Source organism: Streptomyces sp. NPDC046915 (genome assembly GCF_040644935.1).
Lineage (GTDB): Bacteria > Actinomycetota > Actinomycetes > Streptomycetales > Streptomycetaceae > Streptomyces.
In genome coordinates this window covers 1-55,888 of record NZ_JBEYXB010000005.1, presented here as the reverse complement: position 1 = coordinate 55,888, position 55,888 = coordinate 1, and the positions used below count along the sequence as shown (strand labels likewise).

The window sequence follows — 55,888 nt, the reverse complement described above, 5'->3', positions numbered from 1 at the left end:
CCCGCACACCTGCTGCCCGAACGCACCACCGGCGTCCTCGGGGTGATCTACCTGCTGTTCAACGAGGGGTACGCCGCCTCCTCCGGCGCCGATCTCCTCCGCGCCGGCCTGTACGGCGAGCTCCAGCGCCATGTGCCCTCCGCCGTCGTACGGCTCAACCGGGCGGTCGCGGTCGGCATGTCCGAGGGTCCCGAGGCGGGGCTGGCCCTGGTGGCCGAGCTGGAGCGGGAGGGCGAGCTGGCCGGCTACCACCTGCTGCCCGCCACCGCGCGGACCTGCTGCGCCGCACGGGCCGCGGCGAGGAGGCCGCCGAGGCGTACGCGCGGGCGCTGGAACTGGTCGACAACGACGCGGAACGGCGGTTTCTGCAAAGGCGGCTCGCGGAGTGTCGATCCGGGCGCCGCTGATGCGTCGGTGGGGTGGAACGACCTCACGAGACGACATGGAGCATCCCGTGAACATCATCACCGCTCTCGCCGGACCGCGCCTGCGAGGCTGAGCCGCACCAGATGTCCCCAGACCATAACGATCCCTGACGTGACGGGACTTGACCGCCCACATGCATTATCTTCACGTCATGTCCACGCCGCCCACGCCGCCGCAGCAACCGCCGGACCAACCGTCGGACGCGCCCGCTCAGCCGACCGCGTACCCCTACCCGAACCCGCAGTCGCCGCCGCCCGGCGGGCCGGCCGGTTTCCCGCCGCCGACGCAGCAGGGTGTCTACGCCCAGCCGACCCTGGTCGGCCAGCCGGGCCAGCCCCAGCCGGGCAACCCGTACGCGCAGCAGGGCCCCTACGGCCCGGTGCCCGTCCCGCCGCCCGGCGGCGGCAGCGGCGGTGCCGGGCGGGCGGTCCTGTGGGCCGCGGTCGGCGCGGTGGTGGCCTCCGCGGCGTGGGCGGCCGGTGTCTTCCTGATCGGCAAGGACAGCGCGGACCTGCGCGGCTACTCCGCTCCCTCGAACCTCTGCTCGGGCGGCGACTACTCCTCCTTCAAGGACGAGTACCCCGAGAACGACACCTCCCCGACCCACAACGCGCTCAAGGCCGCCGCCCTCGACGAGGGCTATTGCAGCCTCAGCCTGAAGAAGACGGGTTCGAGCTACGCGGACGCCTACCTGACCGTCCAGATGGACCTGCACAAGAAGACGGACCCCGGGCCGGAGTTCACGGCCACCTGGAAGAACTACGACGACAGCCACTCCGGTTACGACGTGGAGAGCGTGAACGGCATCGGTGACGAGGCGTACCTCGTCACCGAGGACACCACCAGCGGCTCCTCCAGCGGCTCCCGCTACGCCACGCTGGCCGTGCGGGACGGCTGGATGACGTACACCATGAGCTACAGCGCCTACCTGTCCTCGTACGACACGGACAAGGACCCGCCGAAGCTCGACGAGGTGACCGACTGGCTGAAGTCGGACACGAAGGCCACCTTGCAGAACCTCAAGGGCTGACCCCGTCCAGCGCGTTCGTGATCGCCTTCACCCCGCCGTGCGCCGCACAGCCGCCGTCGACGGTGATCTCGGCGCCGTTGACGTACGACGCCTCGTCGGAGAGCAGGTAGACGACCAGGGGCGCGACCTCGTCGACGGTGCCGGGGCGGCCCTGCGGGGTCAGGCCGAGGTGGGCCCGGACGAACACCGGGTTCGCGGACTCCATCAGCGGTGTCTCGATGTAGCCGGGGTGGACGAGGTTGGTGCGGATGCCGCGCGGGGCCAGCTCCAGCGCGGCCACCTTCGACAGGCCGCGCAGCGCCCACTTGCTGGCGGTGTAGGCCACGGCGTGGTGGGCGGTCAGGGCGGCCACCGAGCCGACGTTCACGATCGAGGAGCCGACCGGTGGCACCCGGGGCGGCACGACGTCGACGACCCGATGACCCAGGACCAGTGGGGGACCGCCGACCCGATGAGCGAGTCGGTCGCCAAGGAGCAGTTCAACGACCCCGACGTGCTCTTCGAAGCGCCCCCCGTCTGATCCGGCCGACTCCCCCCAGAAAGGCCGCCGTTGTGGCAGAGATCCTGAAGCACGCCGTACCCGGGGCCGAGGTCACCGCCTCCCTCGACCAGGTGCGCGCGACTCGCCGGCCCGGCCGCCGTCGTGACGTACGGCGACAGCACCGCGAGGCGGTCGCCGCACTCAACGCCGAGCTCGAACTCGGCCTCACGGACACCGAGTCGGCGGCCGTGCCGGTGCGTAGCACGGCCGTCGACTCGGGCCACTTCGGCTACATGTTCTTCGCCGCGGGCACGCTCACCATCGACGGCGGCACGGTCGTGAGGGTGCCCACCGTCGACGCGTCCACCTTCTACGAACTGGGCATCGTCAGCAACACCGTGCGGCCCGCCGTCAACAACGGGGCGATCGTGAAGCTGAACAGCGGCTCCACCTGGACGGTCACCGGCACCTCGTACCTGACCTCGCTCACCGTCGCCGCCGACGCGGCCGTGAAGGCCCCGCGCGGGAAGACGGTGACGCTGACGGTCGACGGCACGCCGACGGCCCTCACACCGGGCACGGCCCGCACGGGCGCGCTGACCCTCACCGTCGCCTGAGGTCAGGAGGCGGCGGCCGACCGGGCCTCCGCCTCCTTCGTGATCTGCTCGAACTGCGCGCCCATGGCCGCCGCCAAGGCCTGCGCGGCCGACAACGGCCGCACCATGACCATCAGTTCGTCGATCAGGCCGTCCTCGTTGAGATGGATGAAGTCGCAGCCGGTCAGCTCGCGGTCGCCCACCCGGGTGGCGAACACCAGCGCGTGGTCGCGCCCGTCGGCGCCGGCGAGCTCCCGCTCGTACCGGAAGTCCTCGAAGACCCGCGCGACCCCGCGCAGGATCGCCGCCGTGATCGCCTTGCCCGGGTACGGCTTGAACACGGCCGGGCTGGTGAAGACCACGTCCTCGGCCAGGAGCGCCTCCACGGCGTCCATGTCGCCCGCCTCGACCGCCTCGCGGAACGCACGCATCGGACCACCTCATAGTCAATTAGTTGAGTAAGTGCGGATGAGAATAGTCACCTGCTGTTAGCGTGTCCACATGTCTCTGAAGTACGCCGTCCTCGCCGCTCTTCTGGAGGGCGAGGCCTCGGGCTACGAGCTGTCCAAGGTCTTCGACGTGTCCCTGGCCAACTTCTGGCCGGCGACCCCGCAGCAGCTCTACCGCGAGCTGGAGCGGCTGGCGGGGGAGGGGCTGATCGAGGCCCGGGTGGTGCAGCAGGAGCGACGGCCCAACAAGCGGATGTTCACCCTCACCGAGGCCGGCCGCGCGGACCTGCGCTCCTTCGCCGCCGAGCCGCCCCGCCGGCCCACCGCCCTGCGCGACGAACTCTTCATCAAGATCCAGGCGATGGACGGTGCGGACCCGGCCGTCACCCGCGGGCTGGTCGAGGAGCGCATGTCCTGGGCGCGCGGCAAGCTCGACCGCTATCTGCGCGTCCGCGACCGCCTCCTCGACGGCCGCACCGAGGAGGAGTATCTGAGCGAGTCCGACCGCATCGGCCCGTATCTGACCCTGATGGGCGGGATCGCTTTCGAAGAGGGGAACCTGCGCTGGTGCGAGCGGGTTCTGACGCTCCTGAAGCAGCGGGTTGCCCTAGGCTGACCCGGATGTTCAGCCCCGAAGGCCCCACCCTGCGCGAACTCGCCGCCCAGGCGCTGTCGTCCGTCGAGCACGGCTACGACCTGCTCGCCCCGAAGTTCGACCACACCCCCTTCCGGACGTCGGACCGGCTGCTGGAGCCGGTCGCCGCGGTGCTCGCCCGGCTCGGCCCCGTCGCGGACGGGCTCGACCTGTGCTGCGGGACCGGCGCCGGTACTCAGGTGCTGGCGCGGGTGTGCCGCCAGAGCGTCACAGGGGTCGACTTCAGCGCCGGCATGCTCGCCGTCGCCCGGGAACGCGTCCGCCCCGCCGGGCCGCGCGTCGCCTGGGTGCGCGGTGACGCCCGCGCGCTGCCGTTCGCCGCCGCCTTCGACCTGGTGGTCAGCTTCGGCGCGTTCGGCCACTTCCTGCCCCGCGAGCTGCCCGGACTGTTCGCCCAGGTGCACTCGGCGCTCCGGCCGGGCGGCCGGTTCGCGTTCCCCGTGCCCGCCCCGCCGAGGCCGGCGACCTCGGCGTACTGGACGCTGCTCGGTTTCGACGCGGTGATGCGGGTGCGCAACGCCGTGTGGCGTCCGCCGTTCGTCATGTACTACCGCGCCTTCCGGTTCGGGGACGTGATGCGGGAGCTGGAGCGTGCCGGGTTCGTGGTGGAACTGCACGCCCTGCCCGAGCTCGGGCGGCGCACGGACGGCAGCCCTCGCGCCCGGCTGGTGGTGGCGCGCGCTGGCGTCACCCCGCCGCCGGCACCGTGAACTCGTAGACCAGGGTGTCCTGCTGGGCGTCCACCACGAGATCGGTGATCTCCAGCGGCCGGGCGAACTGGTCGTGCACCCGGCGGGTCACCCGGACCGAGGAGGCGTCGGCGACCGGGCTGATGGAGTCCCGGTGGTGCAGGGTCAGGCCCGCCTTGCGCATCCAGTCGTAGGCCCGCCGCAGCTGCGCCGCCGCGGCACCGTCGGCACGGTCGCGGTAACGGCCCAGCTCGGCCACCTCGGACAGGGCCACGGCGGAGAAGGAGGTCACCGCGGTGCGCACGGCGCGGCCGTCGGACGTGGCGGACTGGTAGCGGTGCACCAGGGTCGGCCGGTGCGGGGCGAGACCGAGGGCGGCGGCATGCTCGGGCGGGGGAGTCTCCCAGGTGACGGTCGCCCGGTCGACCGCGCCCGGATCGGCGCTGCGGGCACCCACCGGGAAGGCGAGCGACACCGGGTCCTCCACCGGCAGGCCGGGCAGGGTGGCGTGGCTGCCCCGCCGGTCGGTGTTCACCAGACCGTCGCGGCGCAGCACCTCCAGCGCCTGCCGGACGGTCTCCCGGCTGACGTCGAAGTGCTCGGCCAACCGCCGCTCGCCGGGCAGGCGTTCACCCGGCGGAATGGTTCCCTCGCGCAGCTCGCCGAGTAACTGCGTGGCGATCCGCCAGTAGAGCGGCTCGTCGTCGGTCTGCGGGTGGTCATGGGGGGTGGTGCGGGCCATGCCGCGCCTCCTGTTGGTGACAAGACGTAGCCGTGCGGGCTCATTGCGCGACCACATCTAGCATTGGTCTACACCAGCAGGGAAGGCCGGTCTGCCGGTTCGGCCGAAACCGAACCGCGGGACGCACGCGTCACAGCGCGCGGTACAGGGCGTCCACCAGTGCCGTCTTGCGCGGGTCGTCGGCGATGTGCGGCCCCATCCGGTTCATCGCATAGCCCAGGGACACGCCCGCCTCCGGGTCGGCGAGCCCGCAGGATCCGCCGAAGCCGTCGTGTCCGAAAGCGCGCGGATTGGGGCCGTACGAGCCGTTCGGGCCGCTCAGCCACAGTCCCAGCCCGATCTCCGTCTCGTCCTCGAAACCGGCCCCGAGTACCAGGTCACGGCAGCTGCCCTGGCCCTCGCGGACCCGCTCGGCCGCCTCGGCGGACAGCACCCGCCGGCCGCGGCACGTCCCGCGCCCGGCGAAGACGCCGTACAGCTCGGCGACCGCCCGCGCCGTGCCGTGCCCGTTGGCGGCCGGGATCTCGGCGGCCCGCCACTCGGGCGTGTTGGCCTCCTCCGCGCCCACCGCGGGATTGGTGAGCGCCGCGATCGCCGCGGGCGTCAACTGGCTGAAGATCGCGGCCTGTTCACTGCTCGTCGCGGCCCGCGGATGCACCAGCTCGGCCGCCCGGCCCGCCTCCCGCTCCGGCAGACCGATCCGGAAGTCGATCCCGAGCGGCCCGGTCACCTCCCGCTCCAGGAACGTCCCCGGCAGCAGCCCCGAGACCCGCCGGACCACCTCGCCGACCAGGAAGCCGTACGTCAGCGCGTGATACCCGGACCGCGTCCCCGGCTCCCACCACGGCTCGGTCGCCGCGAGCCGCGCGGTCGTCAGCGCCCAGTCGTAGAGCTGCCGCAGCGAGTGCGGTTCGCGCGGGCCGGAGAGTCCGGCGCGGTGCGACAGCAGATGCCGTACGAGGACCTTCTCCTTGCCCGCCGCCGCGAACTCGGGCCAATAGTCGGCGACCGGCGCGTCGAAGTCGAGCAGCCCCCGGTCGGCGAGGATGTGCGCACACAGCGCCACCGGTCCCTTGGAGGTCGACCAGAGGTTGACCAGTGTGTCCCGCTGCCACGGGCGGGTGCGGGCCGCGTCCGCCCAGCCGCCCCACAGGTCCACCACCGTCTCGCCGCCGACCGTCACCGCCACCCCGGCGCCCAGTTCGTCCCGGTCCCGGAAGTTCTCCTCGAACGCCCGCCGCACCGCCGTGAAGCGGGCGTCGCAGTGGCCGTGCACCCGCACCTCGTGAGCCTCGTCCCCGGACATCAGCCCTCCGTCGTCCGCCGTGAGCCCGGGCCGCGACGCCGCGACCCGGGCTCCCTGAACGTACCGACTGGTCGGACTGGAGGGAAGGGCGGGGAATGGACAATGGCGGTCAGCGGAAGAACAGCCTCCCGGTGGGCTCCCGGTGACCGTCCGCCGTGTGCCAGTAGTCCCGGGTCTCCACGGCACGTCCCTCCTCGTCGAACCGCGCGAAGACGCAGCCCGCCAGCGTGGACGGCACGCCGTCCTCCTCCGCCAGGACCAGGAACTCCGCCACCGCGACGCCGTCCGGAGCGACGACCGGCGCCGAGAACCGCACGCCGGTCACCCGCTCCTCGACGAACGACCAGCGCAGATACGCCCCGAGCGCCGCCCGCCCGCGGTGCGGCTCGCGGAACGGCATCGACCGGTGCACGCAGTCCTCGGCGTACAACTCCAGCAGCGCCGCCACGTCGTGCGTGGCCCAGGCCCGCTCCCAGACCCGGACGAACCGCTCCGCGGCCTCCCGTGTGTCCATCCGCCGCCCCTCAGGCGTACGACCGCAGCCAGCGCAGCTTCGCCGCCTCCTGATACGGTCCGCCGCCCTCGTGGTCGTTGAACTCGTACACCTCGATCCCCTTGTCGTCGTGCGACCAGGCGTTGAACGCCGCGAAGATCGTCGACGGCGGACAGGTCTGGTCCTCCAGGGCCGTCGAGAACAGGGCGGGCGCCCGGCCGCGGGCCGCGAAGTGGACGCCGTCGAAATAGGACAGCGTGCGCAGGACGTCCTCGGTCCGCCCGCGGTGCGTCTTGAGGTACAGACCGATCTCCCGGTACGGGTGCCGGTCCGTCAGGGTCGCCGCGCGCGGGAAGTCGCACAGGAACGGCACGTCCGGGGCGACCGCCACCAGGTCCGGGACCAGCCCACCCACCGCGAGGGTGATGCCGCCGCCCTGGCTCCCGCCGGTCGCCACGGTCCGCGCCGCGTCGGTGAGCGGGTGCGAACGGGCCGCCTCGACCGCGCGCACCGCGTCCGTGAACACCCGGCGGTAGTAGTAGTTCTCGGGCGCGTCGACGCCCCGGGTCATGAAGCCGGGGTACGCGGGGGAGCCGCCCACCGGGTCCGCGGTGCCGCCCCCGCCGCCCCAGGCGCTGCCCTGGCCGCGCGTGTCCATCACGAAGTGCGCCCGGCCCGTCGACGCCCACAGCAGGTGCTCGTGCGGCAGCCCGCGCCCGCCGCCGTAGCCCACGAACTCCACCACCAGCGGCAGCGGTTCCCCGGCTCCGGCGGGCAGGGTCAGCCAGCCCTTCACCGGGTGGCCGCCGAACCCGGCGAACGTCACGTCGTACACCGCCACGGTGGACAGCCCGGTGTCCACCGGTTCGAAGCGGGCGTCCAGGTCGTGCTCTCGGGCCTCCTGGAGCGTCTTGGACCAGAAGGCGTCGAAGTCCTCGGGCTCGGCGGACTCACTGCGGTACGCGCGGAGTTCGTCCAGGGGAAGATCGAACAGGGCCATCAACAACCGCCTTTGAGTGAGAACGTGCGGGTGATCACACCGTACGTGGGTGGTCGGAGGACTCGCCAGGCCCTCTCCGGGACCCGAGCCCCGGCTCCCGCGCCGGCCGGGTCAAGCCCTGCGCCGGGTCCAGCCCGGCCCAGTGCGGGCCCACTCCCGCTCCCACTCGTCCAGCCGATGCCGCAGCGAGACATGACGGGCCATGCCGTGGCCGAGGAGGAGAACGGCCGCCGCGCCGCCCGCCACGCACACGCCGACGCTGACGGTGTGCTGCCAGACCGCGACATCGTCCGGCGGCGGGGCGACGCTGCGCCCCCGGGAGTCGAACCACACGTCCACCACGTCACCCTGATGCGCCCCCGCCGGGACCCGGGCCGACGTCGTGCGCGTCCCCTTGCCCGGCTCCGCCCAGCGCACCGTCGTCCGATAGGCCTGCCGGTCGCCCACCGAGGGCAGCCGCTCCGGCGCGTCGCCGATCACCTCGGCACGGACGCGGTGGCGTTCCGCCCGCTGCGCCGTGGCCACGGTCCGCGCCTCTCCGTGGGCCCACAGGCCCGCCAGTGCCCCGGCCAGGGGCGCGCCCACGAACAGCAGGACGGCGACGGCCAGCGCCGTCCACGCCTCCACGACGTCCGACCGGCGTCGCAGCGGATTGCGCCGCCAGCGCCATCCGCGCACCCGGGTTCGCATGTCGGCCTCCTCGCCGTCACTCGAGCCGGAGGACCGGCCGGCCCCCCGGCCCGGAGCCGGTCCACCCCTCCCCGCGCACGTCGCACGCATGCGAGCGTCCACACCGGTCTCGTACCCCGTACGGAGCAGCTCGCTCACCCGCGGCGGAGCCGAGCATGGCAAAGGGCCCCACAGCGCCGCTGGACGCCCACTGGCGCGCCCCCGGTCAGCCGAAGCGCTCGATGCGGATCCGGTCGACGGGCTGTCCCGCCGCGACGAGCAGCCGCGAGGCGTGCTCCGCGAAGCCGTTGGAGCCGCACACATAGGCCTCCCACCCACCAGGAGGCTGCTCGGCCAGGAGCGGAGCCACATGTGCCGCCGCCATACGTCCCACCGGCACACCCTCCGGTGCCCGGCGCGTGAACACGGCCGTGGTCTCCGCGCCCAGCTCGCGCGCGTAGATCAGCTCCTCGGGGGTGCGCGCGGACACCACCATCCGCAGCGGCACCGACAGTCCCCGCGCCCGGTGGTGCCGCACCATCGACATCAGCGGTACGACCCCGGAGCCGGCGCCGACCAGCAGCGCGGGCCGGTCGCCCGGCCAGGCGAAGAAGCCGCTCAGCGGGCCGCGCACCTCGACCGTGTCACCCGGCCTGGCCACCGTGTGGAACCAGCCGGAGACCTCGCCGCCCTCGACGTGGTCCAGGGTCAGCTCGATGTGCCCGGAGCCGTCCGGCGCGGACGCGATGGAGTAGTGGCGCTGCGCCGCATAGCCGTCCTCGGCGGTGAGCCGCAGCATCAGATGCTGTCCGGGCAGGTGCCCCGCCCAGGCCGGCACGGCGAGCCGGAACGTGGCGGTACGGGGCGTCTCCCGCCGGATGCCGGTGAGCGTGGCCGTCTGCCACACCGACGCGGCCGGGTCGCCGACCTCGATGCGTCCGGGCACCGCGAAACGCGTAGGGGGAGTGAACGTCGTCGTGGTCACCGTCTCAGTCACCGGAGTACCGCTGCTCCTCCCAGGGGTTGCCCCGCGCGTGGTAGCCGTTGCGCTCCCAGAAACCCGGCTCGTCGTGGTCGAGCAGGGTGATGCCGGCGATCCACTTGGCGCTCTTCCAGAAGTACAGGTGCGGCACCAGCAGCCGGGCCGGCCCGCCGTGCTCGGCGGCGAGCGGCTCGCCGTCGTACTCCCACGCGATCCAGGCGCGCCCGCCGGTGAGGTCGGCCAGCGGCAGGCCGGCGGTGTAGCCGGTGTGCGAGTAGGCGACGGCATGGGTGGCGGATCCGTGGGGCCGGACCGCGCCGAGGAAGGCGTCCAGTGACACGCCCCCGAACCGCACCCCGAACTTCGACCAGCCCGTGACGCAGTGGATGTCGCCCTCGTACGCGGATCCGGGCAGCGCGTGCGCCTCGTCCCAGTCCCAGGTGCGCGGCTCGGCCACCAGCCCGTCGACGCGGAACGTCCAGTCGGCCGGCGCGAGGTCGGGGGTGACCTCGGCGGACAGGACGGGCCAGTCGTCGCCGGCGTCGTACTGGCCGGGCGGCAGCCCCGCACGGGCGGCGCGCGGACGCCCGGTGAAGCCTCGGGTGACGTTCATGCTTCAACCGTACGCTGTCCCCGCCGGTGCTCCGTCCCTGGTCAGTGCCCCTCGCCGGGCCCCGGCACCGCTGTCGTGTGAACTCCGGGCCGGTGAGGGAATAGCCGTCCCGCGTTCCTGCTTGGCGCTGAAGTGCCGACGCCGGCGTCCCGGCGACAGCAGCGCAAGGAGAGTGAGGAAGCAGATGCCCAAGGCGTACGTCTTCACGCGGTACGGCGGACCGGAGACCGAGGCCCTCGTGGACGTGGACCGGCCGGCCCCCGGCCCCGGTCAGCTCCTGGTCGCGGTCCGCGTGGCGGGCGTGAACCCGGTGGACTGGAAGCTGCGCACCGGCTACCGCCGCCCCGACGACCGGGGCGAGCGCGAGTTCCCGGCCGTACTCGGCAACGAGGTCTCCGGAGTCGTCGAGGAGATCGGCGAAGGCGTGAGCGGATTCGCCGTCGGGGACGAGGTCTTCGGCAACACGGCAGCCGGAGGGTACGCCGAGTACGCGCTGCTGCCCGCCGGGGTGACCGCGCACAAGCCCGCCGCCCTCTCCTTCGCCGCCGCCGCCACCCTGCCGGTCGCCGCCGCCACCGCCTACGACGGCGTGCGCCAGCTCGCCCTGCCGGCGGGCGCGACGTTGCTGATCACCGGCGCGGGCGGCGGGGTCGGGGCCGCCGCCGCCCAGATCGCCCGTGCCTTCGGGCTGCGGGTCGTGGGGGTGGCGAGCGAGGGCAAGAGGGAGTTCGTCCAGTCGCTGGGCGCGGTGCACGTGCCCGCCGGGCCGGACCTGACCCGACGGGTGCGCGCCGCCGCGGCCGCCGGCGTCGACGGCGTCTTCGACCTCGTCGGCGGCGAGGTGCTCGCCGAGGCGGCCGGACTGCTCACCGACCGGACCAGGCTGATCACCGCGGGCGCGCCCGAGCAGACCGTGGCGGACCTCGGTGGCGCCCGGGTGGCCCGCGCCCGCACCGCCGCCGTCCTGGACGCGGTGGCGGACCTGGTCGTCAAGGGCGACCTGGACCCGCACGTCACCCGGACCTTCCCGCTGGAGCGCGCCGCGCAGGCCCTGCGCGCCGTCGAGGAAGGGCACGCCCGGGGCAAGATCGTGATCGAGGTCGCCCGATGACCACCGGGACCCCGCACGTCCTCGACAACCCCGCCCGCGCCGCCCTGACCGGCCCGCACGCCCGCTTCGCCGAGCGGCGCGGCCGGGTCCTGCGCTATCCGGTCGACGTCTCCCCGTGGCTGGCCCTGCCCGACGAGCCCGACGCCGAGGACTGGGCGGACCTCGCGGCGCTGGCGGGACCGGGGGCCGAGGTGCCGCTGCTCGGCTTCCGGGGACGGGTTCCGGACGACTGGGAGATCACCTTCCGGATCGAGGGAGTCCAACTGGTCGACGACGGCCTGACCGCCGCCCCGGACGCGGAGGCGGTCCGCCTCGGCCCCGCCGACGTACCCGAGATGGCCGACCTGGTCGAGCGCACGAGGCCCGGCCCGTTCGAGGCCCGCACCATCGAGCTCGGCACCTATCTGGGCATCCGGCGCGAGGGCACGCTGATCGCGATGGCGGGGGAGCGGCTGCACCCGCCCGGCTGGACCGAGATCAGCGCGGTCTGCACCGACCCCGCCTTCCGCGGCGAGGGCCTGGCGACCCGGCTGATCCTCGCGGTCGCGCACGGCATCAGGGAACGCGGCGAGACTTCGTTCCTGCACACCGGCGCGGGCAACGCGGGCGCCATCCGGCTGTACGAGTCGCTGGGGTTCAGGCTCCGCCGTCGCACCGCCTTCCTCGCGGCGCGGGCTCCCGAGCGGCTGGCCGACGGCCTGGAGGCCGTGCCGGTGGCGTGACCCGGCGGTCCGCTCACTCCGCCTCGGCGACCTCCGGCGGCTCGGCGTTGTACCGCTCCAGGTACGCCGCGAACCGCGTCAGGTCCTCCTCCGGCCAGTGCGCGAGCCGCTCCCGGAAGGCCGCCCGGCGGCGCCGGGTGACCTGGGCGAGGATCTCCCGGCCGGCCTCGGTCAGATGCAGCAGCTGGACCCGGTGGTCCGCCGGGTCCGGGCGGCGCTCGATGAGCCGGGCCCGCTCGAGCGCGGACACCTGGCGGCTGACCGTGGACTTGTCCAGGGCGTAGTGCGCCGCGAGGTCGGTGGCCCGGCAGCTGACGACCTCCTCCAGGTGTCCGAGCAGCGTGTACGACACCAGCGACAGCTCGGGGTGCATGCGCCCCGCCGAGGCCCGGGCCCGCCGGGCGAAGATCGTCATCTCGCGCTGGATGGTCTCGATCGCCGTCTGGGCTGTCGTCACGGGTCCGCCTCCTCCACCTTTCTTGTTGCATAGTACAAATAGCCCGCCGGTGTGCCGCCGGGGCGAACTCCGCGCGGCCGGCGCCCGATCGGGCTGGGGTAAGGTGGCCGTCGGCCGCGGACGATCGCGGCCCCAGGCCCTTGAGGAGGTGAGACCCATTACCGCTGTGTCAGCCGGGGTGCTCTCTCCTCGCGACGGAACGGATCACCGGCACCGGTGACCGTGAGAGCGCCCTTCGGCCCCAGGCCCGAAGAAAGGCTCTCGGCTTCCATGCCCCCTCTTTCCCCCTTCTCGCCCGACGCCGTCGTGACGGTGCTGCGCGCCGCCGGCTGCGTCTTCGCCGAGGACGAGGCGGAGTTGCTCCTCGCCGCCGCCCGCACCCCGGACGAACTCGCCATGATGGTGGACCGGCGCGTCGCCGGACTGCCCCTCGAACACGTCCTCGGCTGGGCCCACTTCCACGACCTGCGCATCGCCGTGGAACCCGGCGTGTTCGTACCCCGGCGCCGCACCGAGTTCCTCGTCGACCAGGCCCTCGCCCAGGCGCCGGACGCGGCCGTCGTCGTCGACCTGTGCTGCGGTTCCGGCGCGGTCGGCGCGGCGCTGGCCGCCGCGCTCGGCCGGGTCGAGCTGCACGCCGCCGACATCGACCTCGCAGCGGTGCGCTGCGCCCGCCGCAATGTCGCCCCGTACAGCGGTCAGGTCCACGCGGGCGACCTGTTCGAGGCGCTGCCCGACGGCCTGCGCGGCCGCGTGGGCATCCTCGCGGCCAACGTGCCGTACGTCCCCTCCGGCGAGGTGGGGTTCCTGCCCGCGGAGGCCCGCGAGCACGAACCGCTCGTCGCCCTCGACGGCGGCCCCGACGGCCTCGACGTCCTGCGCCGGGTCGCCGGTGAGGCCCCCGACTGGCTCGCCCCCGGCGGCTGCCTGCTGGTCGAGACGAGCGAACGCCAGTCCCCGGCGGCCGTCGACGCCTTCACCCGCGCCGGTCTGACGACGCGGCTGGCGGTGTCGGATGAGCTGTACGCCCATGTGGTGGTCGGCGTGCGGCCCGAGCGCGGTGCCTAGGCCCTGTCAGGCCGGCTCCTGTGCCCGTGCGATGAGGAGCGCCACGTCGTCGTGGTTGTCGGGGTGGTGCATCGTGCGCAGGAGGAGGTCGCAGACCTCCTCCAGTGGGCGGGCCGGGTCGTCGAGGAGGGCGAGCAGGGCGTCCAGGCGTTCGTCGAGCGAGTGCCGGCGCGTCTCCACCAGACCGTCGGTGTAGAACACGAGCTCGTCGCCGGGGGCGAAGTCGACGGTGACGGTGGAGAAACCCACGCCGCCCACGCCAAGCGGCACCCCCGTGGGCAGGTCGAGCAGCTCCGGCGGGCGGCCGGGACGCACGTGCGCCGGCGGCAGGTGCCCGGCGTTGGCGATCCGGCACTGGCGCAGATGGGGGTCGTGGACGGCGTACACACAGGTCGCGATGGAGTGGTCGAGCCCCGAGGTGGTCTTGTCGAGGTGCTCCAGGAGCACCGCGGGATCCAGACCGAGCGCGGCCAGCGTGGCGGTCGCGGTCCGTAGCCGGCCCATCGTCGCGGCGGCGCTGATGCCGCTGCCCATCACATCGCCCACGACCAGCGCCGTCTTGCCGTCCTCCAGGGGGATGACGTCGAACCAGTCGCCGCCGACCTCGCTGGTGGCCCCGGCCGGCTGGTAACGGGAGGCCACCTCCAGGCCGGTGGTCGCCGGCGGAGGGCCGGGCAGCAGGCTGCGCTGGAGGGTGAGCGCGGTGTCGCGGGCGTTCTGGTACCAGCGGGCGTTGTCGATCTGCACGGCCGCGCGGGCGGCCAGTTCCCGGGCGAGCAGCAGGTCGTCCTCGCCGAAGGGCTCCGGGTTCCGCGTACGCTTGAGATCGAGGGCACCGAGCACCTCGCCGCGCGCGATCAGCGGTACGGCCAGATACGAGTGGATGCCCGCCCGGTCCAGCAGCACCGCCGCCTCGGCGGAGCGGGCGATGCGCGGGAGGTCCTCGTCCTTCACCCGCGCCACCAGGACCGGGCTGCCGGTCCGTACGCACTCGGTGACCAGCCGGTCGGGCGCGTAACGGGCGATCTGCCCGGGCGGGTCGGCGGCCCGCAGGGCGTCCTCCGCGTCCTCCGCGCGGACGGCGAGGGCACGGATCACCGCCGGCTCGGACGGCCCGAGGCTGCTGGGGCGGCCCTCGACTACCGCGTCCAGCAGGTCCACCGCGGCCACGTCGGCGAGTTCCGGCACGGCGACGTCGGCCAGCTCGCGGGCGGTGCAGTCCAGGTCCAGCGTGGTGCCGATCCGCGCCGAGGCGTCGGCGATCAGGGCGAGGCGGCGCCGCGCGGTCTCCGCCTCGACGCCCGCCCGGTACTGCTCGGTGGTGTCGACCATCGACGCCGCCACGCCGAGCACGGTGCCCGTGGCGTCCTCCAGCCGGTACAGCGACACCGACCAGGCGTGGTCCTCGTCCGGGTCGGCCGGGGTGCGGCCCACGGTGGACCGGTCGACGACCGGCGCGCCCGTCCGAAGGACCCGGCGGGCCGCGGACTCCAGCGCGTCGGCGTCCAGCAGCGGCACGACCTCGCGGAGGGTCCGCCCGACGTGCTCCTCGGCGGACACGCCGTTGATCTTCTCCAGCGCCGGGTTGGCCGAGACGTACCGCAGCCGCGTGTCCAGGACGGCCAGCCCGATCGGCGACTGCTGCACCATCCGCCCGGACAGCGCCAGCTCCTGCTCCATCCGGCGGACCGTCGACTGATCCGCGGCCAGACCCAGCGCGTACACGTCGCCCCGGTCGTCCAGCAGCCGCATGTTGCGGAACTCCACCAGGCGCGTGCTGCCGTCCTTGTGCCGGATGGGGAAGCCCCCGGCCCAGTCCTGCCCGGTGCGCAGCACGTCGGCGAAGAGCTCGCCGACCAGCTCGATGTGCTGCTCGTGCACCATCAGGCGGGCCGCGTACCGCCCCAGCGCCTCCTGCGCCGACCAGCCGAACAGCTCCTCCGCCTGGGGGCTCCACAGCACGACGCGCCCGTCGGAGTCCAGCACCACCGAGGCCACGCCCAGCACGTCGAGCAGCCCGCTCGGGCGCACCGGTCCGCGCAGGGGCTCCCCGCCCGCGCCCACGGGAGCCTCGGCTGCACTCATGCCACGCACCGCCTCCTGCTGTCCGCGCGGCACGCCTTCCCCAGTGCCGCGTCCCCTTGTTCTACCGTGCCCGCCCCGGACTTTCCGACGCAGCCGACGGCTTTCTCCACCGCGACACCCCGGAGTTCACGCCCCTGTTGTGCTTTTGGTCTGTACATGATCAAGCGCTCGGTCCAGACTGTCGGCCGACCGATCACCACCCCCCGCCCGAGGAGTCGGCCATGCCCGCGCCCCTGCCCGCGTCCGTCCGGCAACGTTGTCGCGCAGCCCTCAGCGCACTCGTCGTCGTCGCCACCGCCGCCGCCCTCTCCCTCACCGTGTCCGCCGCGCCCGCCTCCGCCGCCGACACCTGGACCGAGACCGGTTCCGACCGCGCCGATCCGCTCACCGAGAGCCAGGGCCTGACCTCGGTCGAGGTCCCGGCCGGCAGCCCCAACCGGTACACCGGCATCGGCACCATCCCTTCCGACGTGAGCGGCCGCGGCTGGAACCACGTCGGCGACCCCGACGCCTCGTACGGCGGCTACTACATCGAGCCGTACCAGCGGGACTCCGGCAACTCGAAGATGTTCCGGGTGCAGGCACCCGGCGGCGCCTGGTCGGAGTACGTCCACACCCTGGGCTCCGGGGAGGCGCTGAACAACTCCTGGGTCGCGATCTCGCCCGACGGCCGGTGGACGCTCGCGGGCGAGTACGGCACGATGACCCGCTTCCTGGTCTTCCCGACCCCGGGCGTGAACGCCTCCACCTCGCCCTCGGCGAACCTGCCGCAGGTCTCCACCGTCAACCTCGACCACGCCGTGCGCGACGTCCAGGGCTGCGACTTCTCCTCCCCGACGACGCTGCTGTGCTCCTCCGACGACCCCGAGGGCACGCTCTTCGGCATGACCAAGCCGCTCCTCCAGGTGGACCTGTCGGGCGCGCCGAACGGCACGGCGGACGTCTCCGGCCACGTCACGGCGCTGCGCCAACTGCCGCTGCGCAGCGCCTGCTCCGGCACCTTCGAGGCCGAGGGCATCGACTACGACCGGCGTACCGGCACCCTGCGGGTGATCGTGGTGTCCCCGGGCTTCTGCGTGCTCACCGACAGCAAGACGTACAAGTTCACGCGCGGCTAGAGGTGTGACGGGCGGTCGGTGGTGCTTTCCTGGGGATGGACGCGGTTCGGCGGGGTACCCCGTTCCACCGCAGCGCGGCCAGGAAAGGAGCGATCATGAAGGACACGGAGCGGTCGCATCCGGAAACCGTCTCGGTGGAGATCAGCGGATACTCCAAGGACGACGCCCGACTCGTCTTCGAGGCGCTCAGCGCCTGCTTCGCCTCGGACCGGGCCCCCGAAGAGGTGCCGCAGCAACTCCACGAGAGCCGTCCGATGGTGTGGCTCGGCACCTACGACGTCGCGGACGCCCGCGGGCAGGGCTGCCCGCCGGTGCACCTCGGCTCGCCCGTCCAGGCGGACGTCCAGGGCAGTTACTGGGCGGTGGACCGCTTCCGGCACAGCCTGGACTCGATGTTCACCGTCCAGGAGACCTGTGCGGCCTCCGGCGACCAGGAGAGGGACCTCCACCTCCGCCTCGAAAGCCGCTGACCCGTCTTCCGGCCGCTCACGACGCCCCGGCCGCCCCATCGGCGCCCGGGGCGTACTGCGCCTCCCCGTGGCCGAGGGACCAGTCGACCGACTCGTTCTCGGTGACGGTGACGAGCACATTGCGCGGCTCGGTGCCCGCGTAGGCGTGGGCGAGCTCCGCGATCCGCCGGTACAGCGCCCGCTTCCGGCCGGGCGTGCGCCCCGAGCGCATGGTGATCGCGACGAAGACGACACCCTCGTCCCGGTGGACGCCGAGGTAGTCGTCGTGGCGCAGGGTGCCGGTGACGCCGTCGTGGCCGGTGAGGACCTGGAACCGGTCGTCGGGCGGGATGCCGAGGGTCTCCACCAGCGCTTCGTGGACGGCGCGGCCGAGGGCCTCCAGGCGGGTGCGGTCGGTGCCGAGGGCGTCGATGCGGACGAAGGGCATGGGCGGGCTCCTGTATGCGTGCGGGGCCGGGTGCACCCTGAGTGTACATACTAGTAGTTACAAAGTGGCCGGACTCACCCTCCCAGGCTTATGCAACTAGTTGCACAATGGCTTGTCCCTCCTCTAGAACAGAGCCCAAGACACCGCGCACGGAGGGCCCCCGATGAGCCGTTACCCCCACCTGCTGAACCCCCTCGACCTTGGCTTCACCACGCTGCCCAACCGGGTGCTCATGGGCTCCATGCACGTGGGCCTGGAGGAGGCCGAACGAGGGTTCGAGCGGATGGCGGAGTTCTACGCCGCCCGCGCGCGCGGGGGAGTGGGGCTCATCGTCACCGGCGGCATCGCGCCGAACGAGGAGGGACGCCCGTACGAGGGCGGCGCCAAGCTCACCACCGAGGCGGAGGCCGAGCGGCACGCGGCCGTCACCGCCGCCGTGCACCGCGAGGGCGGGAAGATCGCGATGCAGATCCTGCACTTCGGGCGGTACGCCTACCACAAGGACCTGGTCGCGCCGAGCCCGGTGCAGGCGCCGATCAGCCCCTTCCCGCCCCGCGCGCTCACCGACGACGAGGTCGAGCGGACGATCGACGACTACGCCCGCGCCGCCCGCCTGGCCCGGCAGGCGGGCTACGACGGCGTCGAGATCATGGGCTCCGAGGGCTATCTCATCAACGAGTTCATCGCCGCGCAGACCAACCACCGCACCGACCGCTGGGGCGGCTCGTACGAGAACCGCATGCGCTTCCCCGTCGAGATCGTCCGCCGGGTGCGGGCCGCGGTCGGCGAGGACTTCATCATCGTCTACCGGCTGTCCATGCTGGACCTGGTCCCGGGCGGCTCCTCCCTCGAGGAGGTCGTCACCCTCGCCAAGGCCGTCGAGGCCGCCGGAGCGACGATCATCAACACCGGCATCGGCTGGCACGAGGCGCGCATCCCCACCATCGCCACCTCGGTCCCGCGCGGCGCCTACACCTGGGTCACCAAGAAGCTCATGGGCGAGGTGTCCGTCCCGCTGGTGACCACCAACCGCATCAACACCCCCGAGGTCGCCGAGCAGTTGCTCGCGGACGGCTGCGCCGACATGGTCTCCGTGGCCCGCCCCATGCTCGCCGACCCCGACTTCGTCGCCAAGGCCGCCGCCGGCAAGCCCGAGGCCATCAACACCTGCATCGGCTGCAACCAGGCCTGCCTGGACCACACCTTCAGCGGACAGATCACCTCCTGCCTGGTCAACCCGCGCGCCTGCCACGAGACCGAGCTGGTCCTGTCGCCGACCCGGCTGGCGAAGCGCGTCGCCGTCGTGGGCGCCGGCCCCGCCGGCCTCGCCTGCGCCGTCAGCGCCGCCGAACGCGGCCACCGGGTCACCCTCTTCGACGCCGCGAGCGAGATCGGCGGCCAGCTCAACGTGGCCCGCAAGGTCCCCGGCAAGCAGGAGTTCGACGAGACCCTGCGCTACTTCCGCCACCAGCTCGACGCGCACGGCGTGGACGTACGGCTCGGCACCCCCGTCGAGGCCGAGGACCTCACCGGCTACGACGAGGTCGTCGTCGCCACCGGCGTCACCCCGCGCACCCCCGACATCCCCGGCGTCGACCACCCCCGCGTCGTGGGCTACCTCGACGTGCTGCGGGGCGGCGCCCCCGTCGGCGACCGGGTCGCGATCCTCGGCGCGGGCGGCATCGGCTTCGACGTCGCGGAGTTCCTCACCGACGGCGGGGACAAGGCGAGCGAGGACCCGGCGACGTACTTCCGCCACTGGGGCGTCGACACGGACTACCGCGCGCCCGGCGGCCTCGCCGCCCCCGAGCGGCCCGCGCCGCCGCGCACCGTCCACCTGCTCCAGCGCAAGACCACCAAGGTCGGCGCGTCGCTCGGCAAGACCACCGGCTGGATCCACCGCACCGAGCTCAAGCACCGCGGGGTCACCATGGTCCCGGGCGTGCGCTACGACCGGATCGACGACGCCGGGCTGCACATCACCGTCGGTGAGGAGAGCACGGTCCTCGAGGTCGACACGATCGTGCTGTGCACCGGCCAGGAACCGCGCCGCGGCCTGTACGACGAGCTGCTCGCCGCCGGGCGCCCCGCGCACCTCATCGGCGGCGCCGACGTCGCCGCCGAACTGGACGCCAAGCGCGCCATCAAGCAGGGCACGGAGCTGGCGGCGGCCCTGTAGACGGGCCCGGAACGGCCCGGCGTCCTCCCTAGGATGAGTTCATGTCACTCCCGCACGCGATCCTCACCGCCCTGCTCGAGAAGCCGTCGTCGGGGCTGGAGCTGACCCGCCGGTTCGACAAGTCGATCGGCTACTTCTGGTCGGCGTCGCACCAGCAGATCTACCGCGAGCTGGGAAGGCTGGAGGCCGAGGGCCACATCCGCACCCTGCCGGCCGAGCAGCCGGCCCGCGGGCAGAAGAAGAGCTACGAGGTCCTGCCCGCGGGCCGCGCCGAACTGGCCCGCTGGACGTCCGCGTCCCAGGACCCCAAGCCGCACCGCGACGCCCTGCTGCTGCGGCTGCGCGCCGCGGCGGTGGTCGGCACGGCGGGCCTGGAAACCGACATCCGCCGCCATCTCGAACTGCACCGGCGGCAGTTGGCCGAGTACCAGGAGATCGAACGGCGCGACTTCCCGCCGGACCGGGACAGCGCGCAGGACCGGCTGCGCCATCTGGTGCTGCGGGCGGGCATCGATCTGGAGACCTTCTGGACCGGGTGGCTCACCCACGCACTGGCCGAGTTCGACGAGCTGTCGCGGAACACGGCCGGCGACGAGGGCGTCTGACGGGGCCCGGTTCAGAACCGGTACGGCCTCGAGCGGCGGCGCAGGATCCAGCCGGTGGCGACGAGGGCGATGCCCACCAGCGCCCCGCCCACACCGAGGGTGACCGGACCGTAGTCCCGGGCGGCTCCGCCCACACCGCCCATGACGCCGCGCGAGGGCGAGGGGGCGGACGTGGCGGAGATCGTCGGTCTCGACGGAGGCGCGACGACGACCGCCTGGGTGCCCGCGGTGATGCCGTTGGAACAGACGACCACGACGGTGTACGTCCCCGGGCTCACCCCCGACCAGGCGGCGGACTGGCTGATGGTCGTGCCCGCCAGGGCCACCTGACGGCCCTGGGCGAAGTTCGCCTGGCTGCTCGCGATCAGGGAGGCGTTGCCCCAGCTGCCGCCGTTCTGCGTACAGGCGCTGGTCGTGACCGACACCGTGGACCCGGTGGTGCTGACGGAGATCCCCGAGACGGCGCCGGCCGGCCCGGTGAGTCCGAGCGGGAGCGTGACGGCGGCCGCCGCGGTGAGGCCGGAGCGGAGGAGAAGTCGAGTAGTGCGCATTGGGCTGCCCTCCGGCGGCACGGTCGGCGGAACGTCCCATGCGCCGCCGGGGGTCGGGAAACGTCCGTGCTGCTTCAGGGTCAGCAAACGTGCGCCCGGCCCGTCCCGCAGGCGGACCGCACCCGTCCGGGTGAGGGACCGCCGCACCCGGGTGAGCTCCGGGGCGTCGTCCGGCGCGCTCAGGGCCTGCCCTGACCGCCCTCGCCGGTGGTCACGGTGCGCTCCGCCGAGAACCCGCCCCAGGTGCCGTCCGGCAGCCGGGCCCGGATCCGCACCCGGTGGACCACGCCCGCGTCTCCGCCCGCGTAGAAGCTGTAGGACGCCCGGCCGCGCGGCGGGCTCCCGCCCCACACCAGGGAGGTCGCGGGGCGCCCGTCGAGCCGGATCTGGTACTCCGTGACCACGCCGTCGGTGCGCGGCGGCACCCAGGACAGGTCGATGTAGTAGGCCCCGTCGGCGCGGTGGGTCGTCGTCCGGAAGCCGGTGGGGGCGGTGTCCCGGCCGTCGTCGGTGCCCGGTGTGGTCAGCCGGACGGGGGCGCCGGCGGGCGAGAGGTTGTCGGCCGCGTCGCGGGCGCGGACCGTGAAGACGTAGCGGGTGCCCGGGCGCAGCCCCGTGACCACGGTCGCGGTCTGCCCGCCGCCGACGCTGTGGATCTTCACCCCGCCCTGGCAGACGTCGTACGACACCACGGCCCGGTCGTCCCTGGACGCGTCCCAGGACAGCTGGACGGACCGGCTGCCGACCGCGCGGCCTTCGAGGTGCCCGGGGCGGCTCGGCGCCGAGCGGTCCGCCGCGACGGCGGCGGGTGTCCGCGCCCGGACCTCCTGGCTGGGCGGACCGGCTCGCCCGTCCGTGTCCCGGGCCCGGACGGTGAAGACATACATGGTGGACGGCCTGAGCCTGGTGACGTCCACCATGTGCTGCGAACCAGGCACCTCCGTGACCCTCGTGGTGCCCCGATACACCTCGTAGGCGCGGACACCGGCACCGCCGGTCACCGCGTTCCACATGACGTGCACGGTCGTGGCGCTCCCGGCCGCGGCGGTGACACCCGTCGGCGCACCCGGCATCCGGCCCTCGTCACCGGCCGGGCCGCCCCAGCCGCAGGACACCACCAGCGCCAGGGCGCCGCAGGCGACGACCCGGGGGACCGGAGGGAGGGGCACGCGTCGCACGAGTCGGCCTCCCTCGCAGCGCTGTCACCGCAATGGTCCGGACCAATATGACCCGTATGACGTGATCACCTCAAGAGGGTGGTGTGATGGTCATATTTGGCGACCGGGAGGGAGGGTTACGTATGCTGAGCCACCTCACGGCTGAACTGCCCTGGAGGGCAGGGCAGTTCACGCCTGGGGCGCGGAACGCTGTCGTCGCTGATCCCGCGCCCGCACGGGCGGCCGGGGCGGCCTGGGCCCGACACGGACTCAGGTCCCCGGCCACTCGGCCACTCACGGGGCGTCCGTTATGTCAGATTTGGCCGGGTTGTCGTCCCTGTCCCCCCATGAGAGGGTCCCTCATCGTGCGTGCCCAGGCACTGACGCTGGCCGCGGCCGGCGCCGCCGCTCTGTTCGTCCCGGCGACGCTGACCGAACCCGCCGTCGCCGTACGGCCCCGCGGGGCAGCCGTGTCCCGGAGCGAAGGCCGGGTCGCGGCCGCGGACCTGCTGGCCAGGTTGCGCCACTGCGTCCCGGTCTCCCACGGCCGCTACCGCACCGACTCCGCAAGCTCGGCGAAGGTCCGGGTCTGCGGCACCCGCGAGGTGGTGTTCTGGAAGGCCGACATGGACATCGACTGCGACGGGCGGCCCACCGCCCGCTGCAACCGCCGCACCGACCCGCTCTTCTCCGCCGCGACCGCCTACCAGCAGTCCGACGGCCGCCATCTGAGCGCCGAGCGCCTGCCCTACATCGTGGTGCCGGCCCGGAGCGGCATCTGGAACCCCCGCGCGCACGGCGTCCGCGGCGGCTCGGTGGCCGCCGTCGTCTACCGGGACACGGTGCGGTACGCGGTCGTCGGCGACACCGGCCCGCACGACATCATCGGCGAGGCCTCGTACGCCACCGCCCGCGCCCTCGGGATCCCCACCGACCCGCGCACCGGCGGGGTGCCCTCCGGTGTCACGTACATCGTCTTCAAGGGCGCGCCGGTGACGTCCATCGAGAACCACGCGGAGGCCGTGGCGCGAGGGGAGCGGCTGGCGCGGCGGTTGGTCCGGGACGGCGGCTGAACGGGCCCCGGCTGTCGTCCACGGCCCCGGCACCGCCGGCTCCTCACACCTTCCGGTACGTGTACGCCTCCACGGCCGCCGCCTCCACCGCGTCGAGGCCGGCGCCCGTCGCCGCCGTGACGACCGCGGCCACCGCGCCCTCCAGGAACGGGGCGTCCACCAGACGGGAATCCGGCGGCAGTTCGTCCCCCTCCGCGAGCAGTGCCTTCACGGTGAGCACCGCGCTGCCCAGATCGGTGAGCAGTGCGACCCCGGCGCCCCCGTCCACGGACGCGGCCGCGGCGGCGACCAGCTCGGAGCTGGTCCCGATCCCGCCGCCCTCCGTGCCGCCCGCCGCGGCGACCGGCACCGCGGTACCGCCGGCGGCCAGGCTCCTGGCCAGCTCGGCGACGGAGGCGGCCACCTCCGCACTGTGCGACACCAGCACGATCCCGACCAGCCCGCCGTCACTCACCTGCCGCCTCCGCTGCCTCCGCGGCCTGCACGAGTGCCGCGATCAGCAGCGCCGACGAGGTGGCCCCCGGGTCCTGGTGGCCGATGCTGCGCTCCCCGAGATAGCTCGCCCTGCCCTTGCGGGCCTGCAACGGGATCGTGGCCTCGGCGCCCTCCTCCGCGGCGGACCGGGCCGCGCCGAAGCCGTCGCCGAGCGCGTCGACGGCCGGCACCAGGGCGTCGATCATGGTCTTGTCCCCGGGGGCGGCACCGCCGAGCGCCATCACCCCGTCCACGCCCGCCCGCAGCGCCCCGGCGAACTCGTCCTCGCTCACCTCGGCGGCATCCCCGAGGGCCTTGCCCGTACGGCGCAGCAGGGTGCCGTACAGCGGCCCGGACGCGCCGCCGACGGTCGAGATCAGCTGGCGCCCGGCCAGCGTCAGGACGCCACCCGGCGTCTGCGGCGCCTCCTTCTCCAGCGCGGCCCGCACGGCCGTGAACCCGCGCTGAAGATTGCTGCCGTGGTCGGCGTCCCCGATGGGCGAGTCGAGGGCGGTGAGCCGTTCCGCCTCGCGGTCCACGGATGCGGCGGTCGCCGTCATCCAACGGCGGAAGAAGTCGGCGTCGAGCACTGGATCTCCTCGCGTGGTAGATGGGTCTCTCGCTCCGGTGCCGTGTCACATGCCCCAGCGCAGGGCCGGTGTCCGCACCGGCGCTTCCCACAGCCTGAGCAGCTCCTCGTCGACCTGGCACAGCGTGACCGAGGCGCCCGCCATGTCGAGGGAGGTGACGTAGTTGCCGACGAGCGTGCGGGCCACGGCGACACCGCGCTCGGCGAGCACCCGCTGCACCTCGGCGTTGAAGCCGTACAGCTCCAGCAGCGGGGTGGCGCCCATGCCGTTGACCAGCACGAGCACCGGACTGCGCGGGGTGAGGTCCTCCAGGATCGCGTGGACCGCGAAGTCGGCGATCTCGCCGGAGGTCATCATCGCCCGCCGCTCCCGGCCCGGCTCGCCGTGGATGCCGATGCCCAGTTCCAGCTCGCCGGCCGGCAGGTCGAAGGTGGGGCTGCCCTTGGCCGGGGTGGTGCAGGCGCTGAGCGCCACGCCGAAGGTGCGGGAGTTCTCGTTGACCTGGCGTCCGATGGACTCCACCCGCTCCAGCGGCTGCCCCTCGGCCGCGGCGGCGCCCGCGATCTTCTCCACGAACAGGGTCGCGCCGGTTCCGCGCCGGCCGGCCGTGTAGAGGCTGTCGGTGACCGCCACGTCGTCGTTGACCAGCACCTTCGCGACCTGGATGCCTTCGTCCTCGGCGAGCTCGGCGGCCATGTCGAAGTTGAGCACGTCGCCGGTGTAGTTCTTCACGACGAACAGCACACCCGCCCCGCTGTCCACGGCGGCCGCCGCCCGCGCCATCTGGTCCGGCACCGGTGAGGTGAACACCTCACCCGGGCAGGCCGCCGACAGCATGCCGTGCCCCACGAACCCGCCGTGCAGCGGCTCGTGCCCCGACCCACCGCCCGAGACCAGCGCCACCTGACCGGCCACGGGGGCGTCCCGCCGTACGATCACCCGGTTCTCGACATCGACGGTCAGCTCGGGATGGGCCGCCGCCATCCCCCGCAGCGCGTCCGCGACCACGGTCTCCGGGACGTTGATCAGCATCTTCATCGGTGCCTCCTAGGCGGGACGTCTGGAGTGCTGCTACTGGCAGTATCGACCTTGTGGCAGCGAAGGTCACGTGCGTCGCCGGAGCAGGCGCGGGGCGGTACGGCCGCGTGGCATGTCCCTGACGTACCGGCCGCGGGCGCCACAGACGCGCGCGCTAGTGTGCGAGCGTGAGCCTTCATGTCGTCATAGGTTTTGGGCCCGCCGGAGCGGCCACCGCCCGGCTGCTGGCCGAAAAGGGTCAATTAGTACGCGTCATCACCAGATCGGGCCGGAGTCCGGAGCCCGGCATCGAGCATGTCGCGCTGGACGCGACGGACAGCGAGCGGCTGACCGACGCCGTGCGGGGCGCGGCCGCGATCCACAACTGCGCCGCACCGCCCTACCACCGCTGGACGAGCGAATGGCCCCCGCTGGCCTCGTCGGTCTGCGCCGCGGCCGAGGCGAGCGGGGCCGTCCTGGTCGTGCTGGGCAACCTCTACGGCTACGGTCCGGTGGAGGGGCCCCTCACCGAGAAGCTTCCGCTCGCGGCGACCGGCCCCAAGGGGCGGGTGCGCGCGGCGGTTTGGGAGCAGGCGCGGGAACTGCACGAGCAGGGGCGTATCAAGGCGGTCGAGGTACGGGCCTCCGACTTCTTCGGCCCCGGCGTGACCGACGGCGGGCACCTGGCCGCGCGGGTCGTGCCGCGGGTGCTGCGCGGCAAGCCGGTCGCCACCCTCGGGGACCCGGACACCCCGCACAGCTGGACCTACGTCCCGGACGTGGCCACGGCCATGGCCGAGGTCGCGGGCGAGGAACGCGCCTGGGGACGGGCCTGGCACGTCCCGACCCGACCCCCGCTGTCCACCCGGGAGATGACCGACCGCCTCGCCGCCGAGGCCGGGACCGGACCGGTCGTGGTCCGCAGGCTGCCCCCGGCCGTGCTGGGCGTCGCCTCGGTCTTCTCCCCGCTGATCCGCGAACTCAAGGAGGTCCGCTACCAGTTCGACCGCCCGTTCGTGGTGGACTCCAGCGCCTACGAGGCCGAATTCACGGCCGAGGCCACCCCGGTCGACGAGCAGGTCAGAGCGACCGTGGACTGGTGGCGCAGTCGACCGGCCACCGCCCGGTGACGTCCATGACGACGAAGGATTCCGCAGCGGGCCCGGCGCGTGCCCGCCATGACGACGTCGCGATCGTGGGGATGGCCTGCCGGTTCCCGGGGGCGCGGAACGTGAACCAGTACTGGCGGCTCCTGACGGCCCCGCAGGCCCAGTTCTCCACCGTCCCGGACTCGCGGTGGCGCACCGCCGCCTTCCTCAGCGACAACTTCCGTGACACGTCCTCGGCCTACACGGACACCATGGCGCTGCTGCCGGACGTGGGCCACTTCGACGCGGCGCACTACGGCATCCCGCCGCGGCGGGCCCGGGCGATGGATCCCCAGCACCGGCTGCTGATCGACCTCGCCCGTGAGGCCGTCCAGGACGCGGGCTGGGAGGCCGACGGTTTCGACCGCGAGGAGACCTCGGTGATCACGTCGCTCACCGAGAGCGGCTACCGAGAGCTCAGCACCCTGCACATCCGGATGCGTCAGCTGGCCGGCGGTGAGTTCGGGGCGCGGCCTGCCGATCCTCGGTGGCCGGACACGGTCCGCGCGGTCCACGGGCTGCACGGCACGTCCGTGGCCGGGCTGCTGCTCAACATGGGCCCGAACACGATCAGTTCGGTCCTCGATCTGCACGGCGAGAGCTACGCGCTGGACTCGGCGTGCTCCGGCGGGCTCATGGCCGTGGCGAACGCCGTGTTCGCACTGCGCGCGGGCCGATGCCGCATCGCCCTCGCAGGCGGCGCCCAACTGCTGCTCACCCCCGACCTGTTGGTGGGACTCTGCCGGATCGGCGCCATCTCGCGCAGCGGCAGGTGCCTGCCGTTCGGAGCGCGGGCCGACGGGTTCGTCCTGGGGGAGGGCGCCGGGGTACTGGTGCTGCGGCCCCTGGCCGACGCGCTGGCGGCCGGTGACCGGGTCTACGCGGTGATCCGGGGTGTGGGAACGGCCAATGACGGGACCGTGCAGGGTGGTATGCATCCCCAGGCGGCCGGTCAGCTCCGGGCGTTGCGCCGGGCCTACCGGGACGCCGACCTGGCCCCGGACGCGGTGGGTTACCTGGAGGCGCACGGCACCGGGACCACGGTCGGCGATCCGGTCGAGGTCGGTGTCCTGCGCGAACTGCGCGGCGAGCGGAGTGCGCCCGCCTTCCTCGGCGCGGTGAAGGCGGTGGTGGGCCACTCGCTCAACGCCGCCGGACTGGCCGGACTCATCAAGGCCGTCCTGGCCGTGCACCGGGGAGTGGTCCCGCCGCAGCCGGAGTTCGACCTGGCGGACCGTGCCGGGCTCGACGCGGCGCGGCTGACCGTCCCCACGAAGCCGGCCCGATGGCCGGAGTCCGGGCAGCCGCGCCGGGCGGGGGTGAGCGCCTTCGGGTTCGGCGGCACCGGTGTGCATGTGGTGGTGGAGGAATGCGCCACGGCACCTCCCCGCCCCGCACCGGACGGGGGGCCGCACCGCCTGGTCCTCAGCGGCCGCGACCGGGCCGGGCTCGCCCGCTACGCCCGGGAACTGGCCGACACCATCGCCGCCGACCGGCCGCCGCTGGCCGCCGTGGCGGACACCCTGGCCCGCCGGGCTCCCCTCGCCGAACACCTCGCCCTGGTGGCGGAGGACGCCGCCGACGCCGTCGCCAAGCTGAGCGCGGCGTCGGAGGCCGTCACGGAGGGCCGTACGGTGACGGCGCCCGCCGAGCTCGCGGTCACCGGTCCGGGACCGGGTCCGGGGGCGGAGCGAATACCGCCCTGCACCCTGCCGCCCAGTCCGCTCGCCCCGCGCCACCACTGGGTGGTGGACGAATCGGCTCGCGAGCCCGAGGACACCTCCCGCGCCCTCGATGACGTGGGGGAGGAGCGGCCCGGCCCGGTGGGCCGCCCCGAGGCGGTGTCCGTCGCGGTGCCGGCCGGTGGCGCGTCGAGTGCGGTCATCGTGCTCGAAGAGGTGTCGCGGGCCGGTGTCTTCCCCCTCTCGGACCTGAGCGAGCGGATGGTGCTGGCGACCGATCTCGGCTTCGACTCCCTGATGCTTCAGGAGCTGGAGGTCAACCTCGGCAAGCGGGTACCGGGCTTCCGCACCGACGAGATGTTTTCCCGCGGTCTCACCGTCGAGCGGCTGATCACGCTGGTCGACCCGCACCTCACCGAGCCGCCGGCCCCCGGCGAGCCACTGCCCCCGCAGACGCCGGCCCACTGGGCCGCTGACACCGCGTGCGTGGACGACTTCCCGGAAGTACGGCTGTTCGAGGAGCGTTTGGGCGCGATCACCAACAGCGGTGCGGACCTGCCGTACTTCCGGGTCCACGAGGGCAACATCCGCGACACCACCGTCATCGACGGCCGGCCGTACCTGTCCTTCGGCAGCTACAACTACCTGGGGCTCTCGGGTCATCCGGCGGTGAACGAGGCCGCGCACGAGGCGGTGGAGCGGTACGGGACCTCGGTGTCCGCGAGCCGGGTGCTCTCCGGTGAACGGGACCTGACCGTACGGCTGGAGCGGGCGCTCGCCGGCTTCCTCGAAGTGGAGGACTGCCTGACGCTGGTGAGCGGCCATGCCACCAATGTCACCGCGATAGGGCATCTCGTGGGCGCGGGCGACCTGGTGGTGCACGATGCCCTCGCCCACGACAGCATCCTTCAGGGCGTCGCGCTGTCCGGCGCGGCGCGACGCCCGTTCGCCCACAACGACATCGGCGAACTGGAGCACATGCTGCGGCTCAACCGGTCCCGGTTCCGGCGGGTACTGATCGCCGTCGAGGGCGCCTACAGCATGGACGGCGATCTCGTCGACCTGCCCGCCGTGATCGAGCTGAAGCGTCGGTACGGCGCCCTGCTGATGGTCGACGAGGCGCACAGCATCGGCACCGTGGGCGAACGCGGCCGTGGCGTCGGGGAGTTCTTCGGGGCCGACCGGGCCGATGTGGATCTGTGGATGGGCACGCTCTCCAAGGCCTTCGCCAGCTGCGGCGGTTACCTCGGTGGCTCGGCCCGGATGGTGCGCTGGCTGCGGCACACGCTGCCCGGCTTCGTCTACAGCGTCGGCCTGACCCCGGCCAACGCCGCCGCGGCACTGGCCGCGACCGAGCTGATGGCCGCGGAACCGCACCGGGTGCGCACGCTGCGGCGGAACGCGGAGCTCTTCCTGGGCCTCGCCGCCTCGGCCGGTCTGCCGACGGGCTCCAGCGCCCACACTCCGATCGTGCCGTGTGTGCTCGGCGACTCCGCGAGGACCCTGCGCGTCGCGGACCGGCTGTACGCCCGGGGAGTCGTGGCCGATCCGATCTTCCATCCCGCCGTGGAGGAGGGACTCGCGAGGCTGCGGTTCTTCGTCACCAGCGAACACCGTGAGGACGACATCCGACGTGCCGTGTCGATCCTCGCCGAGGAGGTGGCGGCCGCGGGAGGGTGAGCGACGCACGTCAGATGAGGGTGCGTTCGATCCGGCTGAGCATGGCGGTCTTTCCGGAGTTCCCGTCCGTTCCGGGCTCCTCGGCCGGGGGCGCGCCATGCCGTTCCTGGGTGCTGCCAACCCGTTGGGAGAGCAGATAGGCGATGATCTCCGCCTCCTGTTCCTGTACGTCGTCGTAGGTCGCGCGCAGGAGCATGTCACGCACGAGGTCGGGGTCGAGGTTGGGGAAGAGGAGGCGGGCGGTCGCCTCGTCCAGCCAACCCGCCCCGCGATGGCAGCAGATGATGTGGCCCAGCTCGTGCAAGATGATGTGCTCCTGATGCGCGCCGGTGGTGTTGGCGTCGTAGAAGATGAGGTCCTCGTCGCGGGCGGCGACCCACATCCCGCACGGGTGCGACGCGGGCATCTGCATCGGCACCAGAGTGATCGGACGGCCGCGGACCTCCCCGAGGTAGCGGCAGAGTTCGGCCACGTCGGCCACCTGGGGCAGATCGAGATCGGTGATCTTCTGCGCGCCGGCTCTGCGGAGCCGCTTGAGCTGACTGCGTCGGTCCTGGTCGGCGGACCGTCCCTTTCCGGCGCGTCTCACTCTGTCTCCGAGGGGTCGGAGACCGGCGGAAGACCCTGCAACTGCCGGTACTGGTCCATGATCGCCGTGATGGCCTGGAGGTTCTCCTTCTTCATCCCGGCGGCCCGCATCGCCACGGCACGGACCCCTGACTGGCGCAGTGCCTCCACGGCGGCGATCTCACTGAGCACCGACTCGGCGACCTTGTCGTCGAAGAAGTAGGCGACCGACACGCCGAAGAAGCGAGCCAGGGCGGCCAGGAGGTCCGGTGAGGGGTTGGATCGTTTGCCCGTCCGCAGCTGCGACAGGTACACGCCGCCGACCCGGAGTTCGGGGTTGGCCCGCTTCACCTCCTCCGCCACCTCGGCGTTGGTCCAGTGCTTGCCCTTGGGGCGGACCGTCTTGAAAAGGTTGTCCAGGCGCACTGCCAGCAGGGGGCGGTCGTCAGGCTCGGACACTGTGAATCTCCCTCCCGTCACCTCCTCGGCCTTGCTCTCGGCTATTCATAAGTTTCGCAGATTAACTGTCAGTTGACAATCGGACTGGAGTCCGTCAACGTGGATCTCGCCGATAGCTGGCAGTTAACTTGGCTCACGGGGGTGGCCGAGTTCGCGGCCGGCCGGGGCAGCCTGGCCCGGCCTTCGGGGGAGGGGCGGGCCAGGCGAAGAGACAGTGGGGAAGCACCGTGAAACACGGGGAACCGCGGGGGACATGGGGAACCACGGGGAGACAAGGAAAAACCCGCCCGGTCTGACGGGGGAACAGACCGGGCGGGAGCTCTCAACCCACGTTGCTGAGTCTACGGTAGGCGGACGCGACCTTGGTGAGCCAGGCGACCTCCGCCGTGAAGTTGTCCGTATCCCGGTCCTCGAAGTCGCCAGCGTCCCCGTTGTCGTCGGGGATGTCGCCGGTGCGTTTGGCGTGCAGCGCCTGTCTGATACGTGCCGCTTCGGCGAACGCCTGCCGGGACTCCTCGCTCGCCCCCGGGTCCGCCGTGCCGGATCCGTTGGTGGTGCGGTCGATGTAGGGACGCAGGTCCCGCCAGCCGTCCCGTATCTCGATGACCCGCCGGTGCAGACGGTAGTCGAGGTCGGAGACCGAGGCCCCGGGAGGCTCCAGGACGATGTCCGGCGAGGACTCGTACAGGTCCCGCCAGAGCGGGTACAGAGCCCGGTACGACCGGTAACTGTCCGCCCAGTCCAGCAGTTTCGCGATCCGGGCGCCCCAGGAGGGCATCGTCAGGCTGAGCGAGAGGACGACGATGCCCAGCGCGCTGAAGACGTTCGAGGCGAGCTTCCAGACGCCGATGTCGACCCCGCCCGCGGCGGTGAGGATGTTGACGGTCCTGGCCAGGCAGTACAGGAAGAGGACCACCGCGGCGACGGAGAGCAGTTGCAGGGCCTGGCGCAGCTCGGCCTTGTCGGTCATCCGCGCGTAGGGGCCGCACTGGCGGAAGATGGTGACGCACGGAACCGCCTGCGACACGATGAAGAGCAGCAGATAGGTGAGCACCAGCGGCTGCCCGCTGCCGGTGTCGAAGTCCGAGGCCGGCCGGCCGGGGCCGTCGGCGACGAAGAACAGCACGGTCAGTAGCACGTCGAGGGCGATCCCGGTGATCAGCCAGTAGCGGGTCCCCCGCACCGCCTCCTCGTCCGCGATCGCCCAGCGGAGCAGGATGATCTGCGCGCTGACACAGAAGGCGACCGCCGACAGATGCATCACCAGGATGGCGAGATTGCCGACGCCGAGGAAGCTCTTGCCCCCCATGGCGACGGCACCCATCGTGAAGGTGAGGCACTGGAGCAGCAGAGTGACGACCAGTGTCCGGTAGGCGCTGTCCCGCCAGCTGCGCCTGACTTGGCACAGCCGGTACACGAGCGCGGCGTACGAGGAGAGCGCCGCTATGGCGAAGCAGAGCGTTCTGGTGGTGGTCACGGCTTGACTCCCTGCCGGTGCCGCACACGCGGCGGACGGTTCGGTCGGTGTCGTCTCAGTCGGTGACGTCTCAGTCGGCGTCGACGCCCAGGGGCACCTCGAGTCCGATGCCTTCGGCCGCGACGGCGATGGCGTAGTCGAAGAACGCGGACTCGTCCCGGACGCTGTCGTGGGTACGGCTGAAGACCTGGAAGACCAGCAGCCCGATCAGATTGCTCCACAGCACGATGCCGCGCTCGATGATGTCCGAGAACGGTGCCCCGGGGGCACCGCCGAAGAGCTCCACGGCCTCCGGGAGGAGCAGCGGCGGTCCGGCCATCGCCCGCCGGGGCGGGGTGAGTTCACCGGCCTCGAGCGCGGAACGCACGATGGCCGCCAGCACGGCGGGGGTGCGCGAGGCGGGCGGGACCGTGTCCTGCGGGGCGTGGTACCCCGGCACGGGCGAGCCGTAGATCAGGGTGAACTCACCGGCGTTGTCGAAGGACCACCGCCGCAGCGCGCGAGTGACCGCGAGGAGCCGCGCGCCCGCCGACGCGTCCGCGTCCCTGGCTGCCTGGTCGGCCTGCTCCATCGCGGCGGCGGACTCGTTGTAGGCGTCGATGACCAGCGCGGTCAGCAGGTCGTCCCGGCGCGGGAAGACGGCCTCCACGTCGGCGACGGCCAGTCCGCCCTCGCGGGCCACGGCATCCAGGGACAGCCCTCCGGCGCCCAGCTTCTCCAGCAGTTGGCGCGCGGTGGCCTTGATCTCGGAAAGCTCCATGGCGGAACCGTACCGGTCGGTCACAACGACCAGGAGAACGGATGTCCGAGCGCCGCGGCCATGCGCTGTGATCCAGCCATCCCGCCGCCACGGGCCCGGGCATCACCTGTCCGGGAACAGACAGAACTCGTTGCCCTCGGGATCGGCGAGGACGGTGTGGTCGTCCTCCGGGCCACTGGAGCCCAGGGCGCGCAGGCGCGCGACTTCCGCGGCGTCGTAGGGGGCCACGGCGTAGCCGCCCAGGGCCGCCGCCCGGAAGCGGGCCGCCGCGGCCGGGCGAGCGGAGTCGAGGACGATGTCGTGGAGGCCGGCCATGGGCACGTCGTGCCCATCCGTCGGCCGGGAGCTCCACCTGATATCGGCCGGGCAGGCCCTAAGCTCGGAGGCATGCGGATCTCCGTCTCCTCCGACATGGACGAACCCGTCGCCCGGCTCCTCGTCGAGGAACTGCGCCGGCGCGGTCACGAGGTGCGGGCGTACGGCGCGCTGGACCCCGGCGCGGATCCGCAGTGGGCGGTCTGCTCGGAGGCCGCCGCCCGTGAGGTGGCCGCCGGGAGGGCGGACCAGGCGGTGGTGTGCTGCTGGACGGGGACGGGCGCCTCGATCGCCGCGAACAAGGTGCCCGGCGTACGGGCCGCGCTGTGCCCGGACGCGTACACCGCGGACGGCGCCCGCCGCTGGAACGACGCCAACGTACTGGCCATCGGTCTGCGCCTGACCTCCGAGGCGGTGCTGAAGGAGATCCTCGACGCCTGGTTCGCCGCCCGCCCCAGCGAGGATGCCGAGGACCAGGAGAACGTCGCCCACGTGACCCGGATGGACGGGCACCGGGCGGGGGACCGCACCCGGCCCTGACCACGTCCACATGGGTGCGCCACCCCCGGGTACCCGGCGGCGCATGGTGGTGCACGACACGTCGGCCCGATCGCTCCCGGTGCCGCCGCGGCCGACGCGGCACGCCCCGCTGGGCCGCGCGCTGCTGCGCTGGACGACCACGACCGATCACAAGGTCATCGGCAACCTCTACCTCACGACGGCCTTCTCCTTCTTCCTCTTCGGCGGCGTGCTCGCCCTGCTGATGCGGGCCGAACTCGCCCGTCCGGGCCTTCAGTTGGTCACCCAGAGCCAGTACGACCAGCTGTTCACGATCCACGGCACGGTCATGATGCTGCTGTTCGCGACGCCGATGTTCGCCGGGTTCGCCAACGCGGTCATGCCGCTTCAGATCGGCGCGCCGGACGTGGCCTTCCCTCGGCTGAACGCCCTGTCGTACTGGCTGTACCTCTTCGGCGGCCTGATGGTGATCTCCGGCTTCCTCGTGCCCGGGGGAGCGGCGGACTTCGGCTGGTTCGCCTACGCGCCGCTCAACAGTGCCGTCCGCAGCCCCGGTGCGGGCGGCGACCTGTGGACCATGGGCCTCGTGGTCACCGGCGTCTCGACCACCCTGGGCGCGGTCAACTTCATCACGACGATCCTGTGTCTGCGCGCCCCCGGCATGACCATGTTCAGGATGCCGATCTTCACCTGGAACGTGCTGTTCACCTCGATCCTCGTCCTGCCCGCGTTCCCGGTGCTGACCGCTGCCCTGCTCGCCCTGGAGGCGGACCGGAAGTTCGGCGCGCACATCTTCGACGCGGCCAGTGGGGGCGCGCTGCTGTGGCAGCACCTGTTCTGGTTCTTCGGGCACCCGGAGGTCTACATCGTCGCGCTGCCGTTCTTCGGCATCGTCTCCGAGATCATCCCGGTGTTCAGCCGCAAACCGGTCTTCGGCTATGTGAGCCTCGTCGGCGCCACCATCGCGATCACCATGCTCTCCGCCGTGGTGTGGGCGCACCACATGTTCGCCACCGGCGCCGTGCTGCTGCCGTTCTTCTCGCTGACGTCGTTCCTCATCGCGGTGCCGACCGGGGTGAAGTTCTTCAACTGGATCGGCACCATGTGGCACGGCTCGGTCTCCTTCGAGACGCCGATGCTGTGGTCCTGCGGCTTCCTGGTGACCTTCCTGCTCGGCGGCATGAGCGGCGTCCTGATCGCCTCGCCGCCGCTGGACTTCCACCTCACCGACTCGTACTTCATCGTGGCGCACCTGCACTACGTACTGTTCGGCACCGTCGTCTTCGCGATGTTCGCGGGCTTCTACTTCTGGTGGCCGAAACTCACCGGCCGGATGCTCGACGAACGCCTCGGGAAGATCCACTTCTGGACGCTGTTCGTCGGCTTCCAGACCACGTTCCTCGTCCAGCACTGGCTGGGCGAGGCCGGCATGCCCCGCCGGTACGCCGACTACCTGCCCACCGACGGCTTCACCCTGCTGAACACCATCAGCTCCCTCGGCGCCCTCCTGCTGGGCCTGTCCACGCTGCCGTTCCTCTACAACGTCTGGCGCACCGCCCACCACGGCCGCCGCGCGGACGGCGACGACCCCTGGGGCTACGGCCGCTCACTGGAGTGGGCCACCCCCTGCCCGCCGCCGCGCCACAACTTCACCGCCCTGCCCCGCATCCGCTCCGAGTCCCCCGCGTTCGACCTGCACCACCCGGAGATACCGAAGGAGGCGTGATGCGGACCGAGGCCCGCCTGTTCACCGGGGTCGCGGCGTTCTTCGCCGTCACCGCCGTCGGCTACGGCCGGCGTTCCGCCGAACCCGCCGGGACGGCCGCCCTCGCCCTGGCCGCGGTGATGGCCGCGCTGGTCGCGTTCTTCCTGCATGTCCAGCACCGCCGGCTCGGCGCGCGGCCGCAGGACCGCGGCGACGCGGAGGTCGTCGAGACCGCCGGGCCCGTCGCCTTCTTCCCGCCGCACAGCGCGTGGCCCGTAACCGTCGCCCTCGGAGCCGTGCTGCTCGCCCTCGGCGTCGTCTTCGGCCTGTGGCTGGCCCTGATCGGCCTGGGCGTGCTCGGTCTCGGTTTCGTGGGCATGGTCCTTCAGTACGCCGACCGGGAGGCTCAGCCGTCGGAGCCGTCGGAGCCGTCGGAGCCGTCGGAGCCGTCGGAGCCGTCGGAGCCGTCGGAGCCGTCCGAGCCGCTCCCGGGGTCCCGCTCGGGCACCCGGTAGGCCTCCAGCACATACCGCCGCTCCTGATCGACGGGCACGCTGGTCTCCTCGTACCCGCCGGTGATGGTCTGCCGTATCTCGCCCGTCTCCTCGCCCTCCGTCAGCCGCTCCATGTCGGCCTCCCGCAGCGCCAGGCACACCGCCCGGGTCACGTAGAACGCCAGCGGCGGGAGGAGCAGCAGGGAGATCCGGAAGGTCCAGGTGAGGGCGTTCAGGGAGAGCTTGAAGGTGTGCGCGATGACGTCGTTGCCGCCCGCCGCGAGCAGCACGCCGTAGAAGCAGATGGCCGCCACCCCGAGCCCGGTGCGCACCGGCACGTCCCGCGGGCGGTCGCACAGATGGTGCTCGCGGTGGTCCCCGGTGACCCCGGCCTCCAGGAACGGGTACGCGTACAGCACCGCGAACAGGGCCAACGGCAGCACCACCGCGGGCAGCAGCACGTTCCACATCAGCGTGTGCCCCGCGACCGCCGTCTCCCACGGCGGCACCAGCCGCAGCGCGCCCTCCAGGAAGCCGACGTACCAGTCGGGCTGCGAACCCGTCGAGACGGTGTCCGGCCGGTAAGGGCCGTACACCCAGACCGGATTGATCTGCGCGAGCCCCGCGAGCAGCGTCAGCACCCCGCTCACCATGAAGAACAGGCCGCCCGAACTCGCCGTGAACTGCGGGACCATGGGCTTGCCCACGACATTGCGCTCGATACGGCCCCGGCCCGCCCACTGCGTGTGCTTCAGGTAGACCACCAGGATCAGGTGGAGGCTGATCAGCGCGAGCAGCAATCCGGGCAGCAGCAGGATGTGCAGCGTGTACAGCCGGGGAATCAGGTCGTGCCCGGGGAACTCGGCGCCGAACACGAACATGCTGATGTACGTCCCCACCACCGGGATCGACAGCATGACGCCCTGGGCGATCCTGAGCCCCGTGCCGGACAGCAGGTCGTCCGGCAGCGAGTAACCGGCGAAGCCCTCGGCGAGCGCCAGCAGGAACAGCGTCACGCCGATCGTCCAGTTGAGCTCACGGGGCCGGCGGAAGGCGCCGGTGAAGAAGACCCGCAGCAGGTGCGTGCCGATCGCGGCGAGGAAGACCAGCGCCGCCCAGTGGTGCAGCTGCCGGATCAGCAGCCCGCCGCGCACGTCGAAGCTGAGGTGCAGCGTCGAACGGTACGCCTCCGACACCCGCACCCCGTCCAGCGGCCGGTACGAGCCGTCGTAGACGACCTCGGTCATCGACGGGTGGAAGAACAGGGTGAGCCAGACGCCCGTCAGGAGCAGGACGAGGAAGCTGTAGAGGGCGAGCTCGCCCAGGAAGAACGACCAGTGATCGGGGAAGGCCTTGCGCAGCAGACCGCCTCCCTCGGAGAGAGGGAGGCGGGCGTCCAGCCGGTCGCCGGCACGCCGGGCTCGTGGCCCCGTTCTCCTGAGCACGGCGCACGAGTGCCCTGCGCCACACCCCGGAAACCCGGGCTCAGGCTACGCGCGGTCGTCCTCGGCTCAGTGGGCGCCCAGTCCGCCGCCGCCGAAGGAGCCGCTCGACCCTCTGCTCCAGCGCGGCCGGTCCTTGGACTCGCTGGGCTTCGTGTCCTGGTTTCTCAGCTCGTAGGGGGTGATGGCGCGACCGCCCTTCGGTACCACGGGCACCTCCTCGGACTCCCGGTTCTCCCGGACCTCGTGCACGGCACCCTCCGGCGGCAGGTGCGGCTGTTCGTCCGGGCGCGGACGCGGCGACTCGTTGTATCTGACGCGTGAGGTCAGCCAGAATCCCCCGGCCAGGATCGCGAGAACGGCGATCGCCACCAGGAAGAGAACCAGACTCATCAGGCCGCTAGCGGCGGCCAGCTGCATCGATGCGGTACTCATACGAGCTGAATACCCCGCCAGAACGGTGCGAACCGGACACTATCCGTAGCGGGCCGTGGACACCGGGCGACGCGGGCGGCAATCGGTCGCGTCCGCCTTCGTCTCCCCGGTCGGCGGGTTTGACAGGTCGGGCCCCGGCTACCCGGTCCGTGTGACACCGACGACGACCACCCAACAGGAGCTGTACCGGTTCCTGGAGGACCGCTTCGCGTGTGCGCAGGCGTGTACGGAGTGCGCGCGGGCGTGCGCGCTGCGCGCGAGCCTCCTGGATCCGGGCGGTACGGACGAGCAGGAGCGGGCGCGGCGGCGGGGCATCATGTGCGCCGAGGTGTGCGACGCGACCTGCCGGGTGCTGTCCGAGTACAACTGCCTGGACGAGAACGGCATCCGTATCCAGCTGGAGCTGTGCCGGACGGTGTGCCTGGAGTGCGCGCACGCCTTCGACGAGCAGCCGGGCGCCGAGGAGAGCGCGGCGGCGTGCCGGGACTGCGCGCGGGCCTGCACGGAGTTCATCGCCACGCTGCGCTGACGCTGTTCCTCGCTTCCCAATTTCTGCAACACGTTCTACCGTGTGCGCCGACAGGACCGACCCGCCATGGGAGCCTGGAGGCGCCGTGCACCTCGACCACACGCCCGAGCAGCAGCGGCTGCGCACCGAACTGCGCGCCTACTTCGCCGACCTGGTACCGGACAACGCCTACGCCCGATACGCCGACCCGGCCGCCCAGAAGCGCTTCTACCGCGAGACGATCCGCCGGCTCGGCACCGACGGCTGGCTCGGCGTGGGCTGGCCGAAGGAGTACGGCGGGCGCGGCATGACCGCCATGGAGCAGTTCATCTTCTTCGACGAGGCCGCGCAGGCCGGCGTCCCGCTGCCGCTGATGGCGCTCAACACGGTCGGCCCGACGATCATGCAGTTCGGCACGGAGGAACAGAAGGCGTACTTCCTGCCCCGCGTCCTCTCCGGCGAGATCGACTTCGCGATCGGCTACAGCGAGCCCGAAGCGGGCACGGACCTGGCCTCCCTGAAGACACGCGCCGTGCGAGAGGGCGACGAGTACGTCGTCGACGGGCAGAAGATCTGGACGACCAACGGCGACACCGCCGACTGGGTGTGGCTCGCCACCCGCACCGACCCCGACGCCCCGCCCCACAAGGGCATCACCATGCTCCTGGTGCCGACCTCCGACCCCGGCTACTCCTGCACCGTCATCAACACCCTCGCCTCGCACGACACCACCGCCAGCTACTACGAGAACATCCGCGTCCCCGTCTCCCGCCGCGTCGGCGCCGAGAACCAGGGCTGGCGGCTGATCACCAACCAGCTCAACCACGAACGCGTCACCCTCGCCGCCCACGGCACCATGGCGATCCGTGCCCTGCACGACGTCCAGCGCTGGGCGATGGAGACCAAGCTCGCCGACGGCCGCCGCGTCGTCGACCTGCCCTGGGTGCGCCGCCTGCTCGCCCGCACGCACACCCGCCTGGACGCCATGAAACTCCTCAACTGGCAGATGGTCACCGCCGTCCAGACGGGCACGCTCACCCCCCAGGACGCCTCCGCGGTCAAGGTCTACGGCTCCGAGGCCCGCCGCGACGCCTACGCCTGGCTCATGGAGATCCTCGCCGCCGCCGGCCCCCTGAAGGAGGGCTCCGCGGGCGCGGTCCTGCACGGCGACCTGGAACGCGGCTACCGCTCGGCGGTGATCTTCACCTTCGGCGGCGGCAACAACGAGATCCAGCGCGAGATCATCTCGTGGATCGGTCTGGGGATGCCCCGGGTACGGCGCTGACAGCGGCGCCCAGGTGGATGAACGCGGCCCAGTAGCGGGGCTCCGCGTAACAGCGTGTCCCGGGCGGGCGGTCCTCGAACAGGGCGGCGGCCCCAGCGAGCCGGGCGCGGTGCGACGGGTCGTCCACCGCGTCCGACAGGTGCCGGCACCACCGGGCGAACTCGGCGGCGGTGGAGTCCCTCAGCCACAGCTGCGCCGACTGGAGGGCCCGCCCGGTGCCATGCCCGAGCTCGGCGTGGAAACGGGTCGCCAGCAGCATCGTCGCCAGGTCGTCCACGTTCCACAGGGAGGCGATGACCTCGCTCGCCCCCGCCTGAAGGAGGCCCGAGGCCAGCCCGATGGCCTCGTCCGCGACGAACGTGTCGGTGGACGCGGTGCCGCAGGCCGAGGCGAAGACCAGGCGGACACCCCGGAAGGCACGCTCCGCCATGATGCGGCGCAGCGTCAGACGGCTCCCCTCCGCGAGCACGAAGGCCGACTCCGTCGGGCGCGCGGCATCGAAGACGCCGTGGCAGGCGAGATGGACGTGGGTGGCTCCGCGCAGGTCCTCCTGGAAGGCCTCCGGGGTGACGTCCGTGCCGTGCCGCACCGTCGCGCGGGACCAGGAGCCCAGCGCGGCCGCGGCGGCCGCCTCGACCGACGCGTAGCGCAGGTCCGCCGTGGGATTGCCGACGGCCGCCAGGACCGGGGGGCCGGGCCGGGGCGCGTGCCGACGGGCGAGCACGGCCGCCGACGGGGTGAAGGAGATCCGGAAGTCGTCCACCAGGCAGCGGCCGTCCGAGACCAGGGCGTGCAGCGGCCACCGGCCGACAGGTCCGCAGGCCACCAGCGTGACCTCCTCGGTCCGCAGCTCCCGCAGCCAGGACGCCAGGGTGTCCGCGAGCCTGTCCAGCAACGCGGTCGGCGCCTCGGCCGTCGCGAGTTCCCGCACGTCGTCCGTGCTCCGGCTCTCCACGTCGAGGCCCCCCTCGCCGTCTCGCCGCACCAGCAGCACATGGGCCGCCCCACCGAACACGTACACATAGACCAGCGGACGGTGCGGGCCGACCGCCGCGGACAGTTCGCCGACGCCGGGCGGCTCGAGGAACCCGGTCACCCCGCTCAGCCGCGCGAGCGCCGCGTCCCGCTCGGTGCGGGCCCGTGCGATCGCCCGTACCAGCGCGAGGTTCAGCCGCTCCACCTCCTGGGCGCCCAGACCGGCGACCGGGACCGACCGTTCGGCACTGCTCAGCGCGGCGAGCCGGTCGGCCGCCGCCCGGAAGGCGGCGAACGCGTCGGGGTCCGCCTGTCGCACCCGGTCGAGCCCCTCACGTTCCTGCCCCAGGGCCTCGCCCAGTTCCCTGGCGCGGGTGCGTTCGAGGAGCAGTACCGCTTCGAGTGTGCGGCCCGCCCGCAGCATGGCGGTGACGATCTCCATCAGGTCGCCGGACACCGCCCGCTGCTCCATGTGACGGCTCTCCCGCAGCAGTGCCTCCTGGTAGAGGCTCTCGTGCAGATCCGCCGCTCGCGCACCGGCCTCGGCCGCGCCGGTCCAGTCCTGGCGTTCGCTCAGCAGCCGTACCTGGAGGATCCAGGCCGTGAAGGCCTCGTTGCGTCGTCCGTGCTCGGTCAGGACCCTGATCGTGTCCTGGAGGGGCATCTGGTCGTCCGCGGGCACCAACTGGGCGAGGTTCAGCCGCGCCATCGCCCAGTCACGGGGGCTGTTCTCGAAACTGAGGACACGCAGGGCGGCGCGGAAGTGCCCGGCCGCGGCGGTGCGCTGCTCGGCCGGCCCCGACTGCATCCGGCTGATGCCGAGCCATGACTGTGTCAGCGCCCATTCCCAGGGCGTGTCCGCCTCGGTGAACACCTGGAGGCAGGACGTCAGATGGGCGATGGCCTGTTCCGGATCCGGCTCGGCCCGCACCTCGAAGTCGCCCAGGGCCACCCCCAGGCCGAACTCGGCGTGCGCCCAGTCCACGGGATGGTCCCGCAGCGTGAAGACCGACAGGGCCGCCATGAACGCGTCGACCGCCAGCCGCTGGGTGACCTCGACGTCCCTGCCCCGCATCATGCTGTACGCCACGCCCAGGGACGTCTGGGTCATGGCCCAGTCCACGGGCATCGTTTCCTTGGGCTGCGCCGCGAGGCAGGCCCGGTAGTGCTCGATGGCGCGCCACAGGTTCGCCTCCCGGCCCCCGGCGAGCCGGCCACGGTACAGATGCGCCAGGTTGTGGTGCATGTTCCCTCGTTCCATGGCGTCCCGGACCGGGTCCATCAGCTCGAGAGCCTGGCGCCCCAAGCCGATGGCCTCCTCGATGTCGGCCTCCGGGTCGCCGTTCGTCCGGTGGGGCAGCAGGAGTGCCAGCGAGCCGGTCACACGTGCCCGCCTTCCGGGATCCACGTCCGGGGGGAGGGCGGCCAGGGCGTCGAGGCACAGGGCGATGGCCCGGTCGACCTGGGCCGACCGGCTTCCCCTGCGGTCGTCCCGCACCATGCGTGCGATGGCGCAGGCGAGATACGGATAGAGGTGGTGCCCCGGTTCCACCTCACTGAGGCACTGCTCGAACAGCGACATCGCCTCGCGCTCGTTGTCCAGAGGATCGCCGGCCCGGCGCCGGCTGTAGGCCATGCCGAGGTTGAACGTCAGCTCCAGCCGGATACGGGACGCGGGGCTGTCGGGCTCGCCCAGCACGGCGCGCAGGACCGTGATGGCTTCGTCCGTCTCGATCTTCTCGTTGGTTTCCGCCTTGAGGATCTCGTCGGCCAGGGCCACGCACAGCATCACCCAGGTGTCCCTTGCCGCTTCGTGCGGATTCTGCCGGATTGCCTCACGGAGCCTGGCCACGCGCTCCTCGCGGTCGGGAAGGTCCGCGAGACCCTGCACCCACTCGAAGAGGTCCAGCCGCTGCGGTGGACCGGGGTCGGCGGGCGCGGGAATGTTCTCGTCGATCCACGCCCACATGTCACGGATGTCCGCCGCCATGCCGATCGCCGTCTGCCGCTCGGGCCCGTCGGGCAGGACACGGCAGCTCTCCTCGGCGAGGGCGAGGGCGCGTGCTGCCATGTCCCGTGAGCCGGCCGGGTTCGTGGGCAGCAGATCGACGAGTGCGGCCGCCAGCCCCAGCTGACGCCAGGCGGTGTCCGTGGCGTCCGACTCCACCAGCAGACGCTCCAGGGCGGTGACACGCAGCTGTCGCAGGGCGACGGGCTTGTCATCCGTGTGCCGCTCGATGAGCGCACTCACCCACAGGCATATCCCGAGGGCGGTCGCCCCGGGTGGCGGGGCGTCCACGAGGCCCCACATCGTACGAACCGCCGTGAGCAGGTCCTGGGCGTCCTGGCTGCGCCGGTACCGGCGTTCCTGAGCCTGGGCCAGGTTGTACTGGCACATGGCCTGTCGGTCGGGGGGTACGGCCCCCGAGAGTCGTACCGCGCTCTCCAGACATGTGAGCGCGCCCACGAGATCGTCGATCCGGGCATCCGTCTCGTATCTCTGCAGACGGGCCGTGCCCAGCGCGATGAGCGAGTTCCACCGGGCGAAGGCCGGGAGGGTGTCGTGGCCGGGATGCGCCATGACGGACTCCCAGGCCTCGATGGCGGGGCTGGGATCGGTCTCCTGGGTCAGCAGAAGCGCTCGCTGGTAGAGCTCGTTCAGCATGGGTCAGCCGCTTTCGGGTGGAGCGAAGGCCGGGTCGGCCCGGCGGGATCCGGCCGTGAGGTACGCGGTGAGGCGCTGGCCCGCGAGGTGCTCGGCGAGCGGGTTCTCCGGCAGCGGATGGCGCAGGGCGGTGTACAACTGGCGCCGGTACAGGTCGAAGCAGGACTCGACGAGTTCCGCGTACTGGCCGGCGGCGGAGAGCAGGAAGCCGCGGTAGGCCGTCGCGGCGACCACCAGGGACAGCGGGATCGCCCAGAGGGACCACACCGACCACACCGCGGACGCCACGGCGCACACCCACACCTGGACGCTCAGGTACAGGGACCGGCGGGCGGCGACGATCTCGTTCCTGGCGGTGTCCGGCAGCAGCAGCCACAGCCGGGGCCAGCAGATCACGGGGTCCAGGCCGTAGTGTGCGCGCACCCGGTCCTCCGAGGCGCGCAGCAGGTTGCCCAGCCGGGTCGGCATCCTGCGGGCGGGATCCAGCGGAGCCGACCGCATCGCGCGGACCAGCCGCCCCCGCACCGCGAGTTCGCCGGCGTCCAGGTCGGCGGCCGGCCGGGCGGCCAGCACACGCAGGCGCCCGATGTCCCGATCGGCCCTTCGGCTCAGCCGCTCACGCATCAGGCGGCCCGGGCCGCGCGAGGTTCCGTAGCCCTCCAGCAGACGTACGGCCAGCCGGGAGAGGAACTGGAGCAGCAGACCGGACAGCGTGAGCAGCAGCAGCGACGCCACCACGGCGAGGCCCTGCACCAGGGCGGGCAGGCCGGTCAGCCCCTCGGTCCACGCGGCGGCGGCCCCCGCCCAGCCCTTGTCGCGGACCGTGGCCCGCCCCGGGCCGTGCAGCCAGGCGAGCGCCCCCGCGAACCAGAAGAGGCAGGCGGGCGAGAACAACGCGGTCAGCCAGCGTTCGGCGAGCTTCCCCCCGAGCCCCTTCCAGAAGTCACCCAGCATGAGGCCGCCAGCCGGCCGTGCGGAACTCCAGGACCGTGTGGCACCGCGGACAGTGGTCCGGAGGGGGCACCGGGTCGCCCACGTCCAGCAGCGGCCACGCGAAATCACCCCCTGGGCACACGAGCCGGTCGAAGTCGGCGAAGGCGTCACCCGCGAGCCCCTCGAACCCTCCGGGGCCGGCCCGCACGCCCTGGGTGCGCTCCGGTTCGTCCGCGGGCTCAGAAGGCTCAGACCGGTCAGAAGGCTTCAACGACAGTTCCCCCGTTCCGTCGCTCACGTCCCCCTCACGACACTCCCCACTCCGGGGCCGGTCCAGCCATAAAATCCGAACACTCCCGCTTTGGATCGAACTTGACCGACAAGGCTCAAATTTGATCGTCAAGGGTCCTGTGCCATCGTGGTCTCACCGAGGCTGCCGGAGGTTGATCCGTGAGTACAGCCGACCCGGGACTGTTCGGCCCCGACTTCCGGCGGGACGCGATGCTGAAGGCGTCCGATCCGGAGACGGGGGAGCGGTACCCCGTCGACGGACCCGGGCTGCTGCTCCGGGTGCACTGTGCGGAGATCGACTCCTGTCTGCACGTGCTGCGGCGCTCCGGCTTCCCCCTCACCGACGCGCAGGCCGACCGTTACATGGCCGAGCACCGGGTCGGCGCCCGCCTCGTGGGCCTCGACCCCGCGGCCGTACCCGGCGACAGCGCCGGGATGGCCGCCTGCTTCGAGACGGTGCGGCCACGGCTCGCCGCGGGAGCCGAGGCACGCGCGGTGGACGAGTTCCTGCTCCGGCCGCCGACGCACCCCCTGCTGGTCCCGGTGCGCGAGCTGCTGTGGCGGAGGGTGGCGCATCTGGCGTACGCCTCCCTGCCGCCGTACGCCCACGAGCTGTACGGCAGACCGGCCCCCGCACCCGCCGCCGTCACCCGGCGGCTGCGCGCCACCGGCACCCTGCTGCGCGGGATTCCCGCACGTCTGCGCTGGCAACTGCCCCCCAAACACATCCTGCGTGCCATGGCGAGGCCCGGACCGGGCGCGCGCCCGGCACCGTACAAAGTCCGGCTATAGGCCGCCATACTGGACCAGGGCCTGTCCGGCAATTCCCGCCTGCCGCGCTTCGGGCGGACGGCGGGAATTGCCGGACAGGCCCTGGCAGGGGGGTGTGTCACAGATCGGGCCGGCTGCGCGCGGCCGCATCTCGACGCCCTCTCCTGGGGGAGGCGCGGGGCGAACAGCGACGGGGGCGACGGCGCGCGATGGCGGACTCCAGGCTGATCCAGGGCCGGTACCGGCTGCTGGACGTGATCGGGCGGGGCGGGATGGGCGAGGTCTGGCGTGCCCGGGACGAGTCCCTCGGCCGCCAGGTCGCCGTGAAATGCCTGAAACCGCTCGGCCCGCAACACGACCACGCCTTCACCCGTGTCCTCAGGGAGCGGTTCCGCCGTGAGGCCCGGGTGGCCGCCGCGCTCTCGCACCGCGGGGTGACCGTCGTCCACGACTTCGGCGAGTCCGAAGGCATCCTGTACCTGGTGATGGAACTGCTCCAGGGCCGCAACCTCAGCCAGCTCCTGGAGGACAACAAGCACCATCCGCTGCCCGTCGCCGACGTCGTCGACATCGCCGAGCAGGTCGCCGCCGCCCTCGCCTACACCCACCAGCAGGGCATCGTGCACCGGGACCTGAAACCGGCGAACATCGTGCGGCTGACCGACGGCACGGTGAAGATCTGCGACTTCGGCATCGCCCGTCTGGGCCACGACATCGGCTTCACCTCCCGGCTGACCGGCACCGGCGTCGCCATGGGCACCCCGCACTACATGTCCCCGGAGCAGATCGGCGGCGACGAGGTCGACCAGCGCAGCGACCTGTACTCGCTGGGCTGCGTGCTGTACGAGATCGCCACCGGGGCGCCGCCGTTCGACCTGGAGGACGCCTGGGCCATCCTGATCGGCCACCGGGACACCCCGCCCCGGCCGCCGCGCGGCCACCGTGCCGAACTGCCCGCCTACCTCGAGCGGATCATCCTGGACCTGCTGGCCAAGCGCCCCGAGCAACGGCCGGACGACGCCAGGGAGCTGGGCCGGCGGATAGCGGTCGGCCGGTCGGCGCCCGGATACGTGCCGACCGTGGTCACCGCACGCCCGCAGACCTCCGAACCCCGTCTGCCGTCCTGGACCCGGGGAATGACCACCGGGCACAAGGCGACCGGCACCGGCCTGCCCGGCCCGGCCCCGGACCCCGGAGCCGGGCTCACCGGTGAGTGGATCGCCCGCCCGGTCACCGTCCTCCCGCAGATTCCGGCCCTCCCGCCCCCTCAGGCCGTGACCGCGCTCGACGGACGGCACCACGCGGCCCTCGGCCTGGGCCGGCTCGGCCGGTGGGACGAGGCGGGCGACCTGCACCGGGCCGTCGCCGCCGAACGCGCGCGGCTGCTCGGCCCGGACCACCCCGACACCCTGGCCAGCCGGTACGAGCTCGGCTTCACCCTCAGCCGCGCCGGCCGCCCCGCCGACGCGCTGCGCGAGTACACGGAGGTCGCCCGGGCGAGAGCGCGCGTGCTGGGCGCCGGCCATCCCGACACCCTCGCCGCCCGGCAGGAGACGGCCTACGTACTGGGCCAGTTGGGCCGCCACTTCGACGCCCACCAGACGTACACCTCCGTGCTGGCCGCCCGGGAGCGCACGATGGGCGCCGATCATCCCGACACCCTGCGCTGCCGCCACAACCTCGCCTTCAACCTCAGCCGCCTCGGCCGGCTCGACGACTCCCACCGCATGGCCTGCGAAGTGGCCGCCGCCCGCGCCCGGGTACTTGGCCTACGCCACCCCGACACCCTGGTCACGCGGTACGAAGTGGCTTACGCACTCGGTCAGTTGGGCCGCTGGGCCGAGGCCCTGCGAACCTACCGCGAGGTCGCCGAGGCACGGTCGGCGGTCCTCGGCCCCGACCATGCCGACACCCTCGCCGCCCGCTACGAGGTCGGTATCAGTCTGGGCCGCCTCGGCCGCAGCGCCGAGGCGCTCCGGCTCTACCGCGACCTGATCGACGACCGCACCCGCGTCCACGGCGCCGGCCACCCCGAGACCCTGCGCGCCCGCCACGGCCTCGGCGTCAACCTCGGCCGCCTCGACCGCTGGGAGGAGGCCCTCGCAGAGTCCCGCGACGTGTGCGCCCTGCGCGAGCGGGTGCTCGGGCCCGACCACCCCGACACCCTGGTCAGCCGCCGGGAGGTCGCCGTCGGCCTGGGCTGGCTGGGCCGCTGGCCGGACGCGCTGGCCGAGTACCACCGCGTCGCCGCCGCCCGCGAACGAGTCCTGGGCGCCGACCACCCCGACACGCTCGCCAGCCGCAACGACGAGGCCCACTGCCTGGAACAACTCGGCCGAGGAGCGGAAGCCGTCGAGCTGTACCGCCGGGTGGCGGTACTGCGGCAGCAGCGGGCGTCCGGCGGACGCTGAGCCGGCACCGGCACGCCTCTGGCCCTTGTAGATCATCACGTGTTACGAAGAACCATGCCCCCACGCGAGCCATCCCGGACCTACGACGCCGTCATCGTCGGCGGCGGCCACAACGGCCTCGTCGCCGCCGCCTATCTGGCCCGGGCCGGCCGGTCCGTGCTGGTGCTCGAACGGCTGGACCACACCGGCGGCGCCGCCGTCTCCACCCGCCCGTTCGCCGGGGTCGACGCCCGCCTGTCGCGCTACTCGTACCTGGTCAGCCTGCTGCCCCGGAAGATCGTCCGCGACCTCGGCCTGAACTTCCGCGTCCGAGGGCGCACCATCTCCTCGTACACCCCCGTCGAGCGGGCCGGGCGCCCCGCCGGGCTGCTGGTCGGCGGCGGCGAGCGGCGCACCCGGGAGGCCTTCGCCCGGCTGACCGGCGGCACCCGTGAGTACGAGGCGTGGCAGCGCTTCTACGGCATGACCGGCCGCGTCGCCCAGCGGGTCTTCCCGACGCTCACCGAACCGCTGCCCACGCGGGAGGAACTGCGCCGCCGCGTCGACGACGAGGCCGCGTGGCGGGCCCTGTTCGAGGAACCGATCGGCGTGGCGATCGAGGAGAACTTCGACGACGACCTCGTGCGGGGCGTGGTGCTCACCGACGCCCTCATCGGCACCTTCGCCGACGCCCACGACGCCTCCCTGGCGCAGAACCGCTGCTTCCTCTACCACGTCATCGGCGGCGGCACCGGCACCTGGGACGTGCCGGTCGGCGGCATGGGCGCCCTGACCGACGCCCTGGCCACCGCCGCGCGCGAGGCGGGCGCGGTGTTCGCCACGGGGCACGAGGCGGTACGGATCGACACCGACGGGCGGTCCGCCGAGGTCACCTACCGCACCGCCGACGCCGAGGGCACCGTCACGGCCGCCCACGTCCTCGTGGGCGCCTCCCCGCAGGAACTGGCGGCCCTGACCGGCGATCCCGCCCCGGCACCCGCCGAGGGCGCCCAGCTCAAGGTGAACATGCTGCTCAAGCGGCTGCCGAGGCTGCGGGACACCGACGTCGACCCGCGCGAGGCCTTCGCGGGCACCTTCCACATCGCCGAGGGCTACGAGCAACTGGCCACCGCCCACGCCCAGGCCTCGTCCGGCGAGCTGCCCGCCGCGCCGCCCTCGGAGATCTACTGCCACTCCCTCACCGACCCCTCCATCCTCGGCCCCGAGCCGGCCGACCGCGGCTACCAGACCCTCACCCTGTTCGGCCTCCACACCCCCGCCCGGCTCTTCACCCGGGACAACGACGCCGTCCGCGACGAGCTGCTGAAGTCGACCCTGGCCCAGCTCGACGCCCACCTCGCCGAACCCCTCGCCGACTGCCTGGCCGTCGACGCGGACGGCCGGCCCTGCATCGAGGCGAAGACGCCGCTGGACCTGGAACACGATCTGCGCCTGCCCGGCGGCAACATCTTCCACCGCGCCCTGACCTGGCCGTACGCCCAGGAGGACACCGGCCGCTGGGGCGTGGAGACGCGGCACGCCAACGTCCTGCTGTGCGGGGCGGGCGCGGTGCGCGGGGGAGGGGTGAGCGGGGTGCCCGGGCACAACGCGGCGATGGCGGTGCTGGAGCGCGACTGACGAGCGCCCGGGGCGGCCGGGGCTCACGGAAAATCTGACGGAGTATCAGAAAGGGCCTTCCGTCCTCCGGGGGACTGCGGCATCCTGCGCCCCATGCAGACGGAGCTGAGCAAGAAACTGGGAGTCGAGCACGCCGTCTTCGGCTTCACGCCGTTCCCCGCCGTCGCCGCGGCCATCAGCCGGGCCGGCGGTTTCGGTGTGCTCGGCGCGGTCCGCTACACCGCCCCCGACGACCTCAAGCGCGACCTGGACTGGATCGAGGCGCACATCGAGGGCAGGCCCTACGGGCTGGACGTCGTCATGCCCGCCAAGAAGGTCGAGGGCGTGACCGAGGCGGACGTCGAGGCGATGATCCCCGAGGGGCACCGGCGGTTCGTCACGGACACCCTCGCCAAGTACGGCGTGCCCGAACTCGCCGAGGGCGAGGCGTCGGGCTGGCGGATCACCGGCTGGATGGAGCAGGTCGCCCGGACCCAGCTCGACGTCGCCTTCGACTACCCGATCAAGCTGCTCGCCAACGCCCTCGGCTCGCCGCCCGCCGACGTCGTCGCCCGCGCCCACGAACAGGACGTGCTGGTCGCCGCGCTCGCGGGCAGCGCCCGGCACGCCCGCAAGCACCAGGACGCGGGGATCGACATCGTCGTGGCGCAGGGCTACGAGGCGGGCGGCCACACCGGGGAGATCGCCTCCATGGTGCTGACCCCCGAGGTGGTCGAGGCCGTCGCCCCGCTGCCCGTGCTGGCCGCGGGCGGCATCGGCAGCGGCCGGCAGGTGGCGGCCGCGCTGACACTCGGCGCGCAGGGCGTGTGGCTGGGCTCCCTGTGGCTGACCACCACGGAGGCCGACCTGCACTCGCCCGCGCTGACCCGCAAGCTCCTCGCCGCGGGGTCCGGCGACACCGTCCGCTCCCGGGCGCTGACCGGGAAGCCCGCACGCCAGCTCCGTACCGAATGGACCGACGCCTGGGACGACCCGGCCGGCCCCGGCACGCTGCCCATGCCGTTGCAGGGCCTGCTGGTCGCCGAGGCGGTCTCCCGCATCCAGAAGTACGAGGTCGACCCGCTGCTCGGCACGCCCGTCGGCCAGATCGTCGGCCGGATGAACAGCGAACGCAGTGTGCGGGCCGTCTTCGACGACCTCACCCGCGGCTTCGAGGAGGCCGTCGACCGTCTGAACCGCATCGCCGGAAGGAGCGGCCAGTCGTGAGCACACCCCCCACGGGCTTCTGGGCCCAGGCCACCGCCGACCCCGACCGCACGGTCCTCGTCGCCCCCGACGGTGAGGAGTGGACCGCCGGACGGCTGCACGCCGACGCCAACCGGCTCGTCCACGGCCTGCGCGCCGCCGGCCTGGAACGCGGCGACGCCTTCGCGGTCGTCCTGCCCAACGGCGTCGAGTTCTTCACCGCCTACCTGGCCGCCACCCAGGCCGGCTTCTACCTCGTCCCCGTCAACCACCACCTCGTCGGACCCGAGATCGCCTGGATCGTGTCCGACTCCGGCGCGAAGGTGCTCCTCGCCCACGAGAGGTTCGAGGCCGCCGCCCGCCATGCCGCCGACGAGGCGGGCCTGCCCGCCGGCCACCGGTACGCGGTCGGCGAGGTGGAGGGCTTCCGGCCGTACGCCGAACTCCTCGACGGACAACCGGACTCGGCCCCCGCGGACCGGGAACTCGGCTGGGTCATGAACTACACCTCGGGCACCACCGGCCGCCCCCGCGGCATCCGCCGCCCGCTGCCCGGCAGACTCCCCGAGGAGGCCTACCTCGGCGGATTTCTCGGCATCTTCGGCATCAAGCCGTTCGGCGGCAACGTGCACCTCGTCTGCTCGCCGCTCTACCACACGGCCGTCCTCCAGTTCGCGGGCGCGTCCCTGCACATCGGCCACCGTCTGGTCCTGATGGACAAGTGGACACCCGAGGAGATGCTCCGCCTCATCGACACGCACCGCTGCACCCACACCCATATGGTCCCCACCCAGTTCCACCGCCTGCTCGCCCTCCCCGGGGACGTACGCGCCCGGTACGACGTCTCCGCCATGCGCCACGCCATCCACGGCGCCGCCCCCTGCCCCGACCATGTCAAACGGGCCATGATCGACTGGTGGGGCCACAGCGTGGAGGAGTACTACGCGGCGAGCGAGGGCGGCGGCGCCTTCGCCACCGCCGAGGACTGGCTGAAGAAGCCCGGCACCGTCGGCAAGGCCTGGCCGATCAGCGAACTGGCCGTCTTCGACGACGACGGCAACCGCCTCCCGCCCGGTGAACTCGGCACGGTGTACATGAAGATGAGCACCGGCGGCTTCGCGTACCACAAGGACGAGGCCAAGACCCGCAAGAACCGCATCGGCGACTTCTTCACCGTCGGCGACCTCGGTTACCTCGACGAGGACGGCTACCTCTTCCTCCGCGACCGCAAGATCGACATGATCATCTCCGGTGGCGTGAACATCTATCCCGCCGAGATCGAGTCCGTGCTGCTCGCCCACCCCGCCGTCGCCGACGCCGCCGCCTTCGGGATCCCGCACGACGACTGGGGAGAGGAGGTCAAGGCCGTCGTCGAACCCGCCCCCGGCCACGAGCCCGGACCCGCCCTCGCCGCCGCCCTGCTCGACCACTGCGCCGGGCAACTCGCAGGCTACAAGCGGCCCAAGAGTGTCGACTTCATCGCCGAGATGCCCCGCGATCCCAACGGCAAGCTGTACAAGCGACGGCTGCGCGACCCCTACTGGGAGGGCCGCACACGACCCGTGTGATGCGTCCCCGAAGTCCTTGACCTCGCCCACGAGCGGCCCGAAGATCATGTGACATGACGCAGGCACAGGGCAGCACAGTCGACGGGGTGCTGCGGCGCAGTGCCCGCCGCACCCCGGCACGGGTCGCGGTGGAGTACGGCGAGCGGACGTGGACGTACGCGGAGCTCGACGACGCCGTCTCCCGCGCGGCGGGCGTACTCCTCGGCGCGGGCCTCGCCCCGGGCGACCGGGTCGGCTCCTACGGCCACAACTCCGACGCCTACCTGATCGCCTTCCTCGCCTGTGCCCGCGCGGGACTCGTCCACGTGCCGGTCAACCAGAACCTGACCGGCGACGACCTCGCGTACATCGTCGGCCAGTCGGGCAGCGGCCTGGTGCTCGCCGATCCGGACATCGCCGGACAACTCCCGGACGGGGTACGGGTGATGCCGCTGCGGGACGCCGAGGACTCGCTGCTCGCGCGGCTGGCGGACACACCGCCGTACGACGGCCCCGAACCGCGTACCGAGGACCTGGCGCAGCTGCTGTACACCTCGGGCACCACAGCCCTGCCCAAGGGCGCCATGATGACCCACCGGTCGCTGGTGCACGAGTACCTCAGCGCGATCGCGGCCCTGGACCTGAGCGCCGGCGACCGGCCGGCGCACGCACTGCCGCTGTACCACTCCGCCCAGATGCACGTCTTCCTGCTGCCCTACCTCGCCGTCGGCGCGACCAACATCATTCTCGACGCGCCGGACGGTGACCGCCTGTTCGACCTCATCGAAACGGACCGCGTGGACAGCCTGTTCGCGCCGCCCACCGTGTGGATCGGCCTGGCGAACCGGCCGGACTTCGCCGACCGCGAGCTGGGCGGCCTGCGCAAGGCGTACTACGGGGCGTCGGTCATGCCGGTGCCCGTCCTGGAGCGGCTGCGTGAACGGCTGCCGAAACTGGCCCTCTACAACTGCTTCGGGCAGAGCGAGATCGGCCCCCTGGCCACCGTCCTCGCCCCCGACGAGCACAAGGGCAGGCTCGACTCCTGCGGCCGCACCGTGCTGTTCGTGGACGCCCGCGTCGTCGACGAGGACGGTGAGGACGTGCCCGACGGCACCCCCGGTGAAATCGTCTACCGCTCCCCGCAGTTGTGCGAGGGCTACTGGGACAAGCCGGAGGAGACGGCCGAGGCCTTCCGTGACGGCTGGTTCCACTCCGGCGACCTCGCGGTGCGGGACGCGCACGGCTACTTCACGATCGTCGACCGGGTCAAGGACGTCATCAACTCCGGTGGCGTACTGGTCGCCTCCCGGCAGGTCGAGGACGCCCTGTACACGCACGAGGCCGTCGCCGAGGCCGCCGTGATCGGTCTGCCCGACGAGCGGTGGGTCGAGGCCGTCACGGCGGTCGTCGTCCCGCGCGGCGAGGTCACCGAGGACGAACTCATCGCCCACGCGCGCGAGAAGCTCTCCTCCTTCAAGGCACCCAAGCGGGTGCTGTTCGTGGACGGACTCCCGCGCAACGCCAGCGGCAAGATCCTCAAGCGCGAGCTGCGGGACCGGTTCGGCGGCTGACCCCGCCCCACCCGCGGTCCTGAACATCGCCCGATCGAGCGTCACCCGAGGGCCGATTCACGAAGGGCGGCGGTGCCCCGTCCGGGTGAGGTGATCCGCGTCCGGCGGCCGGGCGACGGTATGTCCCGTCACCCACCCGAACGGGCTAACCACGGAGCGTGAACCCCTTGTGCCCGCTGGCCCGTCCCCCATTCGGAGTTGCGTCCGTACGGCGGCCATGAGTCGGTGGGATGCGTGTCCTGCCGGATCTCACCACCAGGAGGAGACATGGGCACCGAGCGGAAGGGTCAATCGGCCGACAGGCTGGGCGTCGTCTTCACGGTCCGTGTGATCGAGGGCGGCGAGCAAGGGTTCCTGGATCTGTACGACCGGATCCGGAAATCCGTGTCCCGCACCCCCGGCCACATCGTCGAGAGACTGGGCGAACCCGTGGACGACTCGCGGCAGTGGGTGATCACCAGCGAGTGGGAGACGGCCGAGCACTTCTTCGCCTGGCAGCAGAGCGAGGAGCACCGCGCGCTGGTGGCTCCGCTGCGCCAGTGGGTCGACTCGACGCAGTCGCTGCGGTTCAGGGTCGTCAAGGAGACCCTGGGGGTGTCGTCATGAAGCGGACGACCAACGAACCCGTCGCCGTGCTCGGACTCGGGACGATGGGCGCCGGCCTGGCCGCCCGCCTTCTGGACCAGGGGGTACCGGTCCGGGTCTGGAACCGCACCGCGGACCGGTCCGAACCGCTCGCCGAGGCGGGCGCCTTCGTGGCACCCCACCCCGCCGACGCCGTCGCCGGGACCAGGGCCGCCATCTGCGCCGTCGCCGACGGCGAAGCCCTGGGCGCCGTGCTGCGCGGACCGGACGGCGTGCTGGCCCGGGGCGCCTACCCCGGCGTCCTGATCTGCGCCAGCACCGTCGCGCCCGAAGAGGTCGTCCAGATCGCCGGGGACGTCTCGTCGGTCCTGGACGTGGGCATGCTCGGCAACCGCGACCACGCCCGCGACGGCGAGCTGCGGCTGTTCGTCGGCGGCGAGGAGCAGGCGCTCGAGGCCTGCCGGCCGTTGCTGCGGATGCTGGCCAAGGAGGTCGTCCATCTGGGCGTACTCGGTTCCGGCATGCGGATGAAACTGCTCCTCAACCTGCTGATGGGCATAGAGGTGCAGGCCCTGGCGGAGGCCAGCGAACTGGCCGCCGCCTGCGGACTCGACCGGCAGCTGGTCCTCAAGACGATCGCGGGCAGCGGCTTCGCCTCGCCGGTCATGGCGTTCAAGTCGCGGCGCCTGGTCTCCGGCCGCTTCGAAGAGCCGGACTTCCGGCTGCGGCTGATGGCCAAAGACCTCATGCTCGCTTCCAAGCAGGCAGCGGCGGCCGGCCTGAGTCTGCCGCTGGCGACCGCCGCGGCGGAGACCCACGCCCGCGCCACCGGGCAAGGGCTGGGCGACCAGGACTGCGCCGCGGTCACCCGCGTACTCACACCGAGAACGGGAAGCGACACGTGATCATCGACATCCACGGGCATCTGTCCCCACCGGAGGCGGCCGAACGCTTCCCCATGCCCCCGAGCCTGACCGACGTCGACGGCATGCTCGCCGCTCGCGCCGAGGCCGGAATCGACCTCACCATCATCGGCAGCCCCGTCGGGGCCGGCGCGATGGCGCGGGTCCCGGGCGTCGACAACTACGCGCAACCACGCGACCGGCTGCGCGGCTTCCACGCCTGGATGTCGGGCCTGATCGGCAGGTTCCCGGACCAGTTGCGCGGCTACGTGTACGCCAACCCGTTCGGCGACGACGATCACCTCGAAGGGGTGCGGGAGACCCTGGCGGATCCCGCCTTCGTCGGTCTGATCACCACGTCCAGCGTCCACGGGGAGCTCCTCGGCTCCCCGCGGGCCGACTCCTTCTTCGCGCTGGCCGCGGAGGCGGCGGTGCCGGTCCTGGTGCACGCACCGGCCGAACCGGTCGGCACCGAACGGGTCGACGAGATCGGCTTCGTGGAGCAGATCGGCCGGTTCGGCGACATCACCGTGGGCATGGCCATGATCGCGTTCGCGGGATGGCTGGACAAGTACCCCGGTCTCCGGCTGATCGGCGCCACCGGCGGCGGCGCGATGGCGCTGCTGCCGGAGCGCCTGCGGACGGCGGCGCGCCCCCGGCACTGGGCCGGGGGCCCCCCCCCCCCCCCCCCGGCCGGGGCGGGCGCCCCCCCCGCCGCGGCGGC

General features: G+C 72.6%; 52 protein-coding genes and 3 pseudogenes (1 of these 55 cut by a window edge). 29 read left to right on the top strand and 26 right to left on the bottom strand.

Annotated elements, in window-relative coordinates; all coding sequences use genetic code 11:
• Positions 1–407, top strand: a pseudogene (locus ABZ915_RS14255) (sigma factor-like helix-turn-helix DNA-binding protein) (its annotated part extends 270 nt beyond the left edge of the window); the annotation flags it as partial.
• Between the two features lie 170 nt (positions 408–577).
• Positions 578–1,456 carry a hypothetical protein gene (locus ABZ915_RS14250; protein ID WP_361801166.1) on the top strand — a complete coding sequence of 293 codons (879 nt, stop codon included), beginning with the start codon at positions 578–580 and terminating at the stop codon, positions 1,454–1,456.
• Here the strand turns inward: ABZ915_RS14250 and ABZ915_RS14245 are convergent.
• A pseudogene (locus tag ABZ915_RS14245) lies at positions 1,446–1,847 on the bottom strand (SDR family oxidoreductase); the annotation flags it as partial. The gene ABZ915_RS14250 and the pseudogene ABZ915_RS14245 overlap by 11 nt on opposite strands.
• Positions 1,848–2,008: 161 nt before the next feature.
• Here ABZ915_RS14245 and ABZ915_RS14240 point away from each other — a divergent pair.
• Positions 2,009–2,554, top strand: a complete 546-nt coding sequence (locus ABZ915_RS14240) for a hypothetical protein (protein WP_361801163.1) — start codon at positions 2,009–2,011, stop codon at positions 2,552–2,554.
• 2 nt (positions 2,555–2,556) lie between these two features.
• On the opposite strand, the gene ABZ915_RS14235 is transcribed toward ABZ915_RS14240, so the two are convergent.
• Positions 2,557–2,964, bottom strand: coding sequence for a nuclear transport factor 2 family protein (locus tag ABZ915_RS14235; RefSeq protein WP_361801160.1), 408 nt, complete (start codon positions 2,962–2,964; stop codon positions 2,557–2,559).
• A 70-nt stretch (positions 2,965–3,034) separates the two neighbouring features.
• Between ABZ915_RS14235 and ABZ915_RS14230 the strand changes: the two genes are divergently transcribed.
• Positions 3,035–3,598, top strand: a complete 564-nt coding sequence (locus tag ABZ915_RS14230) for a PadR family transcriptional regulator (RefSeq protein ID WP_361801157.1) — start codon at positions 3,035–3,037, stop codon at positions 3,596–3,598.
• 5 nt (positions 3,599–3,603) lie between these two features.
• Positions 3,604–4,347, top strand: coding sequence for a methyltransferase domain-containing protein (locus tag ABZ915_RS14225; RefSeq protein ID WP_361801154.1), 744 nt, complete (start codon positions 3,604–3,606; stop codon positions 4,345–4,347).
• Here the strand turns inward: ABZ915_RS14225 and ABZ915_RS14220 are convergent.
• From ABZ915_RS14220 to ABZ915_RS14190, 7 genes are all read right to left on the bottom strand, one after another.
• Complete coding sequence (locus ABZ915_RS14220) at positions 4,325–5,068, bottom strand: GntR family transcriptional regulator (RefSeq protein ID WP_361801151.1); 744 nt, start codon at positions 5,066–5,068, stop codon at positions 4,325–4,327. The two genes, ABZ915_RS14225 and ABZ915_RS14220, sit on opposite strands and share 23 nt — an antisense overlap.
• A 130-nt stretch (positions 5,069–5,198) precedes the next feature.
• Entirely contained in the window at positions 5,199–6,374 is a 1,176-nt protein-coding gene (locus ABZ915_RS14215; protein ID WP_361801148.1) for a serine hydrolase domain-containing protein, read from the bottom strand.
• Between the two features lie 109 nt (positions 6,375–6,483).
• Positions 6,484–6,888, bottom strand: coding sequence for a nuclear transport factor 2 family protein (locus tag ABZ915_RS14210; RefSeq protein WP_361801145.1), 405 nt, complete (start codon positions 6,886–6,888; stop codon positions 6,484–6,486).
• 10 nt (positions 6,889–6,898) lie between these two features.
• Complete coding sequence (locus tag ABZ915_RS14205; RefSeq protein ID WP_361801142.1) at positions 6,899–7,867, bottom strand: acetylxylan esterase; 969 nt, start codon at positions 7,865–7,867, stop codon at positions 6,899–6,901.
• Between the two features lie 111 nt (positions 7,868–7,978).
• Positions 7,979–8,557 (bottom strand): hypothetical protein, encoded by a 579-nt coding sequence (locus ABZ915_RS14200; RefSeq protein ID WP_361801139.1) that lies wholly within the window; start codon positions 8,555–8,557, stop codon positions 7,979–7,981.
• A gap of 205 nt (positions 8,558–8,762) precedes the next feature.
• A complete protein-coding gene (locus ABZ915_RS14195; RefSeq protein WP_361801136.1) occupies positions 8,763–9,533 on the bottom strand; it encodes a ferredoxin reductase in 771 nt (256 codons plus the stop codon).
• Positions 9,526–10,131 carry a sulfite oxidase-like oxidoreductase gene (locus tag ABZ915_RS14190; protein WP_361801133.1) on the bottom strand — a complete coding sequence of 202 codons (606 nt, stop codon included), beginning with the start codon at positions 10,129–10,131 and terminating at the stop codon, positions 9,526–9,528. The genes ABZ915_RS14195 and ABZ915_RS14190 overlap by 8 nt, the downstream gene beginning before the upstream one ends.
• A gap of 184 nt (positions 10,132–10,315) precedes the next feature.
• On the opposite strand from ABZ915_RS14190, the gene ABZ915_RS14185 reads away from it, so the two are divergent.
• Together ABZ915_RS14185 and ABZ915_RS14180 are read left to right on the top strand one after the other, a co-directional pair.
• Positions 10,316–11,242 (top strand): NADP-dependent oxidoreductase, encoded by a 927-nt coding sequence (locus tag ABZ915_RS14185; protein WP_361802431.1) that lies wholly within the window; start codon positions 10,316–10,318, stop codon positions 11,240–11,242.
• On the top strand, positions 11,239–11,964 hold the full coding sequence (locus ABZ915_RS14180; RefSeq protein ID WP_361801130.1) for a GNAT family N-acetyltransferase: 726 nt from the start codon (positions 11,239–11,241) through the stop codon (positions 11,962–11,964). The genes ABZ915_RS14185 and ABZ915_RS14180 overlap by 4 nt, the downstream gene beginning before the upstream one ends.
• 13 nt (positions 11,965–11,977) lie before the next feature.
• Here the strand turns inward: ABZ915_RS14180 and ABZ915_RS14175 are convergent, their stop codons facing one another.
• Positions 11,978–12,379 carry a MarR family winged helix-turn-helix transcriptional regulator gene (locus ABZ915_RS14175; RefSeq protein ID WP_361802428.1) on the bottom strand — a complete coding sequence of 134 codons (402 nt, stop codon included), beginning with the start codon at positions 12,377–12,379 and terminating at the stop codon, positions 11,978–11,980.
• A gap of 312 nt (positions 12,380–12,691) precedes the next feature.
• Here ABZ915_RS14175 and ABZ915_RS14170 point away from each other — a divergent pair, with 312 nt between their 5' ends.
• Positions 12,692–13,489: a putative protein N(5)-glutamine methyltransferase gene (locus ABZ915_RS14170; protein ID WP_361801127.1), complete on the top strand. Its 798-nt coding sequence runs from the start codon at positions 12,692–12,694 to the stop codon at positions 13,487–13,489.
• A 6-nt stretch (positions 13,490–13,495) separates the two neighbouring features.
• Here the strand turns inward: ABZ915_RS14170 and ABZ915_RS14165 are convergent, their stop codons facing one another.
• Positions 13,496–15,574 (bottom strand): SpoIIE family protein phosphatase, encoded by a 2,079-nt coding sequence (locus ABZ915_RS14165; protein WP_361801125.1) that lies wholly within the window; start codon positions 15,572–15,574, stop codon positions 13,496–13,498.
• Between the two features lie 233 nt (positions 15,575–15,807).
• Here ABZ915_RS14165 and ABZ915_RS14160 point away from each other — a divergent pair, with 233 nt between their 5' ends.
• Positions 15,808–16,692 (top strand): hypothetical protein, encoded by an 885-nt coding sequence (locus ABZ915_RS14160; protein ID WP_361802425.1) that lies wholly within the window; start codon positions 15,808–15,810, stop codon positions 16,690–16,692.
• A gap of 95 nt (positions 16,693–16,787) precedes the next feature.
• Positions 16,788–17,162, top strand: a complete 375-nt coding sequence (locus ABZ915_RS14155) for a hypothetical protein (protein ID WP_361801122.1) — start codon at positions 16,788–16,790, stop codon at positions 17,160–17,162.
• Positions 17,163–17,178: 16 nt separating this feature from the next.
• Here ABZ915_RS14155 and ABZ915_RS14150 read toward each other — a convergent pair whose 3' ends face one another.
• On the bottom strand, positions 17,179–17,589 hold the full coding sequence (locus ABZ915_RS14150) for a tautomerase family protein (protein WP_361801119.1): 411 nt from the start codon (positions 17,587–17,589) through the stop codon (positions 17,179–17,181).
• A gap of 163 nt (positions 17,590–17,752) precedes the next feature.
• Here ABZ915_RS14150 and ABZ915_RS14145 point away from each other — a divergent pair, with 163 nt between their 5' ends.
• A complete protein-coding gene (locus ABZ915_RS14145; protein WP_361801116.1) occupies positions 17,753–19,768 on the top strand; it encodes an NADPH-dependent 2,4-dienoyl-CoA reductase in 2,016 nt (671 codons plus the stop codon).
• 41 nt (positions 19,769–19,809) lie between these two features.
• Positions 19,810–20,373, top strand: coding sequence for a PadR family transcriptional regulator (locus ABZ915_RS14140; protein WP_361801113.1), 564 nt, complete (start codon positions 19,810–19,812; stop codon positions 20,371–20,373).
• Positions 20,374–20,384: 11 nt separating this feature from the next.
• Here the strand turns inward: ABZ915_RS14140 and ABZ915_RS14135 are convergent, their stop codons facing one another.
• Both ABZ915_RS14135 and ABZ915_RS14130 read right to left on the bottom strand, forming a co-directional pair.
• Positions 20,385–20,924, bottom strand: coding sequence for a hypothetical protein (locus ABZ915_RS14135; protein WP_361801110.1), 540 nt, complete (start codon positions 20,922–20,924; stop codon positions 20,385–20,387).
• A gap of 179 nt (positions 20,925–21,103) precedes the next feature.
• The gene (locus tag ABZ915_RS14130; RefSeq protein ID WP_361801107.1) at positions 21,104–22,102 is read right to left on the bottom strand and encodes a fibronectin type III domain-containing protein; all 999 of its coding nucleotides are present in this window, start codon (positions 22,100–22,102) and stop codon (positions 21,104–21,106) included.
• A gap of 344 nt (positions 22,103–22,446) precedes the next feature.
• Between ABZ915_RS14130 and ABZ915_RS14125 the strand changes: the two genes are divergently transcribed.
• Positions 22,447–23,154: a glycoside hydrolase family 75 protein gene (locus ABZ915_RS14125; protein ID WP_361802422.1), complete on the top strand. Its 708-nt coding sequence runs from the start codon at positions 22,447–22,449 to the stop codon at positions 23,152–23,154.
• Between the two features lie 43 nt (positions 23,155–23,197).
• On the opposite strand, the gene ABZ915_RS14120 is transcribed toward ABZ915_RS14125, so the two are convergent.
• The 3 genes from ABZ915_RS14120 to dhaK are packed head-to-tail and all read right to left on the bottom strand — an operon-like array spanning position 23,198 to position 25,256.
• Positions 23,198–23,608 (bottom strand): PTS fructose transporter subunit IIA, encoded by a 411-nt coding sequence (locus ABZ915_RS14120; protein ID WP_361801104.1) that lies wholly within the window; start codon positions 23,606–23,608, stop codon positions 23,198–23,200.
• Complete coding sequence (gene dhaL, locus ABZ915_RS14115; RefSeq protein WP_361801101.1) at positions 23,601–24,218, bottom strand: dihydroxyacetone kinase subunit DhaL; 618 nt, start codon at positions 24,216–24,218, stop codon at positions 23,601–23,603. The genes ABZ915_RS14120 and dhaL overlap by 8 nt, the downstream gene beginning before the upstream one ends.
• Before the next feature lie 45 nt (positions 24,219–24,263).
• Positions 24,264–25,256: a dihydroxyacetone kinase subunit DhaK gene (gene dhaK, locus ABZ915_RS14110; protein ID WP_361801098.1), complete on the bottom strand. Its 993-nt coding sequence runs from the start codon at positions 25,254–25,256 to the stop codon at positions 24,264–24,266.
• Between the two features lie 167 nt (positions 25,257–25,423).
• On the opposite strand from dhaK, the gene ABZ915_RS14105 reads away from it, so the two are divergent.
• Both ABZ915_RS14105 and ABZ915_RS14100 read left to right on the top strand, forming a co-directional pair.
• Positions 25,424–26,365, top strand: coding sequence for an NAD-dependent epimerase/dehydratase family protein (locus ABZ915_RS14105; RefSeq protein ID WP_361801095.1), 942 nt, complete (start codon positions 25,424–25,426; stop codon positions 26,363–26,365).
• 5 nt (positions 26,366–26,370) lie between these two features.
• On the top strand, positions 26,371–29,745 hold the full coding sequence (locus tag ABZ915_RS14100; protein ID WP_361801092.1) for an aminotransferase class I/II-fold pyridoxal phosphate-dependent enzyme: 3,375 nt from the start codon (positions 26,371–26,373) through the stop codon (positions 29,743–29,745).
• A gap of 10 nt (positions 29,746–29,755) precedes the next feature.
• Here ABZ915_RS14100 and ABZ915_RS14095 read toward each other — a convergent pair whose 3' ends face one another.
• From ABZ915_RS14095 to ABZ915_RS14075, 5 genes are all read right to left on the bottom strand, one after another.
• The gene (locus ABZ915_RS14095; RefSeq protein WP_361801089.1) at positions 29,756–30,334 is read right to left on the bottom strand and encodes a toxin; all 579 of its coding nucleotides are present in this window, start codon (positions 30,332–30,334) and stop codon (positions 29,756–29,758) included.
• Complete coding sequence (locus ABZ915_RS14090; protein WP_361801086.1) at positions 30,331–30,771, bottom strand: helix-turn-helix domain-containing protein; 441 nt, start codon at positions 30,769–30,771, stop codon at positions 30,331–30,333. Before ABZ915_RS14090 ends, ABZ915_RS14095 begins: the two co-directional genes overlap by 4 nt.
• Before the next feature lie 322 nt (positions 30,772–31,093).
• Entirely contained in the window at positions 31,094–32,248 is a 1,155-nt protein-coding gene (locus ABZ915_RS14085; RefSeq protein WP_361801083.1) for an MAB_1171c family putative transporter, read from the bottom strand.
• Between the two features lie 70 nt (positions 32,249–32,318).
• Positions 32,319–33,008: a WHG domain-containing protein gene (locus ABZ915_RS14080; protein WP_361801080.1), complete on the bottom strand. Its 690-nt coding sequence runs from the start codon at positions 33,006–33,008 to the stop codon at positions 32,319–32,321.
• Positions 33,009–33,110: 102 nt separating this feature from the next.
• Positions 33,111–33,323: a VOC family protein gene (locus ABZ915_RS14075; RefSeq protein ID WP_361801077.1), complete on the bottom strand. Its 213-nt coding sequence runs from the start codon at positions 33,321–33,323 to the stop codon at positions 33,111–33,113.
• A gap of 72 nt (positions 33,324–33,395) precedes the next feature.
• On the opposite strand from ABZ915_RS14075, the gene ABZ915_RS14070 reads away from it, so the two are divergent.
• The 3 genes from ABZ915_RS14070 to ABZ915_RS14060 are packed head-to-tail and all read left to right on the top strand — an operon-like array spanning position 33,396 to position 36,062.
• Positions 33,396–33,863, top strand: a complete 468-nt coding sequence (locus ABZ915_RS14070) for an RpiB/LacA/LacB family sugar-phosphate isomerase (RefSeq protein ID WP_361801074.1) — start codon at positions 33,396–33,398, stop codon at positions 33,861–33,863.
• A gap of 43 nt (positions 33,864–33,906) precedes the next feature.
• On the top strand, positions 33,907–35,568 hold the full coding sequence (gene ctaD, locus ABZ915_RS14065) for a cytochrome c oxidase subunit I (protein WP_361801071.1): 1,662 nt from the start codon (positions 33,907–33,909) through the stop codon (positions 35,566–35,568).
• Entirely contained in the window at positions 35,568–36,062 is a 495-nt protein-coding gene (locus ABZ915_RS14060) for a cytochrome c oxidase subunit 4 (RefSeq protein WP_361801068.1), read from the top strand. Before ctaD ends, ABZ915_RS14060 begins: the two co-directional genes overlap by 1 nt.
• Here ABZ915_RS14060 and ABZ915_RS14055 read toward each other — a convergent pair.
• Positions 35,954–37,486: a cytochrome b N-terminal domain-containing protein gene (locus ABZ915_RS14055; protein WP_361801065.1), complete on the bottom strand. Its 1,533-nt coding sequence runs from the start codon at positions 37,484–37,486 to the stop codon at positions 35,954–35,956. The genes ABZ915_RS14060 and ABZ915_RS14055 overlap by 109 nt on opposite strands.
• 66 nt (positions 37,487–37,552) lie before the next feature.
• Positions 37,553–37,918, bottom strand: coding sequence for a DUF6479 family protein (locus ABZ915_RS14050; protein ID WP_361801062.1), 366 nt, complete (start codon positions 37,916–37,918; stop codon positions 37,553–37,555).
• 151 nt (positions 37,919–38,069) lie between these two features.
• Between ABZ915_RS14050 and ABZ915_RS14045 the strand changes: the two genes are divergently transcribed.
• Together ABZ915_RS14045 and ABZ915_RS14040 are read left to right on the top strand one after the other, a co-directional pair.
• Positions 38,070–38,447 carry a four-helix bundle copper-binding protein gene (locus ABZ915_RS14045; RefSeq protein ID WP_361801059.1) on the top strand — a complete coding sequence of 126 codons (378 nt, stop codon included), beginning with the start codon at positions 38,070–38,072 and terminating at the stop codon, positions 38,445–38,447.
• An 85-nt stretch (positions 38,448–38,532) separates the two neighbouring features.
• Positions 38,533–39,711: an acyl-CoA dehydrogenase family protein gene (locus tag ABZ915_RS14040; RefSeq protein WP_361801056.1), complete on the top strand. Its 1,179-nt coding sequence runs from the start codon at positions 38,533–38,535 to the stop codon at positions 39,709–39,711.
• Here the strand turns inward: ABZ915_RS14040 and ABZ915_RS14035 are convergent.
• Entirely contained in the window at positions 39,668–43,351 is a 3,684-nt protein-coding gene (locus ABZ915_RS14035) for a CHAT domain-containing protein (protein ID WP_361801053.1), read from the bottom strand. The two genes, ABZ915_RS14040 and ABZ915_RS14035, sit on opposite strands and share 44 nt — an antisense overlap.
• 3 nt (positions 43,352–43,354) lie before the next feature.
• Positions 43,355–44,305, bottom strand: coding sequence for a hypothetical protein (locus ABZ915_RS14030; protein ID WP_361801050.1), 951 nt, complete (start codon positions 44,303–44,305; stop codon positions 43,355–43,357).
• Between the two features lie 468 nt (positions 44,306–44,773).
• Between ABZ915_RS14030 and ABZ915_RS14025 the strand changes: the two are divergent.
• The 9 genes and pseudogenes from ABZ915_RS14025 to ABZ915_RS13985 form a co-directional block, all read left to right on the top strand.
• Positions 44,774–45,367: pseudogene (locus tag ABZ915_RS14025) on the top strand (oxygenase MpaB family protein); the annotation flags it as partial.
• Positions 45,368–45,555: 188 nt separating this feature from the next.
• Positions 45,556–47,757 carry a serine/threonine-protein kinase gene (locus ABZ915_RS14020; RefSeq protein ID WP_361801047.1) on the top strand — a complete coding sequence of 734 codons (2,202 nt, stop codon included), beginning with the start codon at positions 45,556–45,558 and terminating at the stop codon, positions 47,755–47,757.
• A gap of 54 nt (positions 47,758–47,811) precedes the next feature.
• On the top strand, positions 47,812–49,374 hold the full coding sequence (locus ABZ915_RS14015) for an NAD(P)/FAD-dependent oxidoreductase (protein WP_361801044.1): 1,563 nt from the start codon (positions 47,812–47,814) through the stop codon (positions 49,372–49,374).
• A gap of 93 nt (positions 49,375–49,467) precedes the next feature.
• Positions 49,468–50,580: a nitronate monooxygenase family protein gene (locus ABZ915_RS14010; protein WP_361801041.1), complete on the top strand. Its 1,113-nt coding sequence runs from the start codon at positions 49,468–49,470 to the stop codon at positions 50,578–50,580.
• Entirely contained in the window at positions 50,577–52,127 is a 1,551-nt protein-coding gene (locus tag ABZ915_RS14005; RefSeq protein WP_361801038.1) for an acyl-CoA synthetase, read from the top strand. Before ABZ915_RS14010 ends, ABZ915_RS14005 begins: the two co-directional genes overlap by 4 nt.
• A 53-nt stretch (positions 52,128–52,180) precedes the next feature.
• The gene (locus ABZ915_RS14000) at positions 52,181–53,677 is read left to right on the top strand and encodes an acyl-CoA synthetase (RefSeq protein ID WP_361801035.1); all 1,497 of its coding nucleotides are present in this window, start codon (positions 52,181–52,183) and stop codon (positions 53,675–53,677) included.
• Between the two features lie 267 nt (positions 53,678–53,944).
• Complete coding sequence (locus ABZ915_RS13995) at positions 53,945–54,283, top strand: antibiotic biosynthesis monooxygenase family protein (protein WP_361801032.1); 339 nt, start codon at positions 53,945–53,947, stop codon at positions 54,281–54,283.
• Positions 54,280–55,167, top strand: a complete 888-nt coding sequence (locus ABZ915_RS13990) for an NAD(P)-dependent oxidoreductase (protein WP_361801029.1) — start codon at positions 54,280–54,282, stop codon at positions 55,165–55,167. The genes ABZ915_RS13995 and ABZ915_RS13990 overlap by 4 nt, the downstream gene beginning before the upstream one ends.
• The coding region (locus tag ABZ915_RS13985) for an amidohydrolase family protein (RefSeq protein WP_361801026.1) at positions 55,164–55,888 on the top strand (725 nt) is incomplete at its 3' end. The genes ABZ915_RS13990 and ABZ915_RS13985, both read left to right, overlap by 4 nt.

Bases quoted from the DNA above. Each gene is read 5' to 3' on its own strand.
- ABZ915_RS14190 (WP_361801133.1), bottom strand. From the start codon at position 10,131: ATGAACGTCACCCGAGGCTTCACCGGGCGTCCGCGCGCCGCCCGTGCG.
- ABZ915_RS14035 (WP_361801053.1), bottom strand. From the start codon at position 43,351: ATGCTGAACGAGCTCTACCAGCGAGCGCTTCTGCTGACCCAGGAGACC.
- ABZ915_RS14060 (WP_361801068.1), top strand. From the start codon at position 35,568: ATGCGGACCGAGGCCCGCCTGTTCACCGGGGTCGCGGCGTTCTTCGCC.
- ABZ915_RS14000 (WP_361801035.1), top strand. From the start codon at position 52,181: ATGACGCAGGCACAGGGCAGCACAGTCGACGGGGTGCTGCGGCGCAGT.
- ABZ915_RS14155 (WP_361801122.1), top strand. From the start codon at position 16,788: ATGAAGGACACGGAGCGGTCGCATCCGGAAACCGTCTCGGTGGAGATC.
- ABZ915_RS13995 (WP_361801032.1), top strand. From the start codon at position 53,945: ATGGGCACCGAGCGGAAGGGTCAATCGGCCGACAGGCTGGGCGTCGTC.
- ABZ915_RS14180 (WP_361801130.1), top strand. From the start codon at position 11,239: ATGACCACCGGGACCCCGCACGTCCTCGACAACCCCGCCCGCGCCGCC.
- ABZ915_RS14170 (WP_361801127.1), top strand. From the start codon at position 12,692: ATGCCCCCTCTTTCCCCCTTCTCGCCCGACGCCGTCGTGACGGTGCTG.
- ABZ915_RS14080 (WP_361801080.1), bottom strand. From the start codon at position 33,008: ATGGAGCTTTCCGAGATCAAGGCCACCGCGCGCCAACTGCTGGAGAAG.
- ABZ915_RS14220 (WP_361801151.1), bottom strand. From the start codon at position 5,068: ATGGCCCGCACCACCCCCCATGACCACCCGCAGACCGACGACGAGCCG.
- ABZ915_RS14225 (WP_361801154.1), top strand. From the start codon at position 3,604: ATGTTCAGCCCCGAAGGCCCCACCCTGCGCGAACTCGCCGCCCAGGCG.
- ABZ915_RS14150 (WP_361801119.1), bottom strand. From the start codon at position 17,589: ATGCCCTTCGTCCGCATCGACGCCCTCGGCACCGACCGCACCCGCCTG.
- ABZ915_RS14140 (WP_361801113.1), top strand. From the start codon at position 19,810: ATGTCACTCCCGCACGCGATCCTCACCGCCCTGCTCGAGAAGCCGTCG.
- ABZ915_RS14175 (WP_361802428.1), bottom strand. From the start codon at position 12,379: ATGACGATCTTCGCCCGGCGGGCCCGGGCCTCGGCGGGGCGCATGCAC.
- ABZ915_RS14020 (WP_361801047.1), top strand. From the start codon at position 45,556: ATGGCGGACTCCAGGCTGATCCAGGGCCGGTACCGGCTGCTGGACGTG.
- ABZ915_RS14100 (WP_361801092.1), top strand. From the start codon at position 26,371: ATGACGACGAAGGATTCCGCAGCGGGCCCGGCGCGTGCCCGCCATGAC.
- ABZ915_RS14145 (WP_361801116.1), top strand. From the start codon at position 17,753: ATGAGCCGTTACCCCCACCTGCTGAACCCCCTCGACCTTGGCTTCACC.
- ABZ915_RS14070 (WP_361801074.1), top strand. From the start codon at position 33,396: ATGCGGATCTCCGTCTCCTCCGACATGGACGAACCCGTCGCCCGGCTC.
- ABZ915_RS13990 (WP_361801029.1), top strand. From the start codon at position 54,280: ATGAAGCGGACGACCAACGAACCCGTCGCCGTGCTCGGACTCGGGACG.
- ABZ915_RS14210 (WP_361801145.1), bottom strand. From the start codon at position 6,888: ATGGACACACGGGAGGCCGCGGAGCGGTTCGTCCGGGTCTGGGAGCGG.
- ABZ915_RS14030 (WP_361801050.1), bottom strand. From the start codon at position 44,305: ATGCTGGGTGACTTCTGGAAGGGGCTCGGGGGGAAGCTCGCCGAACGC.
- ABZ915_RS14185 (WP_361802431.1), top strand. From the start codon at position 10,316: ATGCCCAAGGCGTACGTCTTCACGCGGTACGGCGGACCGGAGACCGAG.
- ABZ915_RS14010 (WP_361801041.1), top strand. From the start codon at position 49,468: ATGCAGACGGAGCTGAGCAAGAAACTGGGAGTCGAGCACGCCGTCTTC.
- ABZ915_RS14015 (WP_361801044.1), top strand. From the start codon at position 47,812: ATGCCCCCACGCGAGCCATCCCGGACCTACGACGCCGTCATCGTCGGC.
- ABZ915_RS14050 (WP_361801062.1), bottom strand. From the start codon at position 37,918: ATGAGTACCGCATCGATGCAGCTGGCCGCCGCTAGCGGCCTGATGAGT.
- ABZ915_RS14075 (WP_361801077.1), bottom strand. From the start codon at position 33,323: ATGGCCGGCCTCCACGACATCGTCCTCGACTCCGCTCGCCCGGCCGCG.
- ABZ915_RS14230 (WP_361801157.1), top strand. From the start codon at position 3,035: ATGTCTCTGAAGTACGCCGTCCTCGCCGCTCTTCTGGAGGGCGAGGCC.
- ABZ915_RS14215 (WP_361801148.1), bottom strand. From the start codon at position 6,374: ATGTCCGGGGACGAGGCTCACGAGGTGCGGGTGCACGGCCACTGCGAC.
- ctaD (WP_361801071.1), top strand. From the start codon at position 33,907: ATGGTGGTGCACGACACGTCGGCCCGATCGCTCCCGGTGCCGCCGCGG.
- ABZ915_RS14235 (WP_361801160.1), bottom strand. From the start codon at position 2,964: ATGCGTGCGTTCCGCGAGGCGGTCGAGGCGGGCGACATGGACGCCGTG.
- ABZ915_RS14165 (WP_361801125.1), bottom strand. From the start codon at position 15,574: ATGAGTGCAGCCGAGGCTCCCGTGGGCGCGGGCGGGGAGCCCCTGCGC.
- ABZ915_RS14135 (WP_361801110.1), bottom strand. From the start codon at position 20,924: ATGCGCACTACTCGACTTCTCCTCCGCTCCGGCCTCACCGCGGCGGCC.
- dhaK (WP_361801098.1), bottom strand. From the start codon at position 25,256: ATGAAGATGCTGATCAACGTCCCGGAGACCGTGGTCGCGGACGCGCTG.
- ABZ915_RS14250 (WP_361801166.1), top strand. From the start codon at position 578: ATGTCCACGCCGCCCACGCCGCCGCAGCAACCGCCGGACCAACCGTCG.
- ABZ915_RS14200 (WP_361801139.1), bottom strand. From the start codon at position 8,557: ATGCGAACCCGGGTGCGCGGATGGCGCTGGCGGCGCAATCCGCTGCGA.
- ABZ915_RS14205 (WP_361801142.1), bottom strand. From the start codon at position 7,867: ATGGCCCTGTTCGATCTTCCCCTGGACGAACTCCGCGCGTACCGCAGT.